Source organism: Terrabacter sp. 2RAF25, from assembly GCF_052115265.1.
Lineage (GTDB): Bacteria > Actinomycetota > Actinomycetes > Actinomycetales > Dermatophilaceae > Terrabacter.
The window spans coordinates 114,477-172,147 of sequence record NZ_JBFRGJ010000007.1 but is presented as its reverse complement, the minus strand read 5'-3'; the positions used below and the strand labels follow the sequence as shown (position 1 = coordinate 172,147).

Below are 57,671 nucleotides of genomic sequence, written 5' to 3'. Positions count from 1 at the left end.
GTCACCGACGCGGCCCTCGAGACCGTGGCCGTGCACCTCGTGGACGTCCGCCGGGAGCGCGAGGTCGAGCCCGCGGCCGCGGGCTGCCCCGACGAGGGCGCCGGCGAGCGGGTGGGGCGAGACCTGGTCGAGGGAGGCCGCAAGGCGCAGGACGTCGAGGGCCGGGGGCGCGTCCGGGGCGGTCACCACGGAGGCCAGCTCCGGACGACCCCGGGTGAGTGTCCCCGTCTTGTCGAAGAGCACGACCTCGCCGGCAGCGAGAGCCTCGAGGGCGGCTCCTCCCTTGACGACGACCCCGATGCGCGAGGTCCGCGACAGCCCGGACATGATCGCCACCGGCGCGGCCAGGAGCAGTGGGCACGGGGTCGCGACGACGAGCACGGCTACGGCGCGCACCGGGGAGCCGGCGACGGCCCACGCGAACCCTGCGAGCAGCAGGGTCAGCGGCACGAAGAGCACGGCGAAGCGGTCGGCCGTGCGGACGAACGGCGCCGACGTCGCCTGGGCCTGCTGGACGAGCCGGACGACGTTGGCATACGTCGACTCGGACGCCGTCGAGGTGGCGACGACGTCGACCGGCGGGCCGGCGTTGACCGCGCCGCTGCGGACGTCGTCGCCGTTCGGGCGCTCCACCGGCATCGGCTCGCCCGTGAGCGCCGACTCGTCGAACGTGCCCGTGGCGAGCAGCCGGCCGTCGACGGGCACGACCTCGCCCGTGCCCACGACGAGCACGTCGCCGGGGGAGACGTCCTCGACGGGTATGCCCCGGACCTGGTTCCCGGCGCGTCGTCGGGCCGTGCGCGGGGTGCGCTCGACGAGCAGGCGCAGCTCCCGGTCGGCGCGAGCTGCTGCACGGGCCTCCAGCAGGCGACCGCTGGCGAGCATCACGGTGATCATCGACCCGGCGAACGCCTCATCGACCCACAGCGCTCCCGCGAGGGCGAGCACGGCGATGACGTCGACACCGGCCCGGCGTTCGAGGACCGAACGCGCGGTCCACAGCACCGACAGGGCGAGACCGAGCAGCGTGGCCGACACCCAGAGGACGCGCGAGACGCCGTCGGCGCCGACGGCTGCCGCGACTGCTCCGCAGGCGAGCAGGACGGCCGACGCGACGAAGAAGACCGCTGGTGCGCGGTCACGCCACCTGGTCACACCTCCATCGTCCGCCGCGCCGGAGCGGCCGGACGACGTTCGGGACAGGCGTCACAGCGTTCCGCGTCGCACGTGCCCACCCTCCAGGTCGAGTGCTCATCTTCCGACGTCGGGAACTGCGCAATCGACCGGTGGGGTCAGGGGAGGTCGGCGAAGACGTCGCGGCGGATGGCGGAGCCCGGCGGCAGCGACCGGTCGACGAACCACTCCCGGCCGAAGACGAGGTCGTAGAGCGGGCGCGGGATCCGCAGGAAGGCCGCGAGCGTGCGGTCGGCACCACCGTCGGCGCTCGTCTGCGACGTGTGCGCCCGCATCGAGGCCCGCTTCGCTGCGATGTGCCGCCGCACACCGATGCGGTGGGTGATCTCGCTGCGCGCCGAGAAGGCCCGGTCGAAGCTGGACCGGTCGAACTCGGGCGGGAAGCGGTAGACCTTCGCGGCAAGGTCGATGGCGCGGCAGATCGTGTCGCGCGGCACGGTCGCCTCGAGCACGCGCGGCGTGCCGGCGAGCTCGGCGGCACGGGTGCCGACGACGTGCACCTGCTTGTGGTCGGGGTGGCCGTAGCCGCCGTTGGGCTCGTAGCTGAGTAGGACGTCGACCTGCTCGTCGCGAAGGATCTCGGCGAGCCGAGACGCGGCCTCCTCGACGTCGGCCCGCACGAACCGGGTGGACCCGGGAGGGTCGGGTGCAACGTCGGGCCCGAGACCGCTGTCGGCGTAGCCGAGGTGCTCGACCCGGGCGACCCCGAGCGCCCGCGCGCTCGCGCGCAGCTCGTCCATTCGGGTCGCGGCGAGGGCTCCGTCGCCGGTGAACTCGCTCGCGGCGAGCCCCAGCTCGCCGTCGGTGGCCACCACGACGACGACTCGGTGCCCCTCGGCCGCCGCGCGGGCCATCGTGCCCGACGTCAGCAGGGCCTCGTCGTCGGGGTGCGCGTGGAAGGCGAGCAGCGTGTGGGGCACAGTCACCCATCCTGACGCATGACACAGTGTTCCCCGTGAAGGTGGCCCTCCTGTCCGACTGCTACCTGCCCCGACTGGGCGGGATCGAGGTGCAGACGCACGACCTCGCCCGGCACCTGCAGGCCGCCGGACACCAGGTCGAGGTCTTCACCGCGACCCGCGGCGCGGCGGGCGAGATGCACGGTGCCGTGACCGTCGTCGACGGCGTTCCCGTCCACCGCCTCGCGGCCCGTCTGCCGTGGGAGCTGCCGGTCAACCCGTGGGCGCCGCCCGAGCTGCGGCGGCGTCTGGTCGACGGTGGGTTCGACGTCACCCACGTGCAGACCGGGGTGGTCTCGCCCTTCGCGTGGGACTCCACACGGGTCACGATCGGGCTCGGGCTGCCCACGGCGATGACGTGGCACTGCATGCTGGCCGGCGTCGCTCCCGTCTTCGACCTCGCTCGTTTCGTACGCCGGTGGGCCGGTCGCGGCGTCGCCATGTCGGCGGTGTCGGACGTGGCCGCACAGCCCCTGCGCCGTCTCGTCGGACCGGAGCGTTCGGTCGGTGTGCTGCCCAACGGCATCGACGTCGCGCGGTGGACCACCACGGCGGCCCCGCGTGAGCCGGGGCCGCTGAGGCTCGTCACCGCGATGCGTCTAGCGGCCCGCAAGCGACCGGCCGCGCTCGTCGAGCTCGTCGCCGAGGCGGAGCGCCTCGCCGGCGCCGGCTCCGTGTCGCTGACTGTCCTGGGGGAGGGCCCCGACCGGCGCAAGGTCGAGTCGCTCGTGCGCAGGCGCGGGCTGAACTGGGTCTCGCTGCCCGGCCGGGTCTCCCGTGACGAGCTGCGCACCAGGTATGCCGCCTCGGACGTCTACCTGTCACCGGCCCGTCTCGAGTCGTTCGGGATCGCTGCACTCGAGGCGCGCACCGTCGGTCTGCCGGTCATCGGCCGATTTGGTTCTGGTGTCGGTGAGTTCGTCACCCATGGCGTGAACGGCCTTGTGGTGGCGAGCGACTCAAAGATGGCAGAGGCGATCGCCAAACTGGCCAAGGCTCCTGACGAGGTCGCCCGGATGCGTGCGTGGAACGTCGCGACCCCGCCCGCCCAGGACTGGTCCCGTGTCGCTGCCATGGCCGTCGCGGAGTACGAGCGGGCCGTCGGCCTGGTCCGCCGATGAGGACCAACCAGCCGGGAGGAATCCGCGTCGTCGCGGTCGGCGACGACCACACCCGGCTCGGCGAGGCGCGGCTGGGCCACGGCGAGCACCCCGAGGGCGTCCTCGGCGACCTCGGCTGGGCGCTCGGCGCACCGTCGTCCGCCACCGTGCACGACGACGGCGCCCTCGAGCTCGCGTTCCGCGTGAGCCCGCTGGACGGCATACGCCCTCGGTCGGTCGCGGTGCGTCGCGACGCAGGTGTGGGCGCCCACGAGGTGGGGGAGCCCTACCAGCGGGTGGCTGCGTATGCCGTGGTGACGAGTGCCCGTGGCCTGCTGCTCACCCAGTTCAACACCCAGACCCACGTCGCGGGGCGGTGGGGCCTGCCCGGGGGCGGCCTCGACGAAGGTGAGTCGCCCGTCGACGGTGTCCACCGCAAGGTGTGGGAGGAGACGGGTCAGCGCATCGAGCTGGGCGCTCTCGTCGCCGTGCAGTCGGACCACTGGGTCGGGCGCGCACCCGGCGGTGGCCTCGAGGACTTCCACGCCGTGCGGATCGTCTACGCCGCAACGTGTCCCGAGCCCAGCGAGGTCGTCATCCACGACGTCGGCGGCACGACGTCCGATGCCCGGTGGGTGACGCTGGACGAGCTGGACGACTACCCGCTGAGCTCGTCGTGGCGCCGGCTCGCCGCACTCGCCGACCTGCGCCAGCCCCGGGCGGACGGCCAGTACGACGCTCCGTAGGATGACGGTCATGGACTTCGTCTACAACGTCATCGTCGCCCTGCACCTGCTCGGCATGGCCGCCGTCGTCGGCGGTTGGATCGCCGTGCGCTCGGGCCGCACCGTCACCGCGCCGATCGTGTGGGGAGCCCGCGCCCAGATCGTCACTGGCCTGGTGCTCGTCGGCATCGCGTCGGCGATCAAGGACGACAGCCACGAAGTCAACAACACGAAGGTCGCGGTCAAGCTCGTCATCGCGCTCGGTGTCGTCGCGGCCGCAGAGATCGGCGCCGCCCGGGCGCGCAAGGGCCGTGACACCGGGCCGCTGCTCGACATCGCAGGCGGCGCGGCCGTCGCCAACGTGCTCGTCGCAGCCCTCTGGTGACCCGCCGACGCTGCGAGGGTTGTTGAGATGCGCTGGAATGCAGGCGTTCTCGCCGGTCTGCTCATCGGGCTCGTCTGGCTGTCGATCGGCCTCGCGCTCGTCGTCATCGGCCGTCGCCGCGCTCGGGAGTCCAGTGCCGATGGCGCCGGCAACCTCGGGGTCATCGGCTGGTTCCTGCTCGCGGTGGGCGGCCTCACCTGGTTCGCCACGCTGCTGCTGGCCGTCGTGCCGGGTGGTCCCTGACCGCCCGGTGACCTGTCACGCGATGCTCTAGCCCACGGTGAAGCGTGCGCCGAGCGCGATGAGCGGCGGCACGCCGTCCGAGGTGAGGAACTGCGAGACCCGGCGGACCAGGCCCGTCTCGACGTCCCACGCCATGATCCACGTGCCGCTCGGTGCCGTCGAGAGGTAGATGAGCTCACCGCGGACGGTCCACCCCAGCACGGAGCAGCAGTCAGCGGACCGAGGCTGCTCCTCGCCGAAGACGAGCATCCGGTCGCGGCCCAGGCCGTTCGTCGCGACGATGACCCGTCGTGGCCCCACGGCCTGGATGTCGCGGGCGTCACCTGCGGGCAGGCGGAAGACCGACGCGTACTGACCTGCGTTGGACACCGTGTCACCGGCCGGGCTCGTGCGAGGCCAGGCGACGGCGGGCGGGCGCGCGCCGGGGTCGGGGGAGTGCTCGTCGAGCACGGTGTGCCCCGCCTCGACGCGGAACTCGCGGGCACCCGGTCGTCGCGGTGGCTCGGGTCCGGGCCAGACCGGCGAGAGCCCGGGTGACCACAGGCCCTCTGCCGAGCCGGCCAGCAGGTGGTTGCCGCGCCACGCCGCCCACTCGAGGGTGCGAGACGGGATGGCGACGGTGCTCACTCGGCGCGTCTCCATGTCGAAGGTGATCACCTTCCCCGGCTGGGCGAACGCGAGAGTCGTCTTGTCTCCCGAGAAGGCCCAGATGCCCAGGGGCGGGTGGGGGGCGCCCGACAGCGGACGCACGTCCGTCAGCGAGACCGTGTCGAGGGTGAGCAGCTCGCCGTCGCCGTAGAGCAGCACCGGCACCCAGCGGCCCGGGCCCCGTCGCTCGAGGTAGACAGCGTCGCCGAACGCGCCGAGGCCGTCCGGCCGTGGCCCGCTCGCGAGCTGGTGCTCACGCCGGGGGTCGATGACCGCGGGCAGGCCGAGCGAGAGCACCGGCTGGTCGGCCTCGGTGCCCGCGGTCGGCGCGAGGACGTACCTCAGACCGCCCGCGGTGGTGCGCCAGGTCGCCTCGTCGAGCAGGGGCACCTGGGTCAGGCTCGCCGGCGACGGTGTCGGGCTCGTGACGACCACCGGGTCGCGGCCGGCGAGGGTCGCGCCGCCGACGACGAGCGCGGCCGCAGCGACGGCTGACGCTGTGCGACGCCGTGTCGTCGTGCGGTGCAACAGGGCGTCGTGCCAGGCGCGGTCTGCGAGGTCGACCTCGCGGACGCTCGCGCTGGAGGCCTCCAGGGCCGCAGTGACCTCCTCGTCGGTCAGTGCGCGCGCACCGTCGGTTGAGAGGCTCGCGCGGGCGACCTTCTCGTCGCGGCGGGCCTTCTCGGGCGAGACGCCGACCAGCTCGGCCGTGTCGTCGAGCGACCGGCCGACGTACCACCGCAGGACGAGCACCACGCGCTGCCGTGGTGTGAGGTTGCGCAGTCGCAGCGGCAGGTCGCGCGGAACGACCCCTGCGTGCGCGTCTCCTTCGGCCGCGCCGAGGGCAGACCGGTGTACGCGGCCTCGGACGTACGCGTCGGGGTCGCCGTCGCGCAGATGGTGCCAGTGCAGGGCCAGGCGGGTCAGCGCGGAGAGGACGGACTGTTCGGCGCGCCTGGGCTCACCGTCGACGAGGGTGGCCGCGCGGAGCAGTCGCAGCTGCCGGGCCCGCACCCAGGCGGCGAAGTCGGCGTCGATCTCGCGCATGCGCCCTCCTGCTTCAAGGATGGACGCTTGCCGCCCGTGGCGACAGGCCCGGCGCCGCAGCGAAGGCGTCAGCTGCGGTCGTGCGCGAGCTCGCCCCCGACCCACGTCTGCAGCACCACGGTGTCGCGGATCTCGGCGGGCGCCGACTGCTCGAGTGCCCAGATGTCGCGGTCGATCGCCACCAGGTCGGCGAGCTGACCCGGCACGAGTCGCCCGACGTCGGCGCGCCCGACCGACTCGTGCGCGACGACGGTGTGGGCGTGCACGGCCTCGGTGAGCGTGATCCGCTCGTCGGGTCGCCAGCCTCCGGCGGGGTGGCCGTCGGCGCGCTGACGAGTCACGGCGGCGTGCAGCCCGAAGAAGGGGTTCGGGTCCTCGACAGGGGCGTCCGAGCCGAAGGCCAGCCGCACCCCGGCGTCGAGGAAGCTGCGCCAGGCGTACGAGGCGAGGCGGCGCGGCCCGATGATCTCGTCGGCCAGCTCGAGGTCGGCGGTGCAGTGGCTGGGCTGCATCGAGGCCACGACGTCGAGCGCCCGGAAGCGGGGGATGTCGACGGGCAGCACGTGCTGGGCGTGCTCGATGCGCAGCAGCCGGTCGAGTCCCTCGGCGCGCACCGCCTCGAAGGAGGCGAGCACGAGACGGTTCGCCTCGTCGCCGATGGCGTGCGTGACGACGTCGAGGCCTGAGCGGGCCGCGAGCAGGGTGCGCTCGAGCAGCACCTCGTAGGGCATGGCCGCGATGCCGCAGCCCTCGTGCCCGATGAACGGCTCGGTCATGTGCGCCGTGTGCGAGCCGAGAGCGCCGTCGCTGAAGAACTTGACCGGCCCGACCCGGAAGACCTCGTCGCCCTGGCCCGAGCGTCGGCCCTCGGAGATCGCCAGCTCGAGGTCGGGGTCGCGCGTGCACTTGGTGACGCGCACCCGCAGTGCGCCGTCGGCGTGCAGGTCGGCGTAGGCGGCTCGCGCGTCCTCGCCGTCGATGTCGGTGATGCTCGTGAGGCCGACCGACAGCAGCCAGTCCTGGCAGCGCTCGAGCCACGGACGCAGCGGCGTCTCCTCGCGCGGGATCGCGTCGAGCAGCTCCTGGGCCGACTCGCGCAGGATGCCGGTGGGATCGCCGGAGGCGTCGCGCACGATCTCCCCACCGACGGGGTCGGGGGTGTCGCGCGTGATTCCGGCCCGTTGCAGCGCAAGGGAGTTCGCCCAGATCGTGTGCCCGTCGACGCTTGAGAGTGCAGCGACCCGGTCGCCCGTGACGGTGTCGAGTGCGTGCTTGTCAGGCTGGACCGGGACGGCCCAGCGGTTGTGGTTCCAGCGTCCGCTGTGCAGCCACTCACCGTCGGGAAGACCGGCAGCATGGGCCCGGATGAGATCGAGCGTCTCGTCGAGCGAGCGCGCCTCGCGCAGGTCGACCGACGAGAGGTCGCGCGAGAGCCACTCGGTGTGGATGTGCGCGTCGTGCAGGCCCGGCATGACCACGGCCCCCGGCAGGTCGACGGTCGTGGCTGCCCGGCCCGCACCAGCGGCGTCGCGGGCGTCGGCACCGACGGCCACCACGCGCCCGTCCTCGACGAGCAGCGCGTCGGTCCAAGGGGATTCGGTGTCGCCGGTCCAGATGCGGTCGTGCCGGAAGAGTGTGCGGGTCATGCCTTGGGCACCAGGACGAGCTTGCCCGTGGTCTGTCGGCCCTCGAGGGCCTCGTAGGCCGCGGCAGCGTCGGCGAGGGGGTAGCGCCCGCCGATCTCGACCTTGAGGGAGCCGTCGGCGACGGCCCCGAGCACCTCGCTCGCACGCCATTCGTACTCGGACCGCTCGGCCACGTGGTCGCCGAGCTTGGGGCGGGTGAGGAACAGCGAGCCGGCCGCGTTGAGCCGCTGGATGTCGAACGGAGGCACCTGCCCGCTCGCGCCGCCGAAGAGCACCATCGTGCCCCTGGGCCGGAGGGAGGCGAGGGACGCGTCGAAGGTCGACTTGCCGACGCCGTCGTAGGCCACGTCGACACCGCGCCCGGCGGCTTCGCGGACGGCTGCAGCGAGGTCGTCCGGTGAGTCGAACTTCGAGTAGTCGATGAGGTGCTGGGCGCCGAGCGCCCTTGCGATCTTGAGCTTCTCGTCGGATCCGGCGGTGGCCACCACGGTGGCGCCACGAGCCGTGATCATCTGGCCGAGGAGCTGCCCGACCCCGCCCGCCGCCGCGTGCACGAGGGCGACGTCACCCTCCTTGACGGCATACGTGCTCGTGACGAGGTAGTGGGCGGTGAGTCCCTGGAGCATGGCGGCGCAGGCGACTTCGAGCTCGACGCCGTCGGGCACCGTGACGACCAGGTCGGCGGGCTTGTTGACCAGCGTGGACTCGCTGCCGAGGGACTGGCACCACGCGACGCGGTCGCCGACGGCCAGACCGCTCACGTCGGGGCCGACGGCCGTCACGGTTCCGGCGCCCTCGTCGCCGAGCACGAACGGGGTCGCGACCGGGTAGATGCCCTGACGCTTGTAGACGTCGATGAAGTTGACGCCGGCGGCCGCGACCTCGACCTGCACCTCGCCCGGGGAGGGGTCGGGGACGTCGTGGGTGCGCACCTGCAGGACGCTGCGGTCGCCGGGCTCGGAGACGAAGACGCTGGTCGCTCGGTTCATGATGGCCACCCTACGACCGACGCGGCCGGTGTCCCGGGGCGGTGCGCCGGGCGGACCACGCGGGATCTGTCCCCCCGGCTAGGCCCCTGCCTCGCCAAGGCGCACGAGCAGCGCCACCTCGTCCTCGAGTGCCGACAGCAGAGACTCGGGGTCGGGCACGACGGCCTCGTCGGCCATGATCCCGATGCGCACGGTGTCGTCGTAGGTGACGATGCAGAAGCCGAGCGTGTGCCGCCCCGAGCCGGGCACCCAGCCGAGCACGCCCGTGACCGCGACGCCGGCGAGATAGCGGACCTCACGCGGGCCCGCGACGTTGGTGGTCACGCCGATCGCCTTGTTGGCGAAGAAGTCGACCACCCGTCGCTCCAGCGGTGCGGGGAAACGGCCGATGACGGAGATGAGGGCGAAGGTGAGCGCGGCCTCGGGCGACGCCTTGAGCCAGTCCATCCGGGCCTTCGACAGGGCGAGCCGTCCCAGCGGCGTGGCGTCGCGACTCGGGAAGCGCAGGAAGACGAGCGCGAACCGGTTGCCGAGCTCGCGGGGCAGCGGCTCGTCGAGAGGGCGGACGTTGACCGGCACCATCGTGACGAGGTCGACGGGCTCGTGGCCGTGCGCGCGCTGGTAGGTGTGCAGGGCCCCCGCGACGGCGCTCGTCAGCACGTCGTTGAGCGTGGCGCCGACGAGCCTGCCGGCCTGCTTGAGCCCGGGGAGGGGGAGCGGTCGCGTCCACACGAGGCGCTTGCGGTGCCCGGGCGTCCCACCGACGGCGCTGGCGGGGTTCGTGGTCAGCAGGAGGTCGGAGACGACCTGCCCGGTGCGGAGCGTGAGCCCGGCCGCATCGATGGCTGCAGCGCGGGCGCCCTTTGAGCGCAAGCGATCCCACGCCGAGCGAATGGTTGCCCGAACGAGTCGGAGACCTGAAGCGACGGTGCCCGCACCCGTCTCGGATGGTTCGGCGAGCGGCAGGGTCGCGAGGTCGGTCGTGGCCGCGGGACCGACGAGGTCGCCGGGCCGCCCGTCGGCGTCCTCGGTGAGACCGAGCAGGACGCGGGTCAGGGCGATGCCGTCGGCGAGGGCGTGGTGGCTGCGGAAGACGAGGGCCGCGCCCCTGCCGTGGCCGTCGACGAGGTGGACCTCCCAGAGCGGTCGTGAAGGGTCGAAGGGGCGCGGAAGGTGCCCCTCGACGTACGCCTGCAGCTCGGCATCCGCCTCGGCCGCGGTCCCCGTGCCGGAGAGGGTCACCCGCCGCACGTGACGTTGCAGGTCGAAGTCGGGGTCCTCCTCCCACCGGTGCCCGGAGAGTCCTCGCGGTCGCCTCGGGCGCTGGCTGAAGACGGGAAAGGGATCGACGATGCGCTCGCGGACCAGGTCGAGCACGCGGTCCCAGTCGGGCACCGACTCGAGGAGGACGACCGACACGATGACCATGAGGTTGGTCGGCCGGTCCATGTCGAGCCAGAGGACGTCGGCCGACCCCATCCGCCGCGAAGGGCGCGCCACCTACGGGCCCGCCAAGCGTGAGAGCGCGTCGCCGTCGAGGCGGAAGGTCGTCCAGTCGTCGAGCGGACGGGCACCGCGGGCGCGGTAGAACTCGATCGAGGGGGTGTTCCAGTCGAGCACGGCCCACTCGAGGCGGGTCCAGCCGTTGTCGGTGCACAGCTCGGCGAGCCGGGCGAGCAGCGCCTGCCCGATGCCGCCACCGCGCTGGTCGGGTTGCACGAAGAGGTCCTCGAGCCAGATGCCGGCCTCACCCGTCCACGTGGAGAAGCTGCGGAACCACAGCGCCATGCCGACCACAACGCTGTCACGCACCCCGACGAGGGCGTATGCCGTGGGGTCGCCCTCCTGGGGGAAGAGCGCGGCCTCGAACTGGGCGGGGGTCGCGGTGGCCGCGCCGGGTTCCTTCTCGTACTCCGCGAGGGCGCGCACGAGGCGGAGCAGGTCGGGTACGTCGGACGCCGTCGCCGGCCGGATCTCGAAGTCGCTCACCTCGCCCATCCTGCCGGGTCGGATCGGGCCTGCGCCGGGCCCGTCCACAACGGCCTGTCAAGCGGTGTGACGCCGGTGCGGTGGTCGGCCGGTGTGGGCGGTCCGACGTAGGCTGGGACCATCATGAGCACGCTCTTCGACGACCTCCCCATCCCCGGTTTCGAGCACGGTGAGGGCGCGCCCTCCGGCGGGTCCACGCGGCCGCGGCGCGGTGGTGACGTCACCGAGCAGGGTGTCCCGACGTGGGCCGAGGCCGCGGCCCGTGGCGGCGTCGAGGTGGCGCGCGAGACGCCGGCCGACCTCGACCCGGCGGTCCTCCTCGACGGCCTCAACCCGCAGCAGCGCGAGGCCGTCGTCCACGAGGGCACCCCGCTGCTCATCGTCGCCGGTGCCGGCTCGGGCAAGACGCGTGTGCTGACGCACCGCATCGCGTGGCTGCTCGGCGAGCGGCACGCACAGCCGGGGCAGATCCTCGCCATCACCTTCACCAACAAGGCAGCCGCCGAGATGCGCGAGCGCGTCGAGGCGCTCGTCGGGCCGCGCGCGCGAGCCATGTGGGTGATGACCTTCCACTCGGCGTGCGTGCGCATCCTGCGCCGCGAGGCCGCCAAGGTCGGCATGAAGTCGACGTTCTCGATCTACGACGCCGCCGACAGCCAGCGGCTCATGAGCCTCGTGCTGCGCGACCTCGACCTCGACCCCAAGCGCTACCCGCCGCGCGGGTTCTCGGCGCAGGTGAGCAACCTCAAGAACGAGCTCATCGACGAGGAGACCTACGCGGGTCAGGTCACCGAGGGCAACCACTACGAGCGCACCGTCTCCGACGCCTACACGCAGTACCAACGACGGCTGCGCCAGGCCAACGCCCTCGACTTCGACGACATCATCATGATGACCGTCAACATCCTGCAGGCGTTCCCCGACGTCGCCGAGTACTATCGCCGCCGCTTCCGGCATGTGCTCGTCGACGAGTACCAGGACACCAACCAGGCGCAGTACCAGCTCATCAAGGAGCTCGTCGGCGAGGTCAAGGGGCCCGAGGGCGCGTATGCCGTGGCACCGGCCGAGCTGTGCGTCGTCGGCGACTCCGACCAGTCGATCTATGCGTTCCGCGGCGCGACGATCCGCAACATCCTCGAGTTCGAGAACGACTACCCCGACGCCCGCACGATCCTGCTCGAGCAGAACTACCGCTCGACCCAGCGCATCCTCCGGGCCGCCAACTCCGTCATCGCCCGCAACGAGGGGCGTCGCGCCAAGAACCTCTGGACCGACTCCGGCGACGGCGCCATGATCACCGGCTACGTCGCCGACAACGAGCACGACGAGGCGGCCTTCGTCGCCAAGGAGATCGACGACCTCGCCGACAAGGGCGTCAAGCCCGGTGACGTCGCCGTGTTCTACCGCACCAATGCCCAGAGCCGCGCCATCGAGGAGATCCTCGTGCGGGTCGGCCTGCCCTACAAGGTGGTCGGCGGCACACGCTTCTACGAGCGGCGAGAGGTCAAGGACGCCCTCGCGTACCTCCGCGTCGTCTCCAACCCCACCGACACCGTCAACCTGCGACGCATCCTCAACACCCCGAAGCGCGGCATCGGCGACCGTGCCGAGGCGTGCGTGGCGGCGCTCGCCGAGCGCGAGCGCATCCCGTTCGTGGCAGCACTCGGTCGCGCCGCCGACGCGCCGGGCATCGCCACGCGGTCGGTCGCGGCGATCGAGGGCTTCACGGCCCTGCTCGAGAGGCTCCGGACGTCCTACGAGGCCGACGACAGCGTGGCGGCCCTGCTCGAGATGACCCTCGAGCAGAGCGGCTACCTCGCCGAGCTGCGCGCGAGCCGTGACCCCCAGGACGAGACGCGCGTCGAGAACCTCGCCGAGCTCGTCGCGGTCGCCCAGGAGTACGACGACCGCCGTGCCACCGAGCTCGCCGAGTCGGGTGGCGAGCTGGCGCCCGGGGTCGAGCCGGAGGACGTCGGCCCGGCGGGCGCGCTCGAGGAGTTCCTCGAGCAGGTGTCGCTCGTCGCCGATGCCGACGAGATCCCCGACGAGCCCGAGGCCAAGGCGCAGGGCGTCGTCACCCTCATGACGCTGCACACGGCCAAGGGTCTCGAGTTCCCCGTCGTCTTCCTCACCGGCATGGAGGACGGCACCTTCCCGCACATGCGCGCCCTCGGCGACCCGAAGGAGCTCGAGGAAGAGCGTCGCCTGGCCTACGTCGGCATCACCCGGGCTCGCGAGCGCCTCTACCTCTCGCGTGCTGCGGTGCGGTCCGCGTGGGGTGCGCCGCAGTACAACCCGCCTTCGCGCTTCCTCGACGAGATCCCCGGCGACCTGCTCGACTGGCAGCGGCTGGGACCGTCGTTCAGCGGAGCGCGCGGGTCCGACCGCCCGGCGGTGGCCACCCTGGCCGCGCGTCCGGGCGTCCGCAGCGCCGGCAAGCGCCCGGTCATCGCGCTGACGGCGGGCGACCGCGTCACGCACGACTCGTTCGGGCTCGGCACAGTCGTGCGCGTCGAGGGTGACGGCGACAAGTCGATGGCTCATGTCGACTTCGGCGCCGACACCGGCACCAAGCGACTGCTCCTGCGCTACGCGCCTCTCGTCAAGCTCTGACCCCACCCCGGTCGAGTGCCCACGTTCCGACGGGCTCCGTCCTGGGACGGGGCGCCCGGCGGCCGCGTCTGAGTCGAGTGCTCAACTCCCGACGGGTCGGGACGTCGGAAGATGGGCACTCGACTGGCTGGGGCACTCGAGTGCTCATTTGCCGACGGGTCAGGACGTCGGAAACTGGGCACTCGATGGGTTGGGGAGATGCGACGAGGCCCGCCCCCGCGTCAGGGGACGGGCCTCGTGAGGCGTGCTGCGACCTGGGTCAGAGGTTGATGCCGTGGGAGGCGAGCCAGGTGCGGGGAGCGACGGCCGCACCGTCGCCGGGGTGGATCTCGAGGTGGACGTGAGGTCCGGTCGAGTTGCCGGTGCTGCCGCTGTAGGCGACCTGCTGGCCCGGAGCCACCTCGTCGCCGACCGCGACGAGCAGGCGGCTGTTGTGCGCCATCCAGGAGACGGTGCCGTCCCAGTAGCGGATCTTGACGAAGTTGCCGTAGCCCTCGTTGGACCAGCCCGCGAAGATGACGGTGCCGCTGGAGAGGGCGTGAACGGGGGTGCCGACGGCGCAGGCGAGGTCCTGGGCCGGGTGCATCTTGCCCCAACGGAAGCCGAATCCGGACGTCAGCGTGTAGCCGGACACAGGGGCGACCCAGCGGTGCGCGGCAGCGAGCGCCCGCTCGGCGGCGTCACGCTTCGCCTTTGCCGCAGCGGCGGCCTTCGCCTTGGTGGCGGCAGCCTGGGCGGCAGTGGCCTGGTCGGCGGCTGCCTGCGCCTGCGCGGCTGCGCCAGAGGCGGACGCGGTCGCGTCGACGATGAGGTTCTTCGCGTCGCGGGCCATGTCGCGGGACGAGCGCGCACCGGCACGGTTGGCCGTTGCCGCGGCGAGGGCGTCGGGGTCGGCCGTCAGGCCGAGTCCTGCAACCGAGTTGGAGACGTTCTTCATGGCCGCGGCCTCGGGGCTGAGCTCGCTGGCGCCGGCGTCGCGGACGACGAAACCTCCGGCGACGGTGGTGCCGAGCAGAGCGACGGGGACGACGAACTGTCGACCCCGCGATGGCTTGGAGGCCGGCCGATGACGGCCGGTGTAACTGGTTTTGGGCACGAAAGACTTACCTATCGGTCACAGATTGCGAGCCGCCAGACTAACGTGACCGTTTCGTTATGCGAAATCGAGCCGCGTCACAGGGGACGTCTCAGGCCGCGGTGGAGGGTCGCGACTGGGCTCGACATTAGGGCATATCTCTCGGCGTCAAAAGGTTTTGCACAGGCCGATCTGTCCCAATTTGTCGGCGAGGGGGCGCTCGGCGGGAGGATCAGCGGGGCTTGGCGACACGCGCCGGATGACCGCCACCGGCCGTCGTGCCCGTGCTGGAGCGGCGGCCCTCGAGCGAGCTCACGCCGGGAGTGACCGTGGCACCTGATGTGTCGAGGTGTGCGAGCGCCGTCGAGATCCCGTGCACGACGCTGCTCGTGATGGGCAGGCTCATGTGGCCGACCCCGTGGAGGCCGACGTTGTGCACGTTGAGGTCGTCGTGGTGGAGGGCGGCATTGCGCTGGGGGACCACGACCTGGTCGAGGTCGGACCAGTAGACGAGGAAGCGCGTCTGGCACTCCTTCACCGGGCCGGCGAGCTCGTTCATCAGCGCGCTGCCCGGTCGCAGCTGCCGGGTCAGCCCGTTGTTCCAGCTGAACGCGAGGTAGCTGCCCTGGTGGGGCGTGCCCAGCGTGACGAGCGTGTGCACGTGGGCGTCGCCGCCCAGCCGGGTGACGTAGTAGCGCGCGATCAGCCCGCCCATCGAGTGCCCGATGACATGGATGCGCTCGTAGCCGGTCTCCTCGACGATGCGCTCGACCTCGGCTCCGAGCTCGGCGGCCGCGGCCCGGATGTCGCCGGTGAAGACGGAGTAGTTCATCGTCTCGATGCGGCCGAAGCCGCGCCGCACCAGGCCGCGACGCAGCACCGTGAAGATCGAGCGGTTGTCGACCATGCCGTGCACGAGCAGGATCGGTGTCTCGGCGGCCTCGACGTTCTGGATCGCGAGTCCACGTTGGCTCGGCGGCAGGTGCCCGAGGCGGTAGCCCTGACGCCGGTCACTGGCACGCGAGCCGAGCAGACCGAGCGGGTAGAGCCCCAGGTGCAGCCCCATCCAGGTGGCCTCGAGGGCCGCGCCGGCGAGCCCGGTGGGCGTCAGGAGGGCACCGGCCACCTGCCCGACGGCTGCGAGGAAGCCCTTGGGCCCGCTCGCGCACTGCTTCGGGGTGCTGCTCTGACGGGGCGTCGTTGCCGCGCGTGCTGCCACTGCCACGAGGCGACCGTACCCCGATGGGTGGGCGTTGCATCACTATTGCGCTCCGCGTCTCGCGTGGCTGGCTAGAGTGCCCGGCATGAGCGAGACCCCCGGCGCCGAGGCCGTTTCCGTGACCGCCGACGAGCCCGCACAGACTGCCGCTTCCTCTGCCGACGACTCCGGTGACGTCATCCGGGTGGTCGTGGCCAAGCCGGGGCTCGACGGGCACGACCGTGGCGCCAAGGTCGTGGCCCGGGCGTTGCGCGACGCCGGCATGGAGGTCATCTACACGGGGCTGCACCAGACGCCCGAGCAGATCGTCGAGGCGGCCATCCAGGAGGACGCCGACGTGGTCGGGCTCTCTGTGCTCTCAGGGGCGCACATGACCCTCTTCGCCCGCGTCGTCGAGCTGCTCGCCGAGCGCGACGCGAGCGACATCGTCGTCTTCGGGGGCGGCATCATCCCCGACGACGACATCCCGCAGCTCGAGCGGCTCGGCGTCGCGAAGGTCTTCACCCCGGGCGCCACGACCACCGACATCGTCGGCTGGGTCCGCGAGCACGTTCACCCCGCCTGACCCCTCCGCCTGACCACTCCGCGTGCCGCTGGTTGCTCCGCGCGCGGCGGGGCCGAACGCGGGGCACCCAACGCGTACGGCCCGGGGCCGGGCGTAGCGGCCCCGTTCACGCGTGTCGTCCACAGCCCCGCAGCCCGTCGCCCGGCCGTCCACAGCCGTGCCCCGGGCCCTGGCCGGCACCGACCCACCGCGGCGACGCTCGCACGATGCGACTCGACCTGCTCGGCGCCGGAGGCGTCTTCTCAGCCGCTGATGCCGCGGCCCAGGGCCTGGACGGCCACGCACTCTCCCGCCTCGTCCGGGCAGGCGACTGCCTTCGACTCACCCGCGGTTGGTACGCCGTCGCGCCAGCCGAGCCGGTCACCGCGCAGCGCCGTCATGCCCTGACGGCCACCGCGCTGGGCCGCGCCAATGCCGCACGTGCGGTCGTCAGCCACCACTCGACCCTCATCCTGCACGGGCTGCCGACGTATGCCGTCGACCTCGACGTCGTGCACCTGACGTCGCTGCCCCGGGCCCCGGGCGTACGCGTGCCCAACGCATCGACCCGGCGGCGCGGGCTGGTCGTGCACCGGCCGGTCCCCGGGCTGACGCTTTCCCCCGACCCCGACCCCGACCCCGACCCCGGCGCCGCGGATCCCGCGGTCACGACGACGGTCCCGCCGGCGTGGGCGGTGGTCCAGACGGGGCTCGTGCACGGCCCCGAGTCCGCGCTGGTCGCGGCCGATGCGGCGCTCTCGCGTGGGATCGTCGGCGCCGAGCAGCTGACGAGAGCGCTCGACGGCCTTGCCGGCCATCCCGGCATGGCGGCGATTCGGGCAGCGCTGGGACACGCCGACGGGCGGCACGAGTCTCCGGGTGAGACGCGCACCGCCTACGTGCTGCGCTGCCTCGGGTTCGACCTCGAGCCGCAGGTGGAGCTCGTGGCCGAGGGCCGGCGCTACCGTGCCGACTTCCGGGTCCGGGGCACCCGGGTTCTCGTCGAGTTCGACGGCGCGGTGAAGTACGTCGACCGTGCCGCGCTCTTCGCGGAGAAGCAGCGCGAGGACGCACTTCGTCGTGCCGGCTGGATCGTCGTGCGGGTTGTCTGGTCCGACCTGGGTGAGCCGGGCCGGCTTCGGCGACGCCTCGCGACGGCCTTGGCCCACAGCGATGCCCGAGGCGGCGACGCGGCCTAATGCCCGCTCCGCGGGTTCCGGCGCCCTGCGGCGGGAGTGCCGCGCGTCCCAAGCGCCAACCCGCGTACGGGGCGCGAACCCGCGTACAAGGGGCGAACCCGCGTACCGGGCCGTACGTGAGACGGGGGTGTGATCTTCGTCCGGTCCGCCTCCACCCGCTGGCGTCGCACCAGTTCAGAGCCACTAGAGTCCGAGGGACAGCCTGATTCGGTTGCGCCTCGGTGCAGGGCCCCTCTCCGCGCGTCAGCGTGAGCACCGCGAGCCCGGGACGCCGCAGCGGCGCAGTCGACGACGATACGAATCGACGACGAGGACGGACCCCACCCGTGGATCTCTTCGAGTACCAAGCCCGCGACATGTTCGAGAAGCACGGTGTGCCCGTGCTGGCCGGCGCCATCGCCACCACCCCGGAGGAGGCCCGCGCGGCCGCCGAGCAGATCGGACCGAAGTCGGGCGGTGTCACCGTCGTCAAGGCGCAGGTGAAGACCGGCGGCCGCGGCAAGGCCGGTGGCGTCAAGGTCACCAAGAGCCCCGACGAGGCGCAGGCCGCCGCCGAGGCGATCCTCGGCATGGACATCAAGGGCCACACCGTCGGCACCGTGATGATCGCCCAGGGCGCCCGCATCGCCGAGGAGTACTACTTCTCGATCCTGCTCGACCGCGCCAACCGCACCTACCTCGCCATGTGCTCCAAGGAGGGCGGCATGGAGATCGAGGAGCTCGCCGTCGAGCGCCCCGAGGCACTCGCCCGCGTCGCGGTCGACCCCAACACGGGCATCGACGCCGCCAAGGCGCAGGAGATCGTCGACGCCGCGGGCTTCGACGACGCCGACAAGACCGCGATCGCCGACGTCATCCAGAAGCTCTGGACCGTCTACCGCGAGGAGGACGCGACGCTCGTCGAGGTCAACCCGCTCGTCAAGACCGAGGACGGCGGCATCGTCGCCCTCGACGGCAAAGTGACGCTCGACGAGAACGCCGGCTTCCGTCACGCCGACCACGAGGCCCTCGAGGACACGGCGCACGCTGACCCGCTCGAGGCCGCCGCCAAGGAGAAGGACCTCAACTACGTCAAGCTCGACGGGTCCGTCGGCATCATCGGCAACGGCGCCGGGCTCGTCATGAGCACCCTCGACGTCGTCGCGTACGCCGGTGAGGAGTTCGGCGGCCAGAAGCCGGCCAACTTCCTCGACATCGGTGGTGGCGCGAGCGCCGAGGTGATGGCCAACGGCCTCCACATCATCCTGTCCGACCCGCAGGTCAAGAGTGTCTTCGTCAACGTCTTCGGCGGCATCACCTCCTGCGACGCCGTGGCCAACGGCATCGTCGGCGCCCTCGACGCACTGGGCGACGAGGAGAACCGCCCGCTGGTCGTGCGCCTCGACGGCAACAACGTCGAGGAGGGGCGTCGCATCCTGCAGGAGCGCAACCACCCGCTGGTGACGATCGAGCCGACGATGGACGGCGCCGCGCGCCGCGCCGCCGAGCTGGCTTCGCAGGCCTGAACCAAGAGTCCGAGAGAGAGAACGATCAACCATGGCAATCTTCCTCAACGCTGACTCCAAGGTCATCGTCCAGGGCATGACCGGCTCCGAGGGCATGAAGCACACGCAGCGCATGCTCAAGTCGGGCACCGACATCGTCGGCGGCGTCAACCCGCGCAAGGCGGGCACGACCGTCGACTTCGAGGGCGGCGTCTCCGTGCCCGTCTACGGCACGGTGAAGGAGGCGATCGAGGCCACCGGAGCTAACGTGTCGGTCATCTTCGTGCCCGCCCAGTTCACCAAGGCCGCGGCCGTCGAGGCGATCGACGCCGAGATCCCGCTCGCCGTGGTCATCACCGAGGGCGTCGCGGTCAAGGACACCGCCGAGTTCTACAACTACGCCAAGGAGAAGGGCACGACGCGCCTCGTCGGCCCGAACTGCCCCGGCCTGATCACGCCCGGCGTGTCCAACGCAGGCATCATCCCGGCCGACATCTCCGGCGCCGGCCGCATCGGCCTGGTCTCCAAGTCGGGCACGCTGACCTACCAGATGATGTACGAGCTGCGTGACTTCGGCTTCAGCTCGGCCGTCGGCATCGGTGGCGACCCGATCATCGGCACGACCCACATCGACTGCCTCGAGGCGTTCCAGAACGACCCCGACACCGACGCGATCGTCATGATCGGCGAGATCGGCGGCGACGCCGAGGAGCGCGCCGCGGCGTACATCAAGGAGAACGTGACGAAGCCGGTCGTCGGCTACGTCGCCGGCTTCACGGCCCCCGAGGGCAAGACGATGGGCCACGCCGGCGCCATCGTGTCGGGCTCGTCGGGCACCGCCCAGGCCAAGAAGGAGGCCCTCGAGGCCGCCGGCGTGAAGGTCGGCAAGACGCCGTCCGAGACCGCTGAGCTCATGCGCGAGATCATGAAGGGCCTCGCGAAGTAGCCTCTGCCACAACCGATGACGTATGCCGCTGAGTCGGCTGGGTGCGCACTTGGGCGCCCAGCCCGGCTCGGCGGCATACGTCGTTCCGGCGGAGACCCGCCGGTGTTACCGGTGCACCCCACGTCACTGTTGCGTGGGGTGCAGCAGTGACGTAGCCGCTGGGGAGGGTCGCCGGCGAGGTGACTAGACGCGTCCTACGTCACTGTTGCGTGGGGTGCAGCAGTGACGTAGCCGCTGGGGAGGGCCGCCGGCGAGGTGACTAGACGCGCCCTACGTCACTGTTGCGTCGGGTGCAGCAGTGACGTAGCCGTTGGGTAGGGTCGCCGGCGAGGTGACCAGACGCGTCCTACGTCACTGTTGCGTGGGGTGCAACAGTGACGTGGGGACCTCCGGGAGAGGGTGCGTGTCGCCCGTCCCTCAGCAGGCCATCAGGCCGATGACGAAGCCACGGGCGCGCAGGCGCGGGATCAGCAGGTCGAGCGCGGCGACGGTCTGCGACCGGTCACCGCCGCCGTCGTGCAGCAGGATCCGCGAGCCGTCCCGGACGCCCGCGAGGACGCGGGTCACGATGGTCCAGGTGCCGGGGCGCGACCAGTCACGTGGGTCCACGGTCCAGAGGATGTGCCGTTGACCGCGGGCCGCGATGATCGCCTGGATCCGGCTGTTCGTCGCGCCGTACGGCGGGCGCACGCAGCGCGGCCGGTAGCCGAGGGCCGCCTCCGTCCGGTTCAGCTGCCACGAGACCGAGGCGTTCGAGAGCAGGGTCAGGTTCGGGTGGCTCCACGTGTGGTTGCCGATGAGGTTGCCGTAGCTGCGCAGGGTTCGCGGGATCGACGGGTACCACGAGAGGTTCTGGCCGTTCTCGAAGAACACGGCTCTGACGCCGTACTTGCGCAGGACCGCGAGCACCCTCGGGGTCCACGTCGCGCTTGGCCCGTCGTCGAAGGTGAGGTAGACCGTGCCGGCGTAGGCGACCGGCTGGGCGAGCACCACGTCCGTCGTCGCCCCCGCGGCGGCAGGCCCTGAGGGGCCGCCGTGTCCGGGCGCTTCGACGCCCACGAGACCAGCTGTCACAACGGTGAGCAGGATGGCCAGAACGGTCAGGAGCCGGCGCTGGATCTTTGTCATGTCGGGACCCCCTTCGGTCCCAGGGGTCCCGGGACGGTCCGGGACCTTCCCCACTTCCAGTCTCCGTCGCGGGCCGGTGCCCGAACGGCCTTTGTGGTGCGAAGAACAGCCGGCATCGGCGTGGGTGCTCGCTCCCGCACCTGGTCCGGGTGACCATGGGCGGAGAGTCACGGCGCGCGGCCCTGAAGCCCGCGCCGGCAAGCACCCACAGCACCAGGAGTGAGACCACTGGCCCGCGAGACAGCCGTCACGAGCCCCTCGAGCGCCTTCCCGTCGGCCCTGCGTGCAGGGGCGCTGGCGGCACTGGGCACGTGGACGGTGGTCGTGCTGCCCGCCCTGGTCGGCTGGGTCGCGGCTCCCGAGTCCTCTGTCGGCTGGTTCTCCGCGGTCTCGGTCGCGAGCGCCATCTGGTTCGTCGGCCACGGGCAGTCGGTCGGCGCCGGGGGAGTGGCGATCTCGATGACGCCGTTGCTGCTGCTGGCCGTCTTCGTCTACATCGCGTTCCGGTTTGCCCGGCGACTCGCCGAGACGGAGCGGTTGCGCGTGGGCGGCGACGACTGGAGCCGCGTGGCGAAGTGGGGCGTCGTGCCCGGCTTCCTCGTCGGCTACGGCCTCGCCGCGGCCGTCGTCGCGCTGTTCACCCTCGGCGGGCCGGCCACACCGGGTGCCGCCGCGGTGCTCGGGTCGCTGCTCGTTCCCGTGGCCGCGCTCGGCTTCGTCATGGTCAGGCCCGACGACGACTCGGCGCCCGCCTTCGTGCGCACCTGGTTCCGGCGCGGCCCGACCTGGCTGCCGTCCGTCTGGCGCATCGGCTGGCGAGGCGCTCGCCTGCTCCTGGGAGTGGGGCTGGCCCTCGTGCTGGTCAAGGTGGTCCTCGCCTGGCCCGAGGTCGCCGACATCCAGGACCAGTATTCCGCGAACCTCGGTGCGCTCGGCGTCATCGTGCTCGCGCAGGTCGCCCTGCTCGGCAACGCGGCGACGTGGGCGCTGTCGTTCCTCGCCGGCCCCGGCTTCCAGATCGCCCTCGGTTCGACCGTCTCCCCGGCCGCCGCGCAGCCCGGGCTGCTGCCCCTCGTCCCGCTCTTCGGCGCGCTGCCCGGTGCGGCCGACTTCCCGACCGCCATGTATGCCGTCCTGCTGGTGCCCGTGGCCGTCGGGGCCTGGCTGGGCTCGCGCGTCGACTCGGCCCTCGAGTTCTTCGGCAACGTGCGCTCGCGTCTCACCGCCACCGTCACGGCGGCCGTCCTTGCGGTCCTCGTCGTCATCGGGCTGACGGCGCTCGGCAACGGGGCCGTCGGCGTCGACCGCCTCGCCGCGGTCGGCCCGCACCTGTTGACCTTCGCGGCCGCGTTGCTGGCCGAGGTCTTCGGGGGTGCCCTGCTCTGGGTCGCCGCGCTGCTCGTGCGTGAGCGCCTGGCGTCCCGCCGCGGCCGCGACGGGAACTCGCTGGCATCGAGCACCGGGGCAGCCGACGATGCGGACGCCGACGCCCAGACGTCGACGTCGATCTGAACGACCGGCGGCGGCGACCTTCAGCGGCGACCGTAGCGACCAGCAGCGACCGTCAGCGAACGACGAGGCCGACCATCCCGGCGTTCTTGAGGTGGTCGCAGTCGGCGATGGCCTGTCGGGTCTGCGCGCCGGAGCGGCAGCTCTCGTAGGCGCTCCACGAGTCGTAGAAGGCGACCTGCATCACGAGCGTCGAGAGCAGCATGCCGACGATGACGAGGGTCAGGGCCGGCCAGATCTTCTCGCGGCCGCCGCGTGCGGAGAGGAAGCGCAGCAGTCGGACGGTCAGCACGATCGCGACGAGCAGCGGCAGGAACGCGACGAACCGCTTCGGCAGCGGCAGGTACATCGCGATCAGCCCGAGCAGCACGAGCAGGGCGAGGGGCAGGGTGCGCTTGGCCTTCTCGCGCGCGAACGCGATCTCCTGCTCCAGCTGCGGCTCCGTCATGTGCCCATCCTCGCCCATCGACCGGCGGTGGATCGACGCGGGCCGGCACGGGCCGCGGCGCTACACTCCGGCGCGTGACGACCGACGCCCTCGCCAGCCCTGCCGGAGCGACCGAGGGACCGGTCCCGGTCGTCGTCCTCGTCTCCGGCTCGGGCACGCTGCTGCAGGCACTGGTCGACGCTGCCGCCGACCCGGCATACGGCGTGCGCATCGCGGCCGTCGGCTCCGACCGGCAGTGCACCGGCCTCGAGCGCGCCGAGCGAGCCGGCATCCCGACGTTCGTGTGCCGGGTGTCCGACTTCGCCGACCGGGCAGCTTGGGACGTCGCGCTCGCCGCCCAGGTGGCGACGGCTGCACCCACGTTCGTCGTGACCGCGGGTTTCATGCGGATCCTCGGTCCCCTCACTCTCGACGCGCAGCCAGTCGTCAACACGCACCCGGCGCTGCTGCCGAGCTTTCCCGGCGCGCACGGCGTACGCGATGCGCTCGCCTACGGGGTCAGGGTGACCGGTACGACGTGCCACCTCGTCGACTCCGGCATCGACACCGGCCCGATCATCGAGCAGCGGGTCGTCGCCGTCGAGGAGGGCGACACGGAGGAGAGCCTGCACGAGCGGATCAAGGTGGAGGAGCGTGACCTGCTCGTGGACGTCGTCGGCCGGATGGCCCGCGAGGGCTTCTCCGTCGAAGGCCGCCGCGTCCGCCTCGGCTGACACCCGATCGAGAGAACGCTGCGTCACGGACGATTCGGCCCTCCGTCCGTCGGCCGGTACTCTGGCGGCACACGACTGGCGCAGGTGGGGAACCACCAGGGAGTGAACTGTCGGAGCATCGCCCGCCTGGGTGTTCCGGAGTCATCGACACTCGCCTACCCACGCCAGGAGTTCTGATGTCCGACGGCCGCCGCCCGATCAAGCGCGCTCTCATCTCCGTCTACGACAAGACCGGTCTCGAGGACCTCGCCCGCGCTCTCGACGGCGCCGGAGTCGGCATCGTCTCGACCGGCTCGACGGCCAAGGCCATCGCCGCGCTCGGCATCGCGGTCACGCCGGTCGAGCAGCTGACCGGCTTCCCCGAGTGCCTCGAGGGGCGCGTGAAGACGCTGCACCCCAAGGTGCACGCCGGCATCCTCGCCGACACGCGCAAGGCCGACCACCTCCAGCAGCTGGCCGACCTCGAGGTCGAGCCCTTCGAGCTCGTCGTCGTCAACCTCTACCCGTTCCGCGAGACGGTCGCCTCAGGCGCGACCCCCGACGAGTGCATCGAGCAGATCGACATCGGTGGCCCCTCGATGGTGCGGGCCGCGGCCAAGAACCACCCGAGCGTCGCGATCGTGACGAGCCCGACCGCATACGGCGAGGTCGTCGACGCGCTGGGTGACGGCGGCTTCACGCTGGCCCAGCGCCAGCGGCTCGCCGCCGAGGCGTTCGTGCACACGGCGTCGTACGACGTCGCGGTGGCGAGCTGGATGCAGCGCTTCGCGCAGCCGGACGCCGACCCAGACACTCAGCGTGACGGCACCGGGTTCCCGGCCTGGACGGGCGCGACCTTCGACCGCTCGGCCGCGCTGCGCTACGGCGAGAACCCGCACCAGCAGGCGGCGCTCTACCGGCACTGGCGTCCGGGCGTGGCGTCCGCCGAGCAGCTGCACGGCAAGGAGATGTCGTACAACAACTACGTCGACACCGACGCCGCCGTGCGCGCCGCCCACGACCACGGCGACCAGCCCACCGTCGCGATCATCAAGCACGCCAACCCGTGCGGCATCGCCGTCGGCACGTCGATCGAGGAGGCGTACGAGCGCGCCCACGCGACCGACCCGGTCAGCGCGTACGGCGGCATCATCGCCGCGAACCGGACCGTCACCGCCGAGATGGCCCGCGCGGCGAAGCCGGTCTTCACCGAGGTCATCATCGCGCCCGACTACGAGCCCGAGGCGCTCGAGATCCTCACCGCCAAGAAGAACCTCCGCGTGCTGCGGCTGCCGGCCGGCATGGCCGAAACGGCAGACCCCATCGAGACGCGTCCGATCAGCGGTGGCCTGCTCGTGCAGACCGTCGACCGGGTGGACGCCGTCGTGCACGGTGACGGCGACGCCGTGACCGGTGGCGACGACGCCGCGAACTGGCGTCTCGTCTCCGGTGACGCGGCGGACGAGGCGACGCTCGCCGACCTGCAGTTCGCCTGGCGCGCGATCCGCGCGGTGAAGTCGAACGCGATCCTGCTCGCCAAGGACGGCGCCGCGGTCGGTGTCGGCATGGGCCAGGTGAACCGTGTCGACTCGTGCTACCTCGCCGTGCGTCGCGCCGGTGACGAGAGGGCGAAGGGCTCGGTCGCGGCGTCCGACGCGTTCTTCCCGTTCGCCGACGGCCTGCAGATCCTGCTCGAGGCGGGGGTGCGGGCGGTGGTCGCTCCCGGCGGCTCGATCCGTGACGACGAGGTCATCGAGGCGGCGAAGGCGGCAGGCGTGACCATGTACTTCACCGGCACCCGCCACTTCTTCCACTGAGCGCGACCTCCCCAATCGAAAGAACACTCCGTCACGAACCCCAATCGAAAGAACACTCCGTCACCTGACAGCGGGCCTGCGCGGCTCCGTTGAACCGTGACGGAGTGTTCTTTCGATTGTCTGGGGTGACGGAGTGTTCTTTCGGTTGGTTGGTCAGCGGGTCCAGCGGTAGCCGGTGGGGTTGCCCTCGCCGAGGTCGACGATCGCAGCGACCGGGCCGCCGCCGTCGGGGCCCTGGTGCGCGGCCGACACCGACACGAACACCGCCGGGTCACCGGTCACCGAGGCCGTCACGCCGCCGACGCACGACTTGATCTGGCGGTGCCAGTGCACGTCGGAGTCGTCGAGCATGGCGTTGCGCCGACCGTGCACCTGGCCGTCCTGGCTCACCTCGCACTTGAGGAAGACGTTGACGAGGCGCCCGTCGATGTCGCTCGGGTGTGCCCGGTCGGGCAGCTCGAGGCCGGCGTCCTTGATCGCGGCCCAGATGCCGTCGGCGTCGAGGGCGTCCTGCATGACCGAGTGGCCGATGCGGTAGCGGCCGCCGACGCCGCGGGCGTTGCCGACCACGACGACCTGCGCCTGGTCGAGCTCGACACCGGACGAGCAGGACGCGACGGAGGAGAAGAGCGAGCGGTCGTGCATGATGTCGGCGTCGGTCGGCATCTCGATCTCACCGAGGGCGACGGCGATGCCGAGACCGGTCGTGCCGTTGGAGAGGTCCATCGACTCGTGGGTGTGCTCGGTCCAGACCTCGTGGCCGCGGGACTTCGCGTCACGGATCGTGTGGATCGTCAGCAGCGGAGTCTTGGTCTGGACGTAGTGCACGTCTGCCGGGTCGGTGATGCCGGCCCGCTCCATCGCGACCTTCACCGCGTCGGCGACCTTCTGCACCATCGCGACGTAGCCGATCTCCTCGGGCTTGATCGGCTCGCTCATCGCGAAACCGACGGTCAGCCGCGGCTCGTCGGACGGCTCGGCCTTGTCGGCGGGAAGGGTGGCGAAGATCGTCGCGTGCGGGCTGATGACGCCGTCGGTGCCGCCGGACCAGACGATCGGGACCTGCTTGACCTGGTCGGCTGGGGCGCCCTTCTCGACGAGCACCTCACGGAAGGCCCGGTCGGCGATGATGCGCGTGTAGTCGTTGACGCCACCGTTTCCCTCGGTCTTGCCGATGATGGCGATGACGCGGCTCGCCTCCATGACGCCGTCGTCGATGAGCTTGGCGAGCTCTGACGCGTCGGCGACCGAGTGGATGGGGACCTTGCGCACCTCAATGGCTTCGGGCACGTGAATCACCTTTCTCTTTCGGGGTTCTCGATGACGGTCCCGGTGTGGCCGTCGATGGCGGTTGCGAGCTGGTCGAGTGCCGTCACGATGGAGCGGCGGCCGCCGGCGCGCACGAAACGCATCGCGGCCTCGATCTTGGGGCCCATGGAACCCGAGGCGAAGTGGCCGGCGGCGGCATATGCCTCCATCTCGGCGAGGGTGACGCGACCGATGTCGTGGGCGTCGGGGGTGCCCCAGCCGGCGACGGCGTGGGCGACGTCGGTGGCGATGACGAGCACGTCTGCGCCGACCGCTCGGGCGAGCAGGGCGGCCGTGAGGTCCTTGTCGATGACGGCCTCGACGCCGTGGACCGCGCCGCCCTCGGTGCGGACGACGGGTATGCCGCCGCCGCCGGCCGCGACGACGACGTAGCCCGCGCCGAGCAGGGTGAGCAGCGTGTGCGTCTCGAGGACCTCGATCGGCTCCGGCGAGGCGACAACGCGTCGCCAGCCCTTGTCGCCGCGGTCCTCCCAGCGCTCGCCGTGGTCGATGAGCGTCTGGGCCTGCTCACGGGGCAGGAAGCGGCCGATCGGCTTGGTCGGGTGGGTGAAGCCGGGATCGTCGGCGGCCACGAGCGTACGCGTGACGAGCGCAGCGACGGGACGCTCGGCCCCGCGCGCGGCGAGGGCCGCCTCGAGCGTGTCGAGCAGGGTGAAGCCGATGGTGCCCTGCGTCTGCGCGCCGCACCAGTCGAGCGGGACAGGAGGCACGACGCTCGCGGCGAGCTCGTTCTTGACCAGGAGGTTGCCCACCTGCGGGCCGTTGCCGTGCGTCACGACGACCTCGTGGCCGGCCGCGACGAGGTCGGCGAGGTGCTGGCTGGCCATCGTGATCGCGGCCCGCTGGGCCTGGGGCGTCGCGCTGCCGTCGGGGCCGGTCATGGCGTTGCCGCCCAGCGCCACGAGCACCCTCATGGGGCGTCCTTGCCTGTCGGGGCCGTCGTCATGGCGTGAGCCTAGGGAGCGCGTGCGAGCGTGCGCGTTGTCACCTCCTGCCCAACCACGACGGCCGGATTGGCAGATGTGTGCGGCCTCGTGGCGGGTATCGCGTCCTTCGAGGTCGGCGGGTGGGTAGGGGAAGATAATGAAGCGAGACGAGGTCGTCGCGTCGCAGGTCCAGCCTGGAGGGGGTGGCACGTTGGGTGTCGGGGTGCTGCTGGCGGTCGTGGGCGCGATCCTGACCTTTGCGGTCAGGGCCAACACGACGGTCATCAACCTGCCGATCGCCGGCGTCATCCTCATGGTCGCCGGCGGGCTGCTGATCTGGCACGGCAGCAAGGGCCGCCGCCGCAAGCGCATCATCACGCGCGAGGAGGGGCCCAACGGCGTCACGAACACCGTGCGTCAGACCATCGAGGAACGCGACATCGACTGACCCTCGCTCGTGCGGGCTCAGTCCGGTGGCGACAGCGCCAGGGCCCAGGTGCGGGGCTCGCGGCCGAGGAGCCGGCGCAGGGTGTCGGCTTCGCCGACGAGACCATGGCGGTCGTATGCCGTGAACATCGCGAGCAGGTCGGCCCGGGCCTGCTCGGGCAGGCTCGCGCCCGGGCCGGTGGTCCAGCCCTCGAGCGGCACGTGCTCGGCCGTCACGTGGCGCCCGAGCACCTCCGAAGCCACCGCAGCCTGGTCGCGCACGCTGAGCACCTCGGGCCCGGCGAGCTCGTAGGTGAGGCCTTCGTGCCCGTGTCGGGTGAGCACCGTCGCCGCGCCCTCGGCGACGTCGTCGAGATCGACGTTGGTGAAGGGGGTGTCGAGCGAGTAGGGGACGGCGAGCCGGCCCGAGCGGGCCGCCTCGACGAGGTTCTGGTGGTAGGCGGCCGGGCGCAGCACCGTCGCGCGGGGCAGTGCGGCCCGCACCACGTGCTCGGCCTCTCCCTTGCGGAGGTGGTGCGGCATCGAGGCGTCGTCGGGGTGCAGCACGGAGTGGAACGCGAAGCGACCCACACCGGCCGCTGCCGCAGCTGCCGCCACGCGCCCGGCGATGGCCGCCTCGTCCGGATGGACGTTCGGGGCCAGGTGGTAGACGGCGTCGACCCCGTCGACCGCCTCGGTCAACCCAGCCCCGGTCTCGAGGTCAACGACCGAGATCGACTGGGCCCCAGCGGCATACGCCATGTTCTGTCTGTCGGCGGACCGCACGGCAGCGCGGACGGCGATGCCGCGTGAGGCCAGGGCACGCGTGACGGCGCGACCGGTCTTGCCGGTCGCGCCGATCACCAGGACGGTCATCGCTCACACCCAGTCGACGTCCGCTGCGTGCTGGCCGGCCGCGAGGGTCGCGTAGCCGGGGCCGCGGTCGAAGAACGGCTGCTCGGCAGCGCGTTCGGCACGCAGCTGCGTGCGCAGGGCGTCCGACGCGGCCGCGTCTACCGACGGCTCGTCCTTGGGGCCGCTCGCGACCACGCCGTAGTCGCTGCGGGCTCCGTCGAACGAGACCTTGCCCCAGCGCAGGTCGCGCTCGACCTCGTCGTAGGGACGCTCGAGCGGGTCGCCCCAGCCGCCGCCGCCCGTCGTGCGGATGCGGATGACCTGGCCGGCCTTGACGACCTCGGCGTCGGCGAGGGCGTCGACGGTGCGCTCGTCGGGACCGCCGACGTCGACGGTGACCTCGAAGGGGCGACCGGCCTTGCCGCCCTTGACGCCCCAGCAGGCGAGGATCGACCGGTCGGCGATCGACATGAAGTTGGCGTCCTTGAGCATGCGGATGTGCTTCTCGTAGCCGAGGCCGCCGCGGTGTCGGCCGGCGCCGCCGGAGTCGACGGCGAGGCCGAGGCGCTCGACGATGAAGGGGAAGCGGCTCTCGGTGAACTCGGTCGGCAGGTTGCGGCTGTCGGGCACGACGTGGATCGTGTCCTCGCCGTCGGCGTAGTAGCGCCCGCCCGAACCGCCGCCGAGCACCTCGCGCATGAGGTAGTCGTTGCCGTCGCGGTCCTTGCCGTAGACGCCGGTGTAGCGGATCGTCTCCTGGTCGGCGGGCATCTTGCCGTCGACGGCCTTGGCCACGACGCCGGCGAGCACGCCGAGCAGGCGCAGGATGACGAACGTGCGGGCGTTCGTGGGCGCCGGGTAGATCGGGGTGAGCAGCGTGCCCTTCTCGGGGAACTTCATCTCGATGAGCGGCACGATGCCCTCGTTGACGTCGAGCTCGGCCATCCGCTCGGGAGTGTCGGCGAGGTTGCGGAGGATCGGGGCGAGCCACTTCTTGAGGAAGTTGCCGCCGACGTAGTCGCCGCAGTGGTTGATCGGCCCCTTCGCCTGCTTGGCGGTGCCGGTGAAGTCGATGATCAGTTTGGGGCCGCCGTCGCCGGGGCCGGGGCCGCCGGTCGAGACCTTCGTCAGGGTGATCCGCTGCGTGTGCAGCATCGGCTCGTCGACGCCGTCGTGCTCGGCATAGTCCTCCCAGACGTACGTGCCGTCGGGGATCTTGCTGAGGATCTCGCGGCGGTAGGTCTCCGTCGTCTTGTCGAGGATCGCGTCGAAGGCCGCCTCGATGGTGTCGCGGCCGTAGCGCTCGAAGAGCTCGGACAGGCGGCGCGCACCCATGAGGCAGGCGGAGCACTCGGCGTCGAGGTCGGCGGCGAGGCTGTCGGGCATGCGGCTGTTGCGCGTCATGATGCGCAACGCCGCCTGGTTGGGAACTCCCTTGTCCCACAGCTTGATCGGCGGGACGGACAGACCCTCCTCGAAGACGGTCTGGGCGTTGCTCGGCATCGAGCCAGGCACGGCGCCGCCGATGTCGTCATGGTGCCCGAACGCCTGGACGAATGCGACGACCTCGCCGCCGGAGAAGACCGGCACCGTGACGCAGAGGTCAGGCAGGTGCCCGATGCCGCCCTCGGACTCGTAGACGTCGTTGTGGAAGAAGACGTCGCCCTCGCTCATCTCGGTGAGCGGGAAGTCGCGGGCGATTGGGTGCACGAGCGCGCTGTAGGAGCGGCCGGTGAGCTTGCGCAGCTGGCGGTCGTGGATGCCGGCGCGGAAGTCGTGCGCGTCGCGGATCATGGGCGACCGGCTGGTGCGGGCGATCGCCGTCTCGACCTCCATCTCGACGCTCGCGAGGGTGCCCTCGACGATCTCGACGAGGATCGGGTCGACGGTCGTGCCCTCCGGGGTGAGGCGGTTGCCGTGCTCGTATGCCGTGGGGAGCCCTGCAGGGTTCGGTGCAGGAGCGTCGTGGCCGGGGGTGCCGACCGTGGACCCGTGGGATCCGGTGGCGGCGTCGACGGGCGCGAGCCGGGTGGCGGCGGTCTGGCAGGAGAAGCACATCTCAGGCCTCCTTGGTGTCGTCTGCGGCAGCGGACTTTGTGATGACGAGGTTGCCGAGCGTGTCGACGCGGACGACGAAGCCGGGGTGGACGGGGACGGTCGAGCCGAACTCCTCGACGATCGCGGGGCCGTGCACCGTGTCGCCCGCGAGGAGGTCGGGGCGCCACCACACGTCGGTGTCGACGTAGCCGGCGTCGGCGTCGAAGCAGACGGGCCGCACGCTGCGGTGAGCGCGCTCACGGACGTCGGCTGCGCCGGCCCCGTCGGCGCTCGCGAGGTCGCGCAGCTCCGGGCGCGTGATGGGGCCGACGCCGGTGACCCGGAGGTTGACCCACTCGACCTGCTGCGTGGGGTCGCTGCGGAAGTCGTAGCCGTAGAGGGCGCGGTGCTCGTCGTGGAAGCGAGAGGCGACGTCGGCGGCATACGCCTCGTCGACCTCGCCCTCGGGCGCGGCGACGCGCACCTCGTAGGCCTGGCCGAAGTAGCGCAGGTCGACGGTGCGGGTGTAACGGTGCTCCTCCGCCGGGAAGCCTTCTGCGTCAAGGGCGCTCGATGCCTTCGAGGTGAGGTCGTCGAACGTCTTCTGCACTGCGGCGTGGTCGAGCGAGGAGTGTCGCGCCACGGAGGTCTGGACGTAGTCGTTCTTGACGTCAACGGTGAGCAGGCCGAAGGCGGAGACGTTGCCGGGGTTCTGCGGCACGACGACGCCGGCGAGTCCGAGGATGTCGACGAGGCGGCAGGCGAGCAGCGAGCCGGACCCGCCGAAGGTGGCGAGCATGAAGTCGCGCACGTCGAGGCCGCGCTTGACGCTCACCTGGCGCAGGGCGTTGGCCTGGTTCCACGCCGAGATCTCGAGGATGCCGGTGGCGCAGCGCTCGAAGTTGAGCCCGAGGCGGTCCGCGAGGGCCTGGACGCCGGTGCGGGCGGCGTCGATGTCGAGCGGGATCTCGCCGCCGAGCAGGTGCGGGGGGATGCGGCCGAGGGTCACGTGGGCGTCGGTGATCGTCGGCTCGGTGCCGCCCTTGGCGTAGCAGAGGGGGCCGGGGTCGGCGCCCGCGGACTGCGGGCCGACCTTGAGCGAGCCCTCGGGGGAGACCCACGCGATGGAGCCGCCGCCGGCACCGACGGTGACGACGTCGATCATCGGGATCTTGCTCGGGTAGGCCCCGACGCTGCCCTCGGTCGTCAGGGTCGGCTCGCCGCCGAGCACGACGGAGACGTCGGTCGACGTGCCGCCGCCGTCGCAGGTGAGCACCTTGTCGAAGCCGGCGCGGCTGGCGATGAGCCCGGCGCCGAGGGCACCCGCGGCAGGGCCGGAGAGGACCGTCGTGATCGGCTGGTGCACGACCTCGTCGGCCGAGAGCACGCCGCCGTTGGACTTCATGATGTAGAAGGGCAGTTTCTCGCTGCTGCTGACGAAGTCGTCGAGGCGCTGGTGGATGTTCGCGACGTAGCGGCTGACATTGGGCTTGACCGCAGCGTCGACGAGGGTCGTCATCGAGCGCTCGTACTCCCGGTACTCGCGCAGCACCTCAGAGCTGATCGAGACGATCGCCTCCGGGTGCTCGCGGCGCAGCACCTCGCGCATGGCGAGCTCGTGGCTGTCGTCGGCGTACGAGTGCAGCAGGCAGACGCCGATCGTGGTGATGCCGCGCTCCTTGAACCACCGCGCCACGGCGACGGCGCCGTCCTCGTCGAACGGGCGGATCTCGTTGCCCTCGAAGTCCATCCGGCCGCCGACGGTCTTGACGTAGTCGGCGGGGACGATGCGCGGTGGCTTGACCCAGAAGTAGGAGTTGCCGTAGCCGTCGGGCACGGCCTGGCGGGCGATCTCGAGGATGAACTCGTAGCCCTCGGTCGTGATGAAGCCGAGCGCCTCGACCTTGCCCTCGAGCAGCTTGTTCGTCGCGACGGTAGTGCCGTGCGAGACGGCGCTGATGTCGTCGCCGCTCGCGCCCATCAGGTCGAGCACCTTGCGCACCCCGGCGAGGAAGCCGTCGGCGGGGTTGCTCGGGGTCGACGGCGTCTTCGTCGTGACGAGCTCTCCGGAGTCCTCGTCCAGTGCGACGACGTCGGTGAACGTGCCGCCCGTGTCGATGCCGATGCGAATCCGGCGGCCTGCGGGGATGCCTGCTGTCATGGTGAGGATTCAACCCGCGGGACCCACTCCGAGGCGTTGGCACATGGTGCCAACGAACCCGGGTCTCCGCGTCAACCCTCGACAGTCGTGTGTCCGGGCGGCCTGGCGGTGTCGAGGACGCGCGCTCGGCTCCGTCGAGGGGGTGAGCGTGCCACGCTGGGCACGCCCGAACCCAAGGAGAGAGCACCATGGCCAAGTACCTCATCGGCGTCGACTTCCAGGCAGGCCCCGACGAGACCCCGATGTCCGAGTGGGGGCCCGCAGAGGTCCAGGCGCACCTCGACTACTACGGCGCCCTCAACGACGAGCTCGTCGCGAGCGGTGAGCTCGTCGACACCACGATCCTCACGGGCCCCGACCTCGCCAAGATCGTCACGTCCGACGGGGGCGCACCGGTCGTCACCGACGGCCCGTTCCAGGAGTTCAAGGAGTGGCTCGCCGGCTACCAGATCGTCGAGGTCGACACCGAGGAGCGGGCGCTCGAGATCGCCGCTCGGGTGTCCGCCGTGCCGGGCCGCGGCGGCCGGCCGACGCAGCAGCCGATCCACGTGCGCCAGATCATGGAGCAGGCGCCGGCGGACACCGAGCAGATGGACGCGTTCCTGCGCACGACGGGGGCGGCCGGCTGAGCACTGCGCCCACGCTCGACGGCCTCCTGCGCGCCCTCGCGCCGCAGGTCGTCGGCATCGTCAGCCGCCGCTTCGGCGACTTCGACTCCGCCGAGGACGCCGTGCAGGAGGCGCTGCTCACGGCGTCGCAGCGCTGGCCGGTCGACGGCCTGCCTGACGAGCCGCGTGCGTGGCTGGTGCGGGCTGCGTCACGGCGGCTCGTCGACCTGTGGCGCAGCGACGGGTCGCGGCGGGAGCGGGAGGCCAGGGTCGTGGCGTGGGACGTGCCGGCATCCGACCCGGTCGACCGCGACGACAGCCTCACCGTGCTGCTCATGTGCTGCCACCCGTCGCTGACGCCCGCGTCGGCGATCTCCTTGACGCTGAGGGCGGTCGGCGGTCTGACGACGGCCGAGATCGCGCGCGCCTTCCTCGTGCCCGAGGCGACGATGGCGCAGCGGATCAGCCGGGCGAAGGCGACGATCCGCGCCTCCGGCGATCCCTTCCGTATGCCGTCCGCCACCGACCTCGACGCCCGTCTGGTCTCGGCCCTCCACGTCCTCTACCTGCTCTTCAACGAGGGCTACACCGGCACGCGCGGCGCCGACCTGCAGCGGGTCGAGCTGAGCCGCGAGGCGATCCGTCTGACGCGGCTGGTGGTGGCCGCTGCGCCGTCGCATGCAGAAGGGATGGGGCTGCTCGCGCTCATGCTGTTGCTCGAGGCCCGATCGCCCGGGCGCACCGACGACCGGGGCGACCTCGTCCCGCTGCCGCAGCAGGACCGTTCGTCGTGGGACGCCGGCATGGTCGCCGAAGGGCTCGCCCTGCTCGACCGCGCGACAGCGCTCGGCGCTGTGGGGGAGTACCAGCTGCAGGCCGCCATCGCGGCCACGCACGACCGCGCGTCGACGGCCGACCAGACCGACTGGCGCGAGATCGTGACGCTCTACGGCCTGCTGGAGCAGGTGACGGGCAGCCCCGTCGTCACGCTCAACCGCGCGGTCGCGGTCGCCATGGTCGACGGGCCGCTCGCCGCCATCGAGGTCGTCGACACGGTCGAGGATCGCCTCGGCGGCACGCACCGGTGGCTCGCCGTCCGGGGTCAGCTGCTCGAGATGGCCGGGGAGACGGCGGCGGCGGCCGTCGCGCTCGACGCTGCCGCGGGCCTCGCGACGAACGACGCCGAGCGACGGCACCTGTCCGGCCGCGCCGCCGCCCTCCGCAGCCCTCCGCCGCCACTGACACGCCAATCGAGAGAACACTCCGTAACGCGCGATGGGTGACGGAGTGTTCTCTCGATCGGGACGTGCCTGATCGAGAGAACACTCCGTCCGCGGTGCGCTCAACGGGTCCCGAGCAGGGTTTCGGCCTCGTCGGCGGCAGAGGGGCGGGTCCGGGCCTCCTCGGCGAGCACGGCGGCGAACGTCCTTGCCGCGACGGCATACTGCTCGTCCTCCAGCACGAGGCGGACCGCACTCGCGATCTGCTCGGGGGCTGCGGACGCGCGCACCCGCACTCCGGCACCCAGCCGGAGCACGCGTACGGTGTCGTCCTTCTGGTCCCGCCCCATCGGGATGCAGACGAGCGGGACCCCGGCGGCGAGCGAGCGCATGACCGTGCCGTGTCCGGCGTGGGTGACCACCGCGGCCGTACGCCGGAGCACCTGCTGGTGCGACGCAGCCCGGACCACCTGCACGTTCGGCGGCGCGGTGACTCTCGCGGGGTCCACGGCGCGTCCGGTGGTGACCAGGCCCCGCACGGGCAGCCGGCCGAGGGCGGCGCAGATGCGGTTCAGCGTCTCGGCTTGGTCCTGGTGGACGGAGCTCAGGCCCACGAGCACGAGGGGTCGGGGGTCGTCGGAGGGGTCGGCGGAGGGGTCGTCGGAGGGGTCGTCCCAGCGCGCCGCCCAGCTGGGGTCGTCGAGCTGCGGGCCGACGTAACGGACGTTGCTCGGTAGGTGAGGGGTGGAGAAGTCGAAGGACGGGCTCGTGAGCACCAGCACGGCGTTCGCGTGGTCGAGCATGCCCAGCAGCTCGTCCACCGGGGCGAGGCCGTATGCGGCACGAACTGCGTTGAGCTGCTTGGTCATTCCTGCCGACACCCTCCGAATCGTGGCGAGAGCGACCGCATCGCGCGCTCGACCCAACGGGTTGCGGGACGGTGACCAGCCGGTGCCGAACGGCGGGAGTCCGCGGGTGGGCCGGGCGTAGATATTGGCCATCAGGGCCGCGAAGGGCAGCCGCGTCGCCTCCGCGCCGATGACCATGCCGGGCACCGTGCCCTCGACGAGCACCGCGTCTGCGCCGTGCCGGTGCGCTGCGTCGATCACGTCGCGGGCGAAGAACCCCGCCGGCCCGACGAGCACCCGCTCCCGGATCCGACGCAGTCGTCGCAGCGGGCTGCCGGTCTCGAACTCGGTGATCATCCTGGTCTGGTCGTCGACGGAGGTGATCTGGGGCGCCGTCTGCCACGGCACGTAGTCGCAGCCCGCCGCCCGCGCCACGTCCTCTGCGGTGGGATCTGCGAGGACGAGCACGTCGTGCCCGCGACGCACCAGCTCGGCCGCGACGCCCATCATCGGCGGAAGGGTGCCACCGGCGTCGATGGCAACCATGAGGAACCGTCCTGGACCCGCGTGCGCGGCGGGGGCGGTCGAGCTCACCGCCTCCATCGCCGCGTCCTCGGAGTGCGGCGTACTCGACCTTGCATGGTGAACCCCCCGATGCACGGGCAGCCCCCGGTCAGCCCCGGAGGGCGCGCCTTCCAGTGTCCCAGCGCGCGATGCGCTCCGCCGCCGAACCGCAGTTTCGCGGAAGAACGCACACCCGGCCCCAATCGAGAAAGCGATTCGTCCGGTGCGGGAGCGGACGGAGTGTTCTTTCGATCGGGATGATCTTCGGCCGGAGAGTGCTCTTGACTCGCGACTACTCTGCGATGCAGAGTGTCTCCACCGGGCGCACAGGGGCGCCCCTCCTCAGGAGGCACGCATGGACACCTCGGGCAACGCCGCATCACCAGGACCGTCTGCCGGCCTCGACCCCGACGAGGCACGCCGCCTCCTCGAGGGCACCGAGGGCGTGCGACGCGCGGCACGGGCCGACGCCCAGGGCCTCGCGATCCCGCTGGTCGTCCTCGGCGTCCTCACCATCGGGTACGCGGTCCTCACGTACATCCAGCAGAACGTCCTCTTCTCGGACCTCGGTCCGGGACAGTCGCGAAGCAGCACCGACGGCGAGCTGGCCTTCTCGCAGTTCGTCGACAACTACTGGGCACGGGTCGGCGCTGTCGGACTCGTCGTCATCGGCGTCTGCTTCGCCGTCCGCAGCCGACGTCTCGGGGCAGGCGCCGGTGCCGGCGCCTGGGTTGCGGGCGGAGTGGGTCTCTTCGTCCTGGCGACTTTCGGGCTGCCGTTCTCGCCGTTCGGCTTCGTCGGGATGTTCGGCATCGTCGGTTTCATGGCGCCGACGGCCTTCATCGGCATCGCGCTGCTGCTCATCGCCCGGCGGCGACGCGACCCCCGCCTCGCGCTCTGGGTCGTCGTGTTCGGGGTCGTCGTGACGCTGGCACACCTCGGGTTCTTCACCAACCGTTTCGGCGACCTGCTCGGTCTCGTGGGACTCTCGGACGCCGTCTCCGTGAACGCGATCGTCCAGGCCGACACCGTGGTCCTGGCCGCCTTGGGGCTCGCTCTGATCGTGGTCGCGGCGCGCAGTTGGCGTGCCAAGGGAGTTCGGCGACCTGCAGCGGAGCCGGTGACGTCGTGACGCCCCGAGATGCGCCGTCAGGGGCTACGTCCGGTGACGCGCCCGTCGACGAGACTCCGCACCCGACCAGCGGTCTCAACGACGTCGTCCACCAGAAAGCGCGTCTCGGCATCCTCGCCGTGCTCGCCGAGACCGAGCGTGCCGACTTCACCTACCTCAAGTCGATGCTCGAACTCACCGACGGCAACCTCGGCCGACACATCGAGGTGCTCGCCGGCAGCGGGCTCGTGCACGTCGAGAAGGGGTATGCCGGCAAGCGCCCCCGCACGTGGGTGACCATCACGCGCGCCGGACGGCATGCCCTCGCAGAGGAGATGGCAGCGATCCGTGAGCTGCTCCGTCGCTTCGAAGGAAGCGAACCACCCACTCCCTGAGGGGCGGGAAGTGGGCACTCGATGGGAGGTGGGCGCTCTCGAGGGGGCGCACACGGCATACCTGATGAGGTATGCCGTGTGCCTGGGTCGCAGACTCAGCCGGCCTCGCCGCGGTGGATCGGCGCGTGCGGGAACGGCGTCTCGGCGGCGCCCTCGAGCTCGGCCCGGTGGTTGCGGATGAGGTCGAGGTTGCGGTCGCGCAGGTGGTCGAAGGCCTGGCCGACGTTCGAGCCCGGGGTCAGCGACGCCAGCGCCTCGGCCGGGTCGAGGCGGGCCGTGACCCAGCCCGGGTGCGTCGCCGCCTTGGCCACGATGTGGCCGACCGGGGTGACGATGTGCGAGTTGCCGAAGTAGAGCACGCCGGCCGGGTCCTGACCCACCGCGTTGGCACCGATGACGTAGACGTGGTTGTCGTAGGCGCGGGCCCGCGAGGTGAGGTCCCAGATGTCGGCCGAGCGCAGGAGTGCGGACGGGCGGCAGATGACCTCGGCGCCCTGCACCGCCTGGATGCGGGAGAGCTCGGGGTAGTCGCCGTCGAAGCAGATGATCATGCCGATGCGACCGAGGTCGGTGTCGCACACCGTGACGGTGTCGCCCGGCGTGACCCACCCACCGCCGGTGACGATCTCGGAGCAGAACGGGTGCGTCTTGCGGTAGACGCCGAGCACCTCGCCCGCCGGGTCGATGAGCACCGACGAGTTGTAGACGACGCCGCGCTCGGGCCCGCGCTCGTAGGTGCCGACGCAGAGGTGCACGCCGAACTCGCGGGCAACCGCCTGGAACGGCTCGGTCATCGCGCCGGGCAGCTCGGTGACGAGGTCCCAGAGCTCCTCCTTGGAGCAGCCGGGCGTGAAGCCGGTCGTCGCGGTCTCGGGCAGCACGACGAGCTCGGCGCCGGTGGCCTCCACGCAGCGGCGCGTCATCTCGACGCAGGCCTCGATGTTGGCCGAGATCGTCTCGTGCGAGAGCTTCTCGGGCGCGGGTGCCGCCTGCACGGCGGCGGCGGTGAAGGCGCGCATCGTCAGCCCCTCCCGATCGCCCAGCCGACGAGCACGCCGACGACCGCGACCACGCCCCCGGTGACGACCCCGAGGGCGTAGTCGCGAACTCTGGACCCCTCGGCGGGGGTGGGCCGGCCGGCATACACGGTTCCCGCGCCGCTCGGCTGGGCGGCGACGGCACCGCCAGGTATGCCGGGTGCTGCCGCGGGTGGCCCGGCTGCGGCGCCGATCGGGGCGGCAGCGGCGGCCGGACGGGCGCCGGCGATGTCGGCGTCGACCGCCGAGAAGAACTGTCCTGCCATCTTCTTCGTGACACCGGCCAGCATGCGCTGCCCGACCCCGCCGATGACGCCACCCACCGCGGCGTCGGCGTCGTAGGTGAGGTCGGTGCCGCCCGAGGCTCCGGGCGCGAGCCGCACGACGACGTCGGCGTCGACGGTGCCGGGTGCGCCGGCGCCGGAGGCCTTCATCGTGAAGGAGTCGGGGTGCTGCGGGTCGCGCAGCGAGACCTCGCCGTCGTAGGTGCCCTTGATCGCGGCCACGCCCGCGGTCACCGTCATGGCGTAGTGGTCGGGTCCGACCTCGGTGAGGCGCTCGCAGCCGGGGAGGCATCGGGCGAGGACGGCCGGGTCGTGGAAGGCGTCCCAGACCTGCTGGGGTTCGGACGCGAGGGTCGCGGATCCGGAGATCTTCATGACGTCGGCTCCTTCGATGACGTGCTGGGCGTGCGCGGGGCGCTGGGCGTGCTGGGCGCGCCCTGGTGGGTGAGGTTGCGGTGCAGCGACGGGATCTCGCCGGCGGCGTGGCGGCGGCGCAGCTCCCACAGCTCGCTGGGAGAGATGGGCATGCGGGTGATCGGGAAGCCCTCGGCGTCCTCGATGGCAGAGGCGATGACGGCCGTCACCGGGATGCATCCGGCCTCGCCGGCCCCCTTGATGCCCAAGGGGTTCAGCGGTGACGGCGTCTCCAGGTGGTCGGCCTCGATGGTCGGCACCTCGGAGGCGTAGGGCATGAGGAAGTCCATGAAGCTCGCGTTGAGCAGCTGCCCCGACTCGTCGTAGGCCATCCGCTCGTAGAGCGCGCCGCCGACGCCCTGCGCGACGCCGCCGTGGACCTGGCCCTCGACGATCATCGGGTTGATCATCGTGCCGCAGTCGTGGATGACGCAGTAGCGCAGGATCGTGATCTCGGCCGTGACCGGGTCGGTCTCGACGATCGCGGCGTGCATGCCGTTGGCGAAGGTCGCCTGGGTGGGGGAGTAGAAGCCCTTGCCCTCGAGGCCGGGCTCCTCGCCCTCGGCGACCGGCGGCTTGTCGGGGTCGAACGTTCCGGCGAACTGCGTTGCGGCACGGGCGGCTTCGTCGAATGCATACCGGAGGGGGTTGGACAGCACCGATACCGTGCCGAGGCTCATCGACGTCGTCGGGGCGCCCTTGACGCGGACGGTGCCCTCGACGATCTCGAGGTCGTCGGGCGACACCTCGAGCGCGTCGGCGGCGATGCGCAGCGCTTTCTCACGCACCTTGCGGGTGGCGATCGCGATGGCGCTGCCGCTCATGACGGCAGCCCGCGACGCGAACGTGCCGACGGCATACGGCATCTTGCGGGTGTCGCCGGTGGTGACGTGGACGTCCTCGAGGCGGACGCCGAGCTCCTCGGCGACGATCTGCGCGAAGACGGTCTCGTGCCCCTGGCCCTGCGAGGTGAGCCCGGTGGACACGTTGACCCGGCCGCTCGTCTCGACCTGGATGTGGCCGCCCTCGTAGGGGCCGACGCCGGTTCCCTCGACGTAGCAACCGATTCCGAGCCCGACCTTGCGGCCCTCGGCCTCGGCCTTCCTTCGGTGTTCGGCGAAGTCGTCCCAGCCGACGAGCTCCTTGAGCTTGGCCAGGCTCGCGGGGAAGTCGCCGGAGTCGTACTTCAGCGGTCGGCCGTCCTGGAAGAGCAGGCCGTGGTCGTAGGGCATCTCGCTCGGGAGGATGAAGTTGCGCGATCGCACCTCGGCGCGGTCGAGGCCGAGCTCGTCGGCGATGGCGTCCATCGTGCGCTCCATCGCGAAGCAGCCCTGCGGGCGGCCGGCGCCCCGATAGGGCGTCACGAGAACGGTGTTCGTGTAGAGCGACCAGAACTCGACGCGGTACGCGCCGGGCTTGTAGGGCCCGAGCAGCTGGGTCGAGGTGATGATCGGGACGATGATGCCGTAGGGGGTGTAGGCGCCGTTGTCGTGCCAGAAGCGCACGTCGAGCCCGAGCACGCGGCCGTCGTCGTCGAAGCCGACGGTGACCTGCTGCAGCTGGCCACGCTCGTGCGCCGAGCTGATGAAGTGCTCACGGCGGTCCTCGGTCCACTTGACCGGCTGGCCCAGCAGCCTTGCCGCCCAGGGGACGAGCACCTCCTCGGGCCACGGGTGCATGATCTTGACGCCGAAGCCGCCGCCCACGTCGGGGGCGATGCACTCGACCTTGGCGAGCGGCAGGTCGAGCTTGGCCGCGACGGCGGCTCGCACGCCGGTCGAGGTCTGGGTCGAGGAGTACATCCGCAGCTCGCCCCGCTCGCGGTCCCAGCGGGCATAGACGCCCTTGCCCTCCATCGGCATGCAGGCGCTGCGCTCGATGTCGAGCTCGAGGGTCAGGGTGTGCGGCGCGGATGCGAGCGCCGCCTCGACGTCACCGACCTCCTGGAGCATGTGTGCCGAGACGTTGCCGGGCACGTCGTCGTGGACGAGCCGCTCGCCGTCGCGTGCCGCCTCGATGCCCACGACGACGGGCAGCTGCTCGTAGGTGACCCGGATGCGCTGACAGGCGTCCTCGGCGACGTAGCGGTCGGTGGCGACGACCATCGCGATGGGCTCGCCGACGTGGTTGACCTCGTCGCGCGCGAGCGCGTAGCCGGTGCGGCCGTGGGTCAGGGTCGGGTGCGGGATGAGCAGCGGCAGCGGCTCGCCGACACGACCCGGGAGGTCCTCGTGCCCGTAGATGCCGATGACGCCGTCGATGTCGATGGCGTCGGACGCGTCGATGTCGACGATGCGGGCGTGGGCGTGGGGGCTGCGCACGAAGGCGGCAGCCAGGGCGTCGTGGCCGAGGTCGTCGAGGTAGCGGCCGCCGCCGGTGACGAGCCGCGGGTCCTCCTTGCGCTTGATGGGCGCACCGAACATCTGGGTCGTCACGAGCGCTCCCCCGCGGTCTCGTCAGAGGCTCGCTCGGTCTTGATCTCGGTCTTGATCTCGGCCGCGCGGAGCACGCTCTTGACGATGTTCTGGTAGCCGGTGCAGCGGCAGAGGTTGCCCGAGATCGCCTCTCGCGCCTGCTCGCTCGTCGGCGAGGGGTTCTCGTTGAGGTAGGCCGTGACGGTGGTCAGGAAGCCCGGCGTGCAGAAGCCGCACTGCAGGCCGTGGCACTCGGCGAACGCCTGCTGCACCGGGTTCATCGACTCGCCGGTCGGGGCCACACGGGCGTCGGGTGCGGTGCACAGCCCCTCGACGGTGGTGATCGCGTGGTCCTGCGCCGTCACCGCGAACATCAGGCACGAGCGCATCGGCGCGCCGTCGACGAGCACCGTGCAGGCGCCGCAGACGCCGTGCTCGCAGCCGACGTGCGTTCCCGTGAGCTCGAGGTCGTGACGGAGGAAGTCGGAGAGCAGGCGTCGCGCGGGCACGCGAGCCGACCGGCGTATGCCGTTGACCGTGACCGTCACGTCGTGGAGCGTCTCGCTGGCGGTGTCGGTCATCGCCGTCCCTCCTCCCCGCCGAACGCAGCGTTCGACGGTGAACTCAGTGTTGTAACAGGGTTTTCGAGATCGAACGCAGCGTTCGGTGCGGAGGTTCGGGTCGAGCTGCCTTCGGGGGATTGGGCGGCGTGGGCGGTGGCCTGGGGGAGGACGCGTCGGGTCAGCTCGGTGACGAGCATGCGGCGGTACTCGGCGGTGGCGTGGATGTCGCCCTCGGGGTCGACGTGTGCGTGCACCGCCTCGGCAGCGGCGTCGACGGCCGCCCCCCACGCGCTGCCGGCCGGCTCGACACCCTCGAGCGCAGGCCCGAGGTCGAGCACCGAAGGCACGTCGGTGACGGAGACGAACGAGGCGCGAGCGCCCGACACGACGCCGTCGGTCACGGTCACGGCCACGCCGACGCCGGCCATCGCGTAGTCGCCGTGCCGACGGGCGGCCTCGACGAAGGCCGTCCCCGTGCCGGCAGCGAAACGCCGAAAGCGCACGGCGACGGCGAGCTCCTCAGCGGCGAGGGAGGTCTCGAGCGCACCGAGGAAGAAGTCGCCCCAGGGGATCTCGCGCGAACCGGACGGGCCGGCCACCTCGACGACACCCTCGGTGAGGGCGAGGATCGCGGGCATCTCGCCGGCGGCGTCGGCGTGTGCGATGGAACCGACCGTGGTGCCGCGGTTGCGGATCGCCGGGTGGGCGACGTTGACGAGCGCCTGGCGCAGGAGGGGGAGGGCGGCATACGCCTCCTCGGACCGCTCGAGGCCGGCGTGGCGCACGAGGGCGCCGACGCGTACGGCCCCGGGGGTCACCTCGATGCCGTCCAGGCCCGCGACGCGGTTGATGTCGACGAGGTGGGCCGGCGAGGCCAGGCGCATGTTGAGGATCGGGATCAGGCTCTGCCCGCCCGCGAGGACCTTGCCGTCGTGGCCGACCTCGGTCAGGACGGCGACGGCTTCCTCGACGCTGAGGGGAGCGTGGTGCTCGAAGGGGGCGGGCTTCACCGAACTGATCCTGCCTTCCGATCCGGCTTCGTACTAGTGATGGTTGTGCATCGCTGACCGTGCGCTTTTGGCAACTCTTGCCCTGAACGGCCGTGGGCCCCCGACTCGGTGTCGAGGGCCCACGGCGGCGTGCGGTGCGTCGTGCTGGGGTGCGGTCAGCGGCGGCGCAGGTCGGGGCCGTTCGGCTCGTCCTGGTAGAGGTCGTCGATGCCGTCGCTGTCGCCGTACTCCGCCTTGCCGAGCGCGATCATCGTGCCTCCCGCAGCGTCCGCTCGTAGTCGCAGGTCGTGCGGCGCGACCGAACGGGCGAGGTGGTAGGCGCCGACCGCGACGATCGTGCCGAGGGCGATGCCGCCGAGGGTGAAGTTGTCGGTGAACTTCAGCTCGACGTTGCCGATGCCGATGATGATGCCGGCGGCGACCGGAACGAGGTTGATCGGGTTGCCGAAGTCGACCCCGTTCTCCTTCCAGATCTTCGCGCCGAGCAGGCCGATCATGCCGTAGAGCACGACCGTGATGCCGCCGAGCACGCCACCGGGCACCGACGAGACGAGCGCGCCGAACTTCGGCGAGAGGCCGAAGAGGATCGCGACGGCGGCGGCCACGTAGTACGCGGCCGTCGAGTAGACGCGGGTCGCGGCCATGACACCGATGTTCTCGGCGTACGTGGTCGTCGGCGAGCCACCGACGGAGGTGGCGATCATCGTGCCGATGCCGTCGGCGGCGATGGCGCGGCCCATGTAGGGGTCGAGGTCGGTCTTCGTCATCTCGGCGACGGCCTTGACGTGTCCGGTGTTCTCGGCGATGAGCGCGATGACGGCCGGCAGCACGAGCAGGATCGCCGCGACCGAGAACGACGGCAGGTGCACGCCGACGAGGGCCTTGCCGTCGGGGCCGAGGTCACCCGTCGAGGGCGGGAAGCCGAACCACGGCGACGAGGCGATGTTGTCGAAGTTGGTGCGGAAGTGCGTCGTCACCTTGCCGGCGCCGGCGTCGAAGCTCGTGATCTGGCCGAAGGCCTTGTCGAAGACCCACGAGATGATGAAGCCGAAGATCAGCGCGAGGAAGACCGCGATGCGCGACACGAAGCCCTTGAAGGCGACGGCGCAGATGATCGTGAAGAGCATGACGAGGATCGCGACCCACTGGTCCTGCGGCCAGTAGATGCCGGCGACCACCGGTGCGAGGTTGAAGCCGATGAGCATGACGACCGCGCCGGTGACGACCGGCGGCAGCACCTTGTGCAGGATCGACGACCCGAGGAAGTGGATCGTGATGCCGACGAGCGCCAGCACGAGGCCCGAGACCAGGATCGCGCCCGTGACCTCCTGCGACGTGCCGCCCTGCGCGCGGATCGCCGCGACACCGCCGACGAAGCTCGCGGACGTGCCGAGGTAGCTCGGCACCTTGCCCTTGACGATGAGCAGGAAGCAGACCGTCGCGATGCCGCTCATCAGGATCGCGAGCTGCGGGTTGAGTCCCATGACGAGCGGGAAGACGAAGGTCGCCCCGAACATCGCCACGACGTGCTGGGCGCCGAGGCCCACCGTCTTGCCCCACGACAGACGCTCGTCAGGCGCAACGACGTCGTCGGGGCCCATCGTCCTGCCGTCCCCGTGTAGTTTCCAGCCCAAAGCCATTCCGACTCCTATGGTTGCCGCACCTGGTGATGCGGGTCACTTCCCACTCCGGGATGGGCGAAAACTACTCCCACAACAGGGGATTGCGTTCGTCAAACGTTGATACACGCCGACGGCGTTGTGCTGGCACTTGCTGACGTATGCCGTCTGTCCGGGTTGTCCGGTTGTTCCCGCGGTATGCGGTTCGTCGTCCAGCAAGCGTCCAGCAGAGTCCCAGCGTCTCCTGACCGACTCTTGACCCGCCGGCTCGTAGCGTCCTGGGCGGTCGCCTCGTTGGACCGGGTGGCGTCACGTGTTGTCACGTCCGCCACGTCCTTCGACCGGACACCTCGGGGGTGTCTCGTTCTCTTCCTCGTTCAGGAGAAGTCAGCATGTTGAAGATCTGGCCGAGCACCAACCGCCCCCGTCCACAGACCCTGCTGGTGGGCGCAACTGCCCTGCTCGTGGCCGTCGGCGCGGCGGGTCCCGCCCTCGCGGCCACGCCGGCCTCAGGGTCGCTGTCCGACTCGAGCACGAGCGCGCAGTGGACCGCAGGTCCCTTCGCCGCGCCGAACCCCACCGGCACGACCGGCAACGTCAGCTGTGGACCCGAGCTGTGTGACGACTTCGCCCTGCACGTGTCGACACCGGCCGGCTACGGCGACACCCACCAGCTGACCGTCAAGGTCGGGTGGGGCAACGCTGCCGCCGACTTCGACGTCTACCTGCTCGACCACAGCGGCGCGGTGGTCGCGTCGGCCGCCTCGAGCTCCGATCCCGAGGTCATCGTCGCGCCGCCGACGAGCGGTGACTACACCGTGCGAGTCGTGCCGTTCGCCCCCCTCGGCGAGTCGGTCTCGGGCACGGCCACGCTCACCGATGTCCCCGCCAACCCGGCGCCGAGCACGGCCACGCCGCCCACGTTCAGCCAGTACGGCGCCCCGCAGTCGTTCGCACGCGCCCACGACGCCGGTGAGCCGTCGCTGGGCAGCAGCCACAAGACGGGAGCCAGCTTCTACCAGGCGCTCTACGACACCTACCGCGCGACGTGGGACGACAGCTCGTCACCCTCGAAGGTCACCTGGTCGGACGTCTCGGCGACCCCGGCCAAGGGCTGCGCCACAGGCGGCTCCAAGTCGCTCGACCCCATCGGCTTCACGGACCCGAAGACCGGTCGCGTCTTCGAGAGCCAGCTCGCTGGCAAGACCTCGCTGATGTGCTACTCCGACGACGAGGGCAGCACGTGGTCGCCGAGCCAGGGCGGCGGCCTCAACTCCGGCGTCGACCACCAGACCGTGGGAGGCGGCCCGTACTCGCCGAACGGCGTCGGCGCGCTGCCGACCTCGACGTACGCGAACGCCGTGTACTACTGCAGCCAGGACGTCGCCGACGCGAACTGCGCCTCGAGCCACGACGGCGGCACGACGTTCGGTCCGGCCGTCCCGATGTACTCCCTCCTCGACTGCGGCGGTCTGCACGGTCACGTCAAGGTCGCCCCGAACGACGGCACCGTCTACGTGCCGAACAAGTCGTGCGGCGGCAACCAGGCCGTCGCCGTCTCCGAGGACGGCGGCACGACGTGGTCGGTCCGCAAGGACCCGGCGAGCACCGCCGGCGACTCCGACCCGAGCGTCGGCGTCGGCGCGAAGGGCACCGTCTACATGGGCTACCAGGCAGCCGACGGCACGCCCCGCGTCGCGGTCAGCCGCGACAAGGGCAAGACGTGGACCGACGACCAGAACGTCGGAGCGAGCCTCGGCGTCCACAACACGGTGTTCCCGGCCGTCGTGGCCGGCGACGACGACCGCGCCTCGTTCGCCTTCATCGGTAGCACGACGCCCGGCAACTACCAGGACGCCACCGCGTTCAAGGGCGACTGGCACCTCTACGTGTCCACCACGTACGACGGCGGAAAGAGCTGGGCGACGGTCGACACGACCCCGAGCGACCCCGTGCAGCGAGGCTCGATCTGCACCGGCGGCACGACCTGCGGCAACGACCGCAACCTGCTCGACTTCATGGACGCCACGGTCGACCGGACCGGCCGCGTCCAGGTCGGCTACGCCGATGGCTGCACCGGGGCGTGCGCACAGCCCGGCGGCGCCCAGAACTTCGACGCCTACGCCACCATCGCGCGTCAACAGTCCGGCAACACGCTGTATGCCGCCTACGACGCGCTGCCCAACCTGGCCCCCACGACCCTCTCCGTCGCGAAGGCCGGTGCGCTGTATGCCGCCTCCACGACCCTCACGAACTCCGGCAAGGCTGTCGCCTCCGGCGTCACGAGCCGCCTGTTCGTCGACGGCGTCAACGTCGGCACCTCCGCCGCCGTCGACCTTGCCGCCGGACGCTCGAGCACCGTGGCGTTCCCCGGGGTGCGGCTCGGCAAGGGCACGCACACCGTGCTCGTCGCCGTCGACCCGGACGGCCGGATCCGCGAGTCCGACGAGTCCGACAACCGACGCCAGACGCAGGTGGTCCGATGAGGCGCATGCCGCCGCTGCGGTCGCGGGCCCTGTCCGCGGCTGTGGTGGGTCTCGCCGTGGGCAGCGCCGCGCTGCTCGGCGGTTGCGGGTCCGACGAGCTCGCGTCGGCGATGGCCGAACCTGCTGCCGGCCAGACTGCTGCACCGGTCGTCTGTGCCAAGGACGCCACCGCCGTGCCCGTGCCCGCCTCGTTCCCCGCGCAGGCTGCGGTGCCCGAGGGCTACGTCGTGACCGGTGTCCAGGCCCGCAGTGCCGGCCGCACCGTGGTCACGGCCGTCTCGCCGAAGCCGTTCGAGCAGACCCTCGCCGACATGCAGTCCGCCTACTCGACGCGCGGGTGGACCCCCTCGGAGGGTGAGGTCGAGGACCGGGACGCCGAGTCGAACTTCGCCGGCAACGGCCTGCGCGGCCGGTGGGCCATCCGCGAGATCCCGGACTGCACGGGCAACACGTCGGTGAGCGTGCTCGTCGGCACGTGAGCGCCTGAGCCTTCCCATTGGTCGAAAGAGCAGTCCGTCTCCGGCGAGACGGACTGCTCTTTCGATTGGGCACGGATGTGACGGAGTGTTCTTTCGATAGGGCTGGGACGTGACGGAGTGTTCTTTCGATTGGGCTGGGACGTGACTGAGTGTTCTTTCGATTGGGTGAGGACTACTTGAGGGTCACGACCTTGTGCATGCCCATGAGCGCGTGCGGCATCCCGGTCTCGTCGTCGGCGACGAAGCACAGCAGCACGTAGGTGCCCGGCGGCAGCCGGTAGGTGAGGAAGGCCTGTCGGCCGGGCGACTGCACGTCCATCCCGACGGAAGGGCCGTCGACGAAGAACGACGGTGGCTGCTGCGAGTTGGAGTCGAAGAAGGCCTGGATCTGGGCGTCCGTCGTGCCCTTCTTCACCGGGCTGATGTCCATGAAGTGGATCGTGTCGGAGACGTTGTGCACCCGAACGGTGCCGTGGGCGGGCAGACGTCCGTGCACGACGAACCGGTCGGCTGACGTGACCTCGACGGTGGCCCTGGCCCTGGGCAGGCTCAGGTGGTCGCCGTGGTCGCCGTGCTCGTCGCGGTCACCGTCCCCGCGCACGCGGAGCGTGGTGAGGGCTGGGGCCCCCGTCGGCGGTGCGCCGAGATCCATGAGGTAGTAGGTCCCTCGCGCGAGCCGTTCAGTGACGACGGCCGGGGTGCCGGGGCCCACGTCCGCGAGGCCGAAGAACCGGGCGTCCCGGACGAGGTCACGGGTCCCCTTCGCGGCCGTCGCCGGATCCGAGGAGAACTCCTCCTGCAGGTCCGCCAGGACTCTGGCGACGTTCACGTGGGCCTTGGGCTGGAACATGGTGATGTTGCTGGACCCGCCGGCGAAGGTCGAGCTGACCCGGAAGCGCACGACCCCCGCGTCGACGGAGGACCGGCTGAGGGTGACGTGGCTGCCGTTGCCGACGACGGACACGGACGAGTGCGAGTGGTGTGAGTCGGCGCCGGCACTCGCGGCTCCGGCGACCAGCCCGCTGGCACTGAGAGCGAGGGCAGCGGCACAAGCCAGTAGTTTCTTCATATTCGGGACTCCCCAAAGTGGAGGCACGCCCCGCGCCCTGCGGGGCGCCACCGAACACGCTATTCCCGCAGGGCTCCCCAGGCCGGAAAACGCTGGAACTACTGCCTTTTCGCGATTCTTGTGACGTCAGATACCGCGCATTTGGTGGATCTTGAGCGCGAGGGCGAGCGTCAGGCGCAGGTCGGGGTCGGTCGTGAACGGGCCGAGGAGCTTCTCCAGCTTGCCGATGCGGTAGCGCAGCGTGTTGTAGTGGAAGAAGAGCAGCCGGGCCGTCTCGGCGACGTTGAGGTTGGTGTCGAGCAGCACCCCGAGGGTCTCGCGCAGGCCGGCATACTCCGGTGACTCGTCGGTGGCCAGCTCGCGCAGCGACTCGGAGACGAACCGCCGCAGGTCGGCGCCGTCGGGGATGAGCGCGAGCAAGCGGTAGATGCCGAGGCCGTCGACGTGCGTGAGGGCACCGTCGCCGTGCATCTGGCGCCCGACCGTGACCGCAGACAGGGCCTCGTCGTACGCCTGGGGCAGGGCGGCGACCGACACGAACGGCCGCGAGACGCCCGCCGAGAAGCTGCGCCGACCGCCACCACCGTCACCTCGGACGACGCGGACGTACTCGCCGACGACGCGCATCACCTGGTCGGTGTCGGCCTGCGGCGGCACGCCGACGAGGGCCACGACCTCTCGGCTGAACCCCATGACGGGGGAGCGCGCGTCGCGCACCGTGACGGCGTGCGTCCAGGCTCGGGCGAAGCGCTGCTGGAGGAAGCGAACCTCGTCGCCGTCACGCGTCGAGCGGTCGTCGTCCTCGTCGGTCTCGGCCACCACGACGACCATCGGCCGGTTGATGTCCCAGCCGAGCGAGCTCGCGTGGGCGACGGCCTCGGCGGGCGAGCCGGCACGCCCGGCGAGCGCATCGCGGAGGAACTCGGCGCGGTATTTGCTCTCGACCGCCGAGACGGCCTGGTCCTTGGTGATGGCGAGCGCGGCCACGGTGGCGGCCCGCTCGAGCAGGCGCACGTCGTCGACGGTCAGCCGGCGGTGGCTGCAGAACGCGATCAGCACGCCGTGGTCGAGATGACCGGCGACGATGCGCACGGCGGCGCGGTTGGCGGTCGGGCCGTCGGGTCGCGGACCCATCGGCTCGTTCTCGGTGAGCAGCCGTCCGGTGCGGTCGAAGCACTCGAGGCCGGTGGCGTGCTCCAGCTCGCGGGCCGACCCGGCCCGGGCGATGACCCGGCCGTCGGTGGTGGTGACCATCACGGCCCCCTCCAGGAAGCCGACCACCTGCTCGCAGAGGTCGTCGAGGGACCTACCGGCGAGCACGATCTGCACGAGAGCGCGGTCGGCGTCCTCGAGCCGGCGCAGGACCGCCGTCTGGTGGTCGAGGATCGCGGTCAGCACCTCGGTGGTGAAGGTCGCGATGTGGTCGAGCGGCACGTCGATGAGGGGCAGCCCGGTCGCCTCGGCGGCCGTCCTGACCGACGTCGCGGTGCGCCCGGTGAGCCCTGACACGACGATGCCGGCGGCCGAGGCGCGCTCGAGGGCGGTGAAGACCTCGTGGAGGCCGCGTGCGTGCTCGGCCAGGGCTGCGGCGTCGGCGAGGACGAGCCGGTGGTTCAGCCGTGTGCGGGCCACTGCGTCGCGCAGGGCGGTGCGCAGCGGGGCGGTGCTGTCGACGGTGACGTCGAGGCGGGCAGGGTCGGAGCGGACCGACCCGTGGGCCGTCGCCGCGAGCCCGGCGATGAGCCGAAGCGAGATGCCCGACACCTCGGCCTCGCCGTCGATGGCGGAGCCTCCGACGTCCGGACGGTCGATGCCGACCACGCCGATGCCTGCGCCTACGCCAGCGCCTACGCCAGCGCCTACGCCAGCGCCTGCGCCGACGCCTCCGCCGTTGCTCGCGCCGACGCTGGGGCGGGGCCCCCCGTGCGCATCGTCAGTGTGACCGGCCGCTGGCAAGTCACCCTCGGCAGGGCCCGGATCGTTGGCAACTTTCACCATGAGCGCACCCTACGCCGCGTGGATAGCGTCACGTCAGCGGACCGCGCCGGGCGGCCGGCGGCACACGTGCGGCATACGCGCGGAGATGGTGGGAGGTGCACGCGCCCATGCACGACGGACTCGACGTGACCCTGCTGCCCGCCTCGGTGTCGCCGCTGGTGGCCGGCGACGTGGCCGGTGCACCTCGCCGTCGCCGCGTGGTGGCCGCGTTCCCGAGCTGTCTCTACGTCGAGCTCGGCGCGCACGAGCGCGTGCTCGCGGTGCTCGCCTCCGACGCGTTGGCGCTGCCGATCGGGGTCCGCCTCGGGGTGCCGGCCACCCAGGTGGACTGGGGTGTCGAGGCAGGCGCGTACGTCGTCGTGGGGGAGGGCCGCGTACGCCTTCCGCGGGCCGACGTCGTCGCGGCGCGGCTGCAGCACCCGTCGCGGGTGCGCCCGGCGCCGCGCCGATCGGGTCCGCCGACGGGGCTGCGTGAGCCCGGCGTGCTCGGCGACCTCGCTCGCAGCCTGGCCGCGTCGGCGCTCGCCGGCCGTTCGGTCGACTCCGGTGTGCGTGGACTGCTCGGGGCCGGCCGCGGCCTGACGCCGAGCGGCGACGACGCCGTGTGCGGCCTGCTCCTGGCCCTCGGGGCGGTCGACGCGCCACAGGCACGGCGGGCACATGCCAGCGTCCTCGCCGAGGTGCGCGCGGGGCTGACCCGCACGACGAGCCTGTCGGCCACGCTCCTCCTCGCCGCGGGCGCCGGGTATGCCGTCCCGGACGTCGTGCGCCTCGTGACCGGGCTCGTCTCGGGCGTGGCCTCGCCCGAGCTCGTCGACCGGGTGCTCGCCATCGGGCACTCCTCCGGCCGTGACCTGCTGTCGGGCGTCACCGGCACCCTGCGTGCCCTCGACGCCTCCTTCGAAACCACCCCACAGGAAGGAGCCCGCCGTGGCTGACCACGTCGAGCTGAGAACCGGTGCCTACTTCGACTCGGTGACCCTGATGCAGGTCTCCCGCACCGTCGCGTCCGCGCCCGGCGTCGAGGCGGCTCAGGTCGCGATGGCGACCGAGCTCAACCTCGACGTCATCCGCGGCATGGGCTTCGACGTGCCCGACTCGGCACCGAACGACCTCGTCGTCGCCATCCGCGGCGACGCCGAGGGCGTGGCCGCGGGACTCTCCGCCCTCGAGGGTGCACTCACCCAGAAGCGTTCTGCTGCAGGCGGTTCCGGCTTTGGTGACGCGCCCCAGCCGCGGACGCTCGGTGGCGCGATCCGGCTCTCCGGCGCTGACCTCGCGCTCGTCTCCGTGCCGGGGGAGCACGCGGTCACCGAGGCCCTCGACGCCGTGCGCGCCGGCGTCTCGGTGCTGGTCTTCTCCGACAACGTGCCGGTCGAGGGCGAGGTGCTCCTCAAGGACGCCGCGGCCCGCGCCGACGTGCTCGTCATGGGTCCCGACTGCGGCACCGCCGTCGTCGGTGGCGTCGCGCTCGGCTTCGCCAACGTCGTGCGTCAGGGGTCCGTCGGCCTCGTCGCGGCGTCCGGCACCGGTGCCCAGCAGGTCATGTGCCTGCTCGACGCGGCCGGGGTCGGCATCAGCCACTGCCTCGGCGTCGGCGGCCGCGACCTCTCCTCGACCGTCGCGGCCCGTTCGACCAAGCAGGCGCTCGCAGCCCTGGCGGCCGACCCCGCCACCGAGTCGATCGTCGTCGTCTCCAAGCCGCCCGCTCCCGAGGTGCTCGCCGACCTGGAGGCGTATGCCGCCGGGCTGGGCAAGCCGGTCCACTGGGCCACGCTCGGGGCGGGCCGCCCCGACCTCACCGCCGCGGTGGAGTCGGCGCTGCGCGCCACCGGTCACGATGTCCCTGAGGCCTGGCCGTCCTGGACGCCGGGTGCTGGATCCGGTGCTGGATCCGATGCTGGATCCGGTGCCGCTGCCGGCGGTGTTGGCGACGCGAGCGAGACCGTGCCGCAAGGTGACTCGCTACGCGGACTCTTCTGCGGCGGCACCCTCGCCGACGAGGCCATGCTCGTCGCGGGCGAGGTCGTCGGCGACGTCAGGTCCAACATCCCGCTCCGCCCCGACCTCGCGCTGGGCCACGACCTGCGCGACGCCGGCCACGTCGTCATCGACTTCGGCGACGACTCCATGACCCAGGGGCGCGCTCACCCGATGATCGACCCCTCGCTGCGGCTCGAGCGCATCGCCGTCGAGGCCGCCGACCCGACCTGCGGTGTGCTGCTGCTCGACCTCGTGCTCGGCCACGGCGCGCACCCGGACCCGGCCCCCGAGCTGGCCGAGGCGGTCCGCGCAGCGCGTGCCACGGCCTCATCCGACGGCAGGCGCCTCGACGTGGTCGTCTCGCTGACCGGCGCCGAGGGCGACCCGCAGGGGCTCCAGGCCAGCGCTGCCCGGCTCGTCGAGGCAGGCGCGGTCGTCCGGCTCTCGAACGCCGAGGCGACGCGCGAGGCGTTGCGCCTGCTCGGCCACGACGTGAGCACGCCTGCCGGCGCAAGGGGCGACACGGCATACGCAAGCGGTGGGGACGCCGTGGCCCAGGGCGACGGTGAGCCGCTGGGTGGCCTGCTCACGCAGGAGGTCTCGGTCGCGGCCGTTGGGGTGTCGCTCTTCGCGGATGCCCTTCGCGCACAGGCTGTCCCGGTCAGTGAGGTGGCATGGCAGCCGCCGGTCGCGGGCACTTCCGGTGACCTCGCGCGCGTGCTCGCCGACCCGCGGCGTGACGCGGCGAACGCCGAGGCGCTGCGCCGGATGCTCGCAGCCGGCGCCGACCTCGTCGACGTGCGGCCGGCGAAGGATGCGCTCGGGCTCGAGCGGGGCACCTTCCTCCACGCTGGTCCGCCGATCGAGTTCGCCCGCGCCTCAGGGCCGCTCAAGGGTGCGCTCATCGGCGCGATGCTCTTCGAGGGGCTCGCCGGCACGGCCGAAGAGGCCGAGGCGAAGCTCGAGAAGGGCGACGGGATCACGCTCGAGCCGTGCCACCACCGTGATGCGGTCGGCCCCATGGCGGGCGTCATCAGCCCGTCGATGTGGGTCTACGAGCTGCGCGACGAGGTGCACGACAACACGTCGTGGTGCTCGCTCAACGAGGGCCTCGGCAAGGTGCTGCGCTACGGCGCGTACGGGCCCGAGGTGATCGACCGGCTGCGGTGGATGAACACCGTGCTCGGCCCGATCCTGCAGCAGGCCGTGCGCACCCGCGTCGAGCGCGAGGGCAGCATCGACATCAAGGCGATCATCGCCCAGATGCTGCAGATGGGCGACGAGGGCCACAACCGCAACCGGGCCGGCTCGCTGATGCTCCTGCGTGAGCTGCTGCCGACGATGATCACGGCCGACGCCCCGTCGAGCGACATCGCCGAGGCCGTGCGGTTCTCGGGGGCCAACGAGCACTTCTTCCTCAACCTCGGCATGCCGGCCTGCAAGCTGAGCACCCTTGCAGCCCATGGCATTCCCGGCTCGTCGGTGGTGACGACGATGGCCCGCAACGGCACCGACTTCGGCATCCGCGTCTCGGGCACCGGGGACGCCTGGTTCACCGGGCCGGCCAACACGCCGGAGGGTCTCTTCCTCGGGTCCTACGGTCCCGAGGACGCCAACCCCGACATCGGCGACTCGGCGATCACCGAGACGGCCGGCATCGGCGGCTTCGCGATGGCGGCGGCGCCGGCCATCGTGAAGTTCGTCGGTGGTGACGTGCCGTTCGCGCTGCGGGCCACGCAGACGATGTACGAGATCACGACGGGGGAGCACACGGCCTACCAGGTGCCGATCCTCGAGTTCCGTGGGACGCCAACCGGTATCGACGTCACGTCCGTGGCGCGCACCGGCATCCTTCCGCAGATCAACACGGGCATGGCGGGTCGCGTCGCGGGCGTCGGCCAGGTCGGCGCCGGTCTCGTCACGCCGCCCGAGCAGTGCTTCACCCAGGCCCTCGCCGCCCTCGCCGCAGCCGCGCAGGGCTGAGCACCTCCCCGCCCGGACGTCTTGTCGTCGACGTCCGGGCCGGGCACCCTCGGGCTTTGCTCAGGCAGGCCTCGTAGGTTCACAGGTCATGGGGGACACGATCGAGCCGCGAGGTCCGTCGAGACGGGCCATCCTGTCAGGGGCTGGGACGCTGGCGCTGGGGGCATGCACCGGTGGCGACCCGTCGTCGCCCGTCGCGCCCTCGACGCGAGGCTCCACTGCCGCGCCATCCATCGGGACGGCCGGCGAGACGGCGGCCAGCGGGACGCCTCCCGGGGCCCCGGCTGGGTCCGGGCCGAGAACGCCCGCCCTGGCACGACCGCGTGGCGCATCGAGGCCGCCCGCCTGGCCTCCGAGACAGCGCTGGCCGGCTACACCGACACAGTGAGCGTGCTGCCCGGCGACTCCTTCGGCCTGCACCTCAGCTCTGACCTCGGCCCGGTGAGGGTCCGGGCGTACCGTCTCGGCCACTACGGTGGCGCCGGGGCGCGCCAGGTCTGGGCCTCTGACGCAGTCCCGGCCGGCCGCCGGCCCGGGCCGAGCACGGACGCGCTGCGAACCGTGCGGTGTGATTGGCCGCCGTCGCTGCGGATCCGGACGACGGGCTGGCCCGAGGGCAGCTACCTGCTCCGGCTCGAAGCGGGGAGCCGGGCGAAGTACGTGCCGATGGTGGTCCGGTCCCGTGCGACGGCCGGCCGGCTCGTGCTCGTCTCCGCCGTGGCGACTCACCAGGCCTACAACCAGTGGGGCGGGTGCTCGCTCTACAAGGGCCCCGACGAGGGCTTCGGCACGCGAGCCAGCGCGGTGACGTTCGAGCGACCCTACGACCGCAACGGCGCACCGCTCGTCCTGGCGTACGAGCAGGGGGTGGTCTTCGTGGCCGAGAGCCTCAACCTCGACCTCGCCTACGTGACGTCGTGGGAACTGCACCGCGAGCCCGACCTGCTCGCCGGCGCCCGCGGCCTCGTCTCACCGGGCCATGACGAGTACTGGACGGTGCCCATGCGCCGGCGCGTCGAGGCGGCCCGCGACGCCGGGGCCAACCTCGCGTTCCTCGGCGCCAACTCCGTCTACTGGCGGGTGCGCCTCGCCGGCGACGGCGGCTCGTCACGTGCTACAAGTCCGCCAGCGGCGACCCGCAGCACGGCAGCGCCGAGACGACGGCGCAGTGGCGGCAGGCCCCGCACCCCGACCCGGAGAACTCGCTGACCGGCATGCTCTACGAGGCGTTCCCGGCCGAGGCCGACCTCGTCGTCCACGACCCCGACTTCTTCCTCTTCGCCGGCACGGGCGCCAGGCGCGGTGACACGTACGCCGGCCTCGTCGCCACCGAGATCGACCGCGCATACCCGGTCGCGGGCACCCCCACCAACCTGCAGGTCGTCGCGCACTCGCCGGTGCCGCAGTTCCGCAAGGCCGATACGCACTCGGACATGACGTACTACTCCACTCCGAGTGGCGCCGGCGTCCTCTCGGTGGGCACGCTGGCGTGGACCGCGGGGATGCGGGGCGCACGCAGCCGGCCGCGCATCGACGCCCGCGCCGCGGCCTTCGCCCGGACGGTGACGAGCAACCTCTTCCACGCCATGGCCGACGGGCCGATGGGCCGCGCCCACCCAGCGCGTGGCAACCTCGCCGGCATCGGGGCCTCCTCGAGCACGAGCACGGGCACGGGCGGACAGGTGGCCTCCGCACAGGCGTACTGACGGGGGCGTTCCCCGAGGCGGCAGGAGCGGACGGCTCCGCCGTGGGCGAAGGCGGCGGAAAACCGGTGGGTCGGTGTCGGTGCTGCGACCTAGGGTGGACAGGCCATGCGAGACTTCCCGCCCCAGACCCGGGCCTACACCGACCGAGGCGCCGAGACGCCTGACACCCGCACGCCGCGGGCCTTCCTCTGGTGGATGGTGCGGCAGAACGGCGGCCTGTTCGTGGCCGGTCTCGCCGTCGCCCTGATCTGGATGGTGCCGCAGACGGTCGGGCCGTGGATGGTGGGTCGCGCCATCGACACCGGCATCGTCGCGGGCGACTCTGCGGTGACGACGCGCTGGGTGCTCGCGCTCGCCGTCGTCACCCTCTTCGGCGCGTGCAGCGGCATCGCGTTCCACACCGTCATCGTGCGCGAGTGGCTGATCGCCCTCTACGGGACGACCAAGCTCGTCACCCGCAAGGCGCTGCAGCTCGGCCACGTGCTCACGCGGCGCACCCCGACGGGCGAGGTGCTCTCGGTGAGCGGCAGCGACGGCGACCAGTTCG

General features: G+C 71.7%; 47 protein-coding genes, 1 pseudogene and 1 riboswitch (2 of these 49 cut by a window edge). Of the genes and pseudogenes, 23 read left to right on the top strand and 25 right to left on the bottom strand.

Annotated features, from left to right (window positions below; genetic code table 11):
• Positions 1-1,155, bottom strand: partial view of a heavy metal translocating P-type ATPase gene (locus AB4091_RS17730; RefSeq protein WP_442293416.1) — the 5' portion only. Its footprint begins 1,170 nt before the window's first position; the window shows 1,155 of its 2,325 coding nt (coding positions 1-1,155); its start codon is at positions 1,153-1,155; its stop codon lies beyond the left edge, outside the window.
• 137 nt (positions 1,156-1,292) lie between these two features.
• Entirely contained in the window at positions 1,293-2,114 is an 822-nt protein-coding gene (locus AB4091_RS17725; RefSeq protein WP_442293414.1) for a PIG-L deacetylase family protein, read from the bottom strand.
• Between the two features lie 35 nt (positions 2,115-2,149).
• On the opposite strand from AB4091_RS17725, the gene AB4091_RS17720 reads away from it, so the two are divergent.
• The 4 genes from AB4091_RS17720 to AB4091_RS17705 are packed head-to-tail and all read left to right on the top strand — an operon-like array spanning position 2,150 to position 4,606.
• The gene (locus tag AB4091_RS17720) at positions 2,150-3,274 is read left to right on the top strand and encodes a glycosyltransferase family 4 protein (protein ID WP_442293412.1); all 1,125 of its coding nucleotides are present in this window, start codon (positions 2,150-2,152) and stop codon (positions 3,272-3,274) included.
• Positions 3,271-3,999: an NUDIX hydrolase gene (locus AB4091_RS17715; protein ID WP_442293410.1), complete on the top strand. Its 729-nt coding sequence runs from the start codon at positions 3,271-3,273 to the stop codon at positions 3,997-3,999. Before AB4091_RS17720 ends, AB4091_RS17715 begins: the two co-directional genes overlap by 4 nt.
• 10 nt (positions 4,000-4,009) lie before the next feature.
• Positions 4,010-4,363, top strand: a complete 354-nt coding sequence (locus AB4091_RS17710; RefSeq protein WP_442293408.1) for a hypothetical protein — start codon at positions 4,010-4,012, stop codon at positions 4,361-4,363.
• A gap of 27 nt (positions 4,364-4,390) precedes the next feature.
• A complete protein-coding gene (locus AB4091_RS17705; RefSeq protein ID WP_442293406.1) occupies positions 4,391-4,606 on the top strand; it encodes a hypothetical protein in 216 nt (71 codons plus the stop codon).
• A gap of 27 nt (positions 4,607-4,633) precedes the next feature.
• On the opposite strand, the gene AB4091_RS17700 is transcribed toward AB4091_RS17705, so the two are convergent.
• The 5 genes from AB4091_RS17700 to AB4091_RS17680 form a co-directional block, all read right to left on the bottom strand.
• Positions 4,634-6,301: a sigma factor-like helix-turn-helix DNA-binding protein gene (locus AB4091_RS17700; RefSeq protein ID WP_442293404.1), complete on the bottom strand. Its 1,668-nt coding sequence runs from the start codon at positions 6,299-6,301 to the stop codon at positions 4,634-4,636.
• Between the two features lie 68 nt (positions 6,302-6,369).
• Positions 6,370-7,947: an amidohydrolase gene (locus AB4091_RS17695; RefSeq protein ID WP_442293402.1), complete on the bottom strand. Its 1,578-nt coding sequence runs from the start codon at positions 7,945-7,947 to the stop codon at positions 6,370-6,372.
• Positions 7,944-8,936, bottom strand: coding sequence for a quinone oxidoreductase family protein (locus tag AB4091_RS17690; RefSeq protein ID WP_442293400.1), 993 nt, complete (start codon positions 8,934-8,936; stop codon positions 7,944-7,946). The genes AB4091_RS17695 and AB4091_RS17690 overlap by 4 nt, the downstream gene beginning before the upstream one ends.
• A gap of 78 nt (positions 8,937-9,014) precedes the next feature.
• Positions 9,015-10,436 (bottom strand): wax ester/triacylglycerol synthase family O-acyltransferase, encoded by a 1,422-nt coding sequence (locus AB4091_RS17685; RefSeq protein ID WP_442293398.1) that lies wholly within the window; start codon positions 10,434-10,436, stop codon positions 9,015-9,017.
• Entirely contained in the window at positions 10,437-10,934 is a 498-nt protein-coding gene (locus tag AB4091_RS17680) for a GNAT family N-acetyltransferase (protein ID WP_442293396.1), read from the bottom strand.
• A gap of 114 nt (positions 10,935-11,048) precedes the next feature.
• On the opposite strand from AB4091_RS17680, the gene pcrA reads away from it, so the two are divergent.
• Complete coding sequence (gene pcrA / locus AB4091_RS17675; RefSeq protein WP_442293394.1) at positions 11,049-13,538, top strand: DNA helicase PcrA; 2,490 nt, start codon at positions 11,049-11,051, stop codon at positions 13,536-13,538.
• Between the two features lie 259 nt (positions 13,539-13,797).
• Here the strand turns inward: pcrA and AB4091_RS17670 are convergent, their stop codons facing one another.
• A complete protein-coding gene (locus tag AB4091_RS17670) occupies positions 13,798-14,634 on the bottom strand; it encodes a M23 family metallopeptidase (protein WP_442293392.1) in 837 nt (278 codons plus the stop codon).
• Between the two features lie 211 nt (positions 14,635-14,845).
• The gene (locus AB4091_RS17665) at positions 14,846-15,838 is read right to left on the bottom strand and encodes an esterase/lipase family protein (protein ID WP_442293390.1); all 993 of its coding nucleotides are present in this window, start codon (positions 15,836-15,838) and stop codon (positions 14,846-14,848) included.
• Positions 15,839-15,917: 79 nt separating this feature from the next.
• Between AB4091_RS17665 and AB4091_RS17660 the strand changes: the two genes are divergently transcribed.
• The 4 genes from AB4091_RS17660 (at position 15,918) to sucD (ending at position 20,005) form a co-directional block, all read left to right on the top strand.
• Entirely contained in the window at positions 15,918-16,397 is a 480-nt protein-coding gene (locus tag AB4091_RS17660; protein ID WP_442293388.1) for a cobalamin B12-binding domain-containing protein, read from the top strand.
• A gap of 206 nt (positions 16,398-16,603) precedes the next feature.
• Positions 16,604-17,575, top strand: a complete 972-nt coding sequence (locus tag AB4091_RS17655) for a type IV toxin-antitoxin system AbiEi family antitoxin domain-containing protein (protein WP_442293386.1) — start codon at positions 16,604-16,606, stop codon at positions 17,573-17,575.
• 326 nt (positions 17,576-17,901) lie between these two features.
• The gene (sucC, locus tag AB4091_RS17650) at positions 17,902-19,080 is read left to right on the top strand and encodes an ADP-forming succinate--CoA ligase subunit beta (RefSeq protein ID WP_442293384.1); all 1,179 of its coding nucleotides are present in this window, start codon (positions 17,902-17,904) and stop codon (positions 19,078-19,080) included.
• Positions 19,081-19,111: 31 nt separating this feature from the next.
• A complete protein-coding gene (gene sucD / locus AB4091_RS17645; RefSeq protein ID WP_442293382.1) occupies positions 19,112-20,005 on the top strand; it encodes a succinate--CoA ligase subunit alpha in 894 nt (297 codons plus the stop codon).
• 417 nt (positions 20,006-20,422) lie between these two features.
• Here sucD and AB4091_RS17640 read toward each other — a convergent pair whose 3' ends face one another.
• On the bottom strand, positions 20,423-21,133 hold the full coding sequence (locus tag AB4091_RS17640; RefSeq protein WP_442293380.1) for a polysaccharide deacetylase family protein: 711 nt from the start codon (positions 21,131-21,133) through the stop codon (positions 20,423-20,425).
• A gap of 219 nt (positions 21,134-21,352) precedes the next feature.
• Between AB4091_RS17640 and AB4091_RS17635 the strand changes: the two genes are divergently transcribed.
• Complete coding sequence (locus tag AB4091_RS17635) at positions 21,353-22,645, top strand: cell division protein PerM (protein ID WP_442293378.1); 1,293 nt, start codon at positions 21,353-21,355, stop codon at positions 22,643-22,645.
• Between the two features lie 52 nt (positions 22,646-22,697).
• Here AB4091_RS17635 and AB4091_RS17630 read toward each other — a convergent pair whose 3' ends face one another.
• Positions 22,698-23,090, bottom strand: coding sequence for a hypothetical protein (locus AB4091_RS17630; protein WP_442293376.1), 393 nt, complete (start codon positions 23,088-23,090; stop codon positions 22,698-22,700).
• Positions 23,091-23,164: 74 nt separating this feature from the next.
• Between AB4091_RS17630 and purN the strand changes: the two genes are divergently transcribed.
• The gene (purN, locus tag AB4091_RS17625; RefSeq protein WP_442293374.1) at positions 23,165-23,803 is read left to right on the top strand and encodes a phosphoribosylglycinamide formyltransferase; all 639 of its coding nucleotides are present in this window, start codon (positions 23,165-23,167) and stop codon (positions 23,801-23,803) included.
• A 61-nt stretch (positions 23,804-23,864) separates the two neighbouring features.
• Positions 23,865-23,942, top strand: a riboswitch (ZMP/ZTP riboswitch).
• A gap of 37 nt (positions 23,943-23,979) precedes the next feature.
• Positions 23,980-25,599 carry a bifunctional phosphoribosylaminoimidazolecarboxamide formyltransferase/IMP cyclohydrolase gene (gene purH, locus AB4091_RS17620; protein WP_442293372.1) on the top strand — a complete coding sequence of 540 codons (1,620 nt, stop codon included), beginning with the start codon at positions 23,980-23,982 and terminating at the stop codon, positions 25,597-25,599.
• A 153-nt stretch (positions 25,600-25,752) separates the two neighbouring features.
• Here the strand turns inward: purH and AB4091_RS17615 are convergent, their stop codons facing one another.
• Positions 25,753-26,889 carry a ring-opening amidohydrolase gene (locus AB4091_RS17615; RefSeq protein ID WP_442293370.1) on the bottom strand — a complete coding sequence of 379 codons (1,137 nt, stop codon included), beginning with the start codon at positions 26,887-26,889 and terminating at the stop codon, positions 25,753-25,755.
• 5 nt (positions 26,890-26,894) lie between these two features.
• A complete protein-coding gene (locus tag AB4091_RS17610) occupies positions 26,895-27,842 on the bottom strand; it encodes a carbamate kinase (RefSeq protein WP_442293368.1) in 948 nt (315 codons plus the stop codon).
• A gap of 169 nt (positions 27,843-28,011) precedes the next feature.
• On the opposite strand from AB4091_RS17610, the gene AB4091_RS17605 reads away from it, so the two are divergent.
• The gene (locus AB4091_RS17605) at positions 28,012-28,302 is read left to right on the top strand and encodes a hypothetical protein (RefSeq protein WP_442293366.1); all 291 of its coding nucleotides are present in this window, start codon (positions 28,012-28,014) and stop codon (positions 28,300-28,302) included.
• Between the two features lie 17 nt (positions 28,303-28,319).
• Here the strand turns inward: AB4091_RS17605 and AB4091_RS17600 are convergent, their stop codons facing one another.
• The 3 genes from AB4091_RS17600 to AB4091_RS17590 are packed head-to-tail and all read right to left on the bottom strand — an operon-like array spanning position 28,320 to position 33,333.
• Positions 28,320-29,156, bottom strand: coding sequence for an SDR family oxidoreductase (locus AB4091_RS17600; RefSeq protein ID WP_442293364.1), 837 nt, complete (start codon positions 29,154-29,156; stop codon positions 28,320-28,322).
• A gap of 3 nt (positions 29,157-29,159) precedes the next feature.
• Positions 29,160-31,193 carry a hydantoinase B/oxoprolinase family protein gene (locus AB4091_RS17595; protein ID WP_442293362.1) on the bottom strand — a complete coding sequence of 678 codons (2,034 nt, stop codon included), beginning with the start codon at positions 31,191-31,193 and terminating at the stop codon, positions 29,160-29,162.
• 1 nt (position 31,194) lies between these two features.
• A complete protein-coding gene (locus AB4091_RS17590) occupies positions 31,195-33,333 on the bottom strand; it encodes a hydantoinase/oxoprolinase family protein (protein ID WP_442293360.1) in 2,139 nt (712 codons plus the stop codon).
• 188 nt (positions 33,334-33,521) lie between these two features.
• On the opposite strand from AB4091_RS17590, the gene AB4091_RS17585 reads away from it, so the two are divergent.
• Complete coding sequence (locus AB4091_RS17585) at positions 33,522-33,962, top strand: YciI family protein (protein WP_442293358.1); 441 nt, start codon at positions 33,522-33,524, stop codon at positions 33,960-33,962.
• On the top strand, positions 33,959-35,224 hold the full coding sequence (locus tag AB4091_RS17580; protein WP_442293436.1) for an RNA polymerase sigma factor: 1,266 nt from the start codon (positions 33,959-33,961) through the stop codon (positions 35,222-35,224). Before AB4091_RS17585 ends, AB4091_RS17580 begins: the two co-directional genes overlap by 4 nt.
• A gap of 59 nt (positions 35,225-35,283) precedes the next feature.
• On the opposite strand, the gene AB4091_RS17575 is transcribed toward AB4091_RS17580, so the two are convergent.
• Positions 35,284-36,603 carry a glycosyltransferase gene (locus AB4091_RS17575; protein WP_442293356.1) on the bottom strand — a complete coding sequence of 440 codons (1,320 nt, stop codon included), beginning with the start codon at positions 36,601-36,603 and terminating at the stop codon, positions 35,284-35,286.
• A 325-nt stretch (positions 36,604-36,928) separates the two neighbouring features.
• Here AB4091_RS17575 and AB4091_RS17570 point away from each other — a divergent pair, with 325 nt between their 5' ends.
• Positions 36,929-37,705, top strand: a complete 777-nt coding sequence (locus AB4091_RS17570; protein WP_442293354.1) for a hypothetical protein — start codon at positions 36,929-36,931, stop codon at positions 37,703-37,705.
• Positions 37,702-38,079, top strand: coding sequence for a winged helix-turn-helix domain-containing protein (locus tag AB4091_RS17565; RefSeq protein ID WP_442293352.1), 378 nt, complete (start codon positions 37,702-37,704; stop codon positions 38,077-38,079). Before AB4091_RS17570 ends, AB4091_RS17565 begins: the two co-directional genes overlap by 4 nt.
• 95 nt (positions 38,080-38,174) lie before the next feature.
• Here AB4091_RS17565 and AB4091_RS17560 read toward each other — a convergent pair whose 3' ends face one another.
• The 6 genes from AB4091_RS17560 to AB4091_RS17535 all read right to left on the bottom strand — a co-directional run bounded on the left by AB4091_RS17560 (position 38,175) and on the right by AB4091_RS17535 (position 45,402).
• Entirely contained in the window at positions 38,175-39,098 is a 924-nt protein-coding gene (locus AB4091_RS17560; RefSeq protein ID WP_442293350.1) for a carbon-nitrogen hydrolase family protein, read from the bottom strand.
• 2 nt (positions 39,099-39,100) lie between these two features.
• Positions 39,101-39,775, bottom strand: a complete 675-nt coding sequence (locus tag AB4091_RS17555) for an SRPBCC family protein (protein WP_442293348.1) — start codon at positions 39,773-39,775, stop codon at positions 39,101-39,103.
• Entirely contained in the window at positions 39,772-42,249 is a 2,478-nt protein-coding gene (gene cutA, locus AB4091_RS17550) for an aerobic carbon-monoxide dehydrogenase large subunit (RefSeq protein ID WP_442293346.1), read from the bottom strand. The genes AB4091_RS17555 and cutA overlap by 4 nt, the downstream gene beginning before the upstream one ends.
• Entirely contained in the window at positions 42,246-42,809 is a 564-nt protein-coding gene (locus tag AB4091_RS17545) for a (2Fe-2S)-binding protein (protein ID WP_442293344.1), read from the bottom strand. Before AB4091_RS17545 ends, cutA begins: the two co-directional genes overlap by 4 nt.
• Positions 42,806-43,801, bottom strand: coding sequence for an FAD binding domain-containing protein (locus tag AB4091_RS17540; RefSeq protein ID WP_442293342.1), 996 nt, complete (start codon positions 43,799-43,801; stop codon positions 42,806-42,808). The genes AB4091_RS17545 and AB4091_RS17540 overlap by 4 nt, the downstream gene beginning before the upstream one ends.
• A 155-nt stretch (positions 43,802-43,956) precedes the next feature.
• On the bottom strand, positions 43,957-45,402 hold the full coding sequence (locus AB4091_RS17535; protein WP_442293340.1) for a uracil-xanthine permease family protein: 1,446 nt from the start codon (positions 45,400-45,402) through the stop codon (positions 43,957-43,959).
• Between the two features lie 410 nt (positions 45,403-45,812).
• Between AB4091_RS17535 and AB4091_RS17530 the strand changes: the two genes are divergently transcribed.
• Entirely contained in the window at positions 45,813-47,906 is a 2,094-nt protein-coding gene (locus AB4091_RS17530; RefSeq protein ID WP_442293338.1) for a CARDB domain-containing protein, read from the top strand.
• Entirely contained in the window at positions 47,903-48,385 is a 483-nt protein-coding gene (locus AB4091_RS17525; RefSeq protein ID WP_442293336.1) for a hypothetical protein, read from the top strand. Before AB4091_RS17530 ends, AB4091_RS17525 begins: the two co-directional genes overlap by 4 nt.
• A gap of 172 nt (positions 48,386-48,557) precedes the next feature.
• Here AB4091_RS17525 and AB4091_RS17520 read toward each other — a convergent pair whose 3' ends face one another.
• Positions 48,558-49,454 (bottom strand): hypothetical protein, encoded by an 897-nt coding sequence (locus AB4091_RS17520; RefSeq protein WP_442293334.1) that lies wholly within the window; start codon positions 49,452-49,454, stop codon positions 48,558-48,560.
• Positions 49,455-49,580: 126 nt separating this feature from the next.
• Positions 49,581-51,275 (bottom strand): helix-turn-helix domain-containing protein, encoded by a 1,695-nt coding sequence (locus tag AB4091_RS17515; protein WP_442293332.1) that lies wholly within the window; start codon positions 51,273-51,275, stop codon positions 49,581-49,583.
• A gap of 284 nt (positions 51,276-51,559) precedes the next feature.
• Between AB4091_RS17515 and AB4091_RS17510 the strand changes: the two genes are divergently transcribed.
• The 4 genes and pseudogenes from AB4091_RS17510 to AB4091_RS17495 form a co-directional block, all read left to right on the top strand.
• The gene (locus AB4091_RS17510; protein WP_442293330.1) at positions 51,560-52,390 is read left to right on the top strand and encodes a DUF2877 domain-containing protein; all 831 of its coding nucleotides are present in this window, start codon (positions 51,560-51,562) and stop codon (positions 52,388-52,390) included.
• The gene (locus tag AB4091_RS17505; protein WP_442293328.1) at positions 52,383-55,418 is read left to right on the top strand and encodes an oxamate carbamoyltransferase subunit AllG family protein; all 3,036 of its coding nucleotides are present in this window, start codon (positions 52,383-52,385) and stop codon (positions 55,416-55,418) included. The genes AB4091_RS17510 and AB4091_RS17505 overlap by 8 nt, the downstream gene beginning before the upstream one ends.
• Positions 55,419-55,583: 165 nt before the next feature.
• Positions 55,584-57,124 (top strand): annotated as a pseudogene (locus AB4091_RS17500) (N,N-dimethylformamidase beta subunit family domain-containing protein).
• A gap of 105 nt (positions 57,125-57,229) precedes the next feature.
• Positions 57,230-57,671: the start of an ABC transporter ATP-binding protein gene (locus AB4091_RS17495; protein ID WP_442293326.1), read on the top strand. It continues 1,454 nt past the right edge of the window; 442 of the gene's 1,896 nt are visible here — the first part of the coding sequence; the start codon lies at positions 57,230-57,232; its stop codon lies off the right edge, out of view.

Bases quoted from the DNA above. Each gene is read 5' to 3' on its own strand.
- AB4091_RS17715 (WP_442293410.1), top strand. From the start codon at position 3,271: ATGAGGACCAACCAGCCGGGAGGAATCCGCGTCGTCGCGGTCGGCGAC.
- AB4091_RS17710 (WP_442293408.1), top strand. From the start codon at position 4,010: ATGGACTTCGTCTACAACGTCATCGTCGCCCTGCACCTGCTCGGCATG.
- AB4091_RS17705 (WP_442293406.1), top strand. From the start codon at position 4,391: ATGCGCTGGAATGCAGGCGTTCTCGCCGGTCTGCTCATCGGGCTCGTC.
- AB4091_RS17700 (WP_442293404.1), bottom strand. From the start codon at position 6,301: ATGCGCGAGATCGACGCCGACTTCGCCGCCTGGGTGCGGGCCCGGCAG.
- AB4091_RS17695 (WP_442293402.1), bottom strand. From the start codon at position 7,947: ATGACCCGCACACTCTTCCGGCACGACCGCATCTGGACCGGCGACACC.
- AB4091_RS17690 (WP_442293400.1), bottom strand. From the start codon at position 8,936: ATGAACCGAGCGACCAGCGTCTTCGTCTCCGAGCCCGGCGACCGCAGC.
- AB4091_RS17680 (WP_442293396.1), bottom strand. From the start codon at position 10,934: ATGGGCGAGGTGAGCGACTTCGAGATCCGGCCGGCGACGGCGTCCGAC.
- pcrA (WP_442293394.1), top strand. From the start codon at position 11,049: ATGAGCACGCTCTTCGACGACCTCCCCATCCCCGGTTTCGAGCACGGT.
- AB4091_RS17660 (WP_442293388.1), top strand. From the start codon at position 15,918: ATGAGCGAGACCCCCGGCGCCGAGGCCGTTTCCGTGACCGCCGACGAG.
- AB4091_RS17655 (WP_442293386.1), top strand. From the start codon at position 16,604: ATGCGACTCGACCTGCTCGGCGCCGGAGGCGTCTTCTCAGCCGCTGAT.
- sucD (WP_442293382.1), top strand. From the start codon at position 19,112: ATGGCAATCTTCCTCAACGCTGACTCCAAGGTCATCGTCCAGGGCATG.
- AB4091_RS17640 (WP_442293380.1), bottom strand. From the start codon at position 21,133: ATGACAAAGATCCAGCGCCGGCTCCTGACCGTTCTGGCCATCCTGCTC.
- AB4091_RS17630 (WP_442293376.1), bottom strand. From the start codon at position 23,090: ATGACGGAGCCGCAGCTGGAGCAGGAGATCGCGTTCGCGCGCGAGAAG.
- purH (WP_442293372.1), top strand. From the start codon at position 23,980: ATGTCCGACGGCCGCCGCCCGATCAAGCGCGCTCTCATCTCCGTCTAC.
- AB4091_RS17610 (WP_442293368.1), bottom strand. From the start codon at position 27,842: ATGAGGGTGCTCGTGGCGCTGGGCGGCAACGCCATGACCGGCCCCGAC.
- AB4091_RS17605 (WP_442293366.1), top strand. From the start codon at position 28,012: ATGAAGCGAGACGAGGTCGTCGCGTCGCAGGTCCAGCCTGGAGGGGGT.
- AB4091_RS17600 (WP_442293364.1), bottom strand. From the start codon at position 29,156: ATGACCGTCCTGGTGATCGGCGCGACCGGCAAGACCGGTCGCGCCGTC.
- AB4091_RS17595 (WP_442293362.1), bottom strand. From the start codon at position 31,193: ATGTGCTTCTCCTGCCAGACCGCCGCCACCCGGCTCGCGCCCGTCGAC.
- AB4091_RS17590 (WP_442293360.1), bottom strand. From the start codon at position 33,333: ATGACAGCAGGCATCCCCGCAGGCCGCCGGATTCGCATCGGCATCGAC.
- AB4091_RS17585 (WP_442293358.1), top strand. From the start codon at position 33,522: ATGGCCAAGTACCTCATCGGCGTCGACTTCCAGGCAGGCCCCGACGAG.
- AB4091_RS17570 (WP_442293354.1), top strand. From the start codon at position 36,929: ATGGACACCTCGGGCAACGCCGCATCACCAGGACCGTCTGCCGGCCTC.
- AB4091_RS17560 (WP_442293350.1), bottom strand. From the start codon at position 39,098: ATGCGCGCCTTCACCGCCGCCGCCGTGCAGGCGGCACCCGCGCCCGAG.
- AB4091_RS17555 (WP_442293348.1), bottom strand. From the start codon at position 39,775: ATGAAGATCTCCGGATCCGCGACCCTCGCGTCCGAACCCCAGCAGGTC.
- AB4091_RS17545 (WP_442293344.1), bottom strand. From the start codon at position 42,809: ATGACCGACACCGCCAGCGAGACGCTCCACGACGTGACGGTCACGGTC.
- AB4091_RS17535 (WP_442293340.1), bottom strand. From the start codon at position 45,402: ATGGGCCCCGACGACGTCGTTGCGCCTGACGAGCGTCTGTCGTGGGGC.
- AB4091_RS17530 (WP_442293338.1), top strand. From the start codon at position 45,813: ATGTTGAAGATCTGGCCGAGCACCAACCGCCCCCGTCCACAGACCCTG.
- AB4091_RS17525 (WP_442293336.1), top strand. From the start codon at position 47,903: ATGAGGCGCATGCCGCCGCTGCGGTCGCGGGCCCTGTCCGCGGCTGTG.
- AB4091_RS17520 (WP_442293334.1), bottom strand. From the start codon at position 49,454: ATGAAGAAACTACTGGCTTGTGCCGCTGCCCTCGCTCTCAGTGCCAGC.
- AB4091_RS17510 (WP_442293330.1), top strand. From the start codon at position 51,560: ATGCACGACGGACTCGACGTGACCCTGCTGCCCGCCTCGGTGTCGCCG.